Annotated in this window: 55 protein-coding genes and 1 pseudogene (2 of these 56 only partly in view); 30 read left to right on the plus strand and 26 right to left on the minus strand. The window is 45.1% G+C overall.

Translation table 11 applies throughout. The annotated features are described in order from the left end of the window. The 5 genes from ACYTXU_RS12850 to glpE all read left to right on the plus strand — a co-directional run. Positions 1-1,121 carry the 3' portion of a glycine C-acetyltransferase gene (locus ACYTXU_RS12850; RefSeq protein WP_462207194.1) on the plus strand. It extends 76 nt beyond the left edge of the window, so the window shows 1,121 of its 1,197 coding nt (coding positions 77-1,197); its start codon lies beyond the left edge, outside the window; its stop codon occupies positions 1,119-1,121. Between the two features lie 20 nt (positions 1,122-1,141). Then, a complete protein-coding gene (tdh, locus tag ACYTXU_RS12855) occupies positions 1,142-2,167 on the plus strand; it encodes an L-threonine 3-dehydrogenase (protein ID WP_462207195.1) in 1,026 nt (341 codons plus the stop codon). Positions 2,168-2,651: 484 nt separating this feature from the next. Then, positions 2,652-3,122 (plus strand): GNAT family N-acetyltransferase, encoded by a 471-nt coding sequence (locus ACYTXU_RS12860; protein WP_462207197.1) that lies wholly within the window; start codon positions 2,652-2,654, stop codon positions 3,120-3,122. Further along, positions 3,112-3,714, plus strand: coding sequence for a rhomboid family intramembrane serine protease (locus ACYTXU_RS12865; RefSeq protein ID WP_462207199.1), 603 nt, complete (start codon positions 3,112-3,114; stop codon positions 3,712-3,714). Before ACYTXU_RS12860 ends, ACYTXU_RS12865 begins: the two co-directional genes overlap by 11 nt. A gap of 24 nt (positions 3,715-3,738) precedes the next feature. Continuing rightward, on the plus strand, positions 3,739-4,047 hold the full coding sequence (gene glpE / locus ACYTXU_RS12870) for a thiosulfate sulfurtransferase GlpE (protein ID WP_462207201.1): 309 nt from the start codon (positions 3,739-3,741) through the stop codon (positions 4,045-4,047). A 10-nt stretch (positions 4,048-4,057) separates the two neighbouring features. On the opposite strand, the gene ACYTXU_RS12875 is transcribed toward glpE, so the two are convergent. The 3 genes from ACYTXU_RS12875 to ahpC all read right to left on the minus strand — a co-directional run bounded on the left by ACYTXU_RS12875 (position 4,058) and on the right by ahpC (position 7,017). Then, positions 4,058-4,291 carry a putative signal transducing protein gene (locus tag ACYTXU_RS12875; protein ID WP_462207203.1) on the minus strand — a complete coding sequence of 78 codons (234 nt, stop codon included), beginning with the start codon at positions 4,289-4,291 and terminating at the stop codon, positions 4,058-4,060. A gap of 388 nt (positions 4,292-4,679) precedes the next feature. After that, entirely contained in the window at positions 4,680-6,302 is a 1,623-nt protein-coding gene (ahpF, locus tag ACYTXU_RS12880) for an alkyl hydroperoxide reductase subunit F (protein ID WP_462207204.1), read from the minus strand. 151 nt (positions 6,303-6,453) lie between these two features. Beyond that, positions 6,454-7,017: an alkyl hydroperoxide reductase subunit C gene (ahpC, locus tag ACYTXU_RS12885; protein WP_018623534.1), complete on the minus strand. Its 564-nt coding sequence runs from the start codon at positions 7,015-7,017 to the stop codon at positions 6,454-6,456. A 141-nt stretch (positions 7,018-7,158) separates the two neighbouring features. Between ahpC and ACYTXU_RS12890 the strand changes: the two genes are divergently transcribed. From ACYTXU_RS12890 to ubiA, 3 genes are all read left to right on the plus strand, one after another. After that, positions 7,159-8,061, plus strand: a complete 903-nt coding sequence (locus ACYTXU_RS12890) for a LysR substrate-binding domain-containing protein (RefSeq protein ID WP_462207206.1) — start codon at positions 7,159-7,161, stop codon at positions 8,059-8,061. A 62-nt stretch (positions 8,062-8,123) separates the two neighbouring features. Next, entirely contained in the window at positions 8,124-8,681 is a 558-nt protein-coding gene (locus ACYTXU_RS12895; protein WP_462207208.1) for a chorismate--pyruvate lyase family protein, read from the plus strand. Positions 8,682-9,110: 429 nt separating this feature from the next. Then, positions 9,111-9,977, plus strand: coding sequence for a 4-hydroxybenzoate octaprenyltransferase (gene ubiA, locus ACYTXU_RS12900; protein ID WP_462207210.1), 867 nt, complete (start codon positions 9,111-9,113; stop codon positions 9,975-9,977). On the opposite strand, the gene plsB is transcribed toward ubiA, so the two are convergent. The 3 genes from plsB to ACYTXU_RS12915 are packed head-to-tail and all read right to left on the minus strand — an operon-like array spanning position 9,933 to position 15,324. After that, a complete protein-coding gene (gene plsB, locus ACYTXU_RS12905; RefSeq protein ID WP_462207212.1) occupies positions 9,933-12,485 on the minus strand; it encodes a glycerol-3-phosphate 1-O-acyltransferase PlsB in 2,553 nt (850 codons plus the stop codon). The genes ubiA and plsB overlap by 45 nt on opposite strands. Positions 12,486-12,510: 25 nt before the next feature. Beyond that, positions 12,511-13,737, minus strand: a complete 1,227-nt coding sequence (locus tag ACYTXU_RS12910) for a pyridoxal-dependent decarboxylase, exosortase A system-associated (RefSeq protein WP_462207213.1) — start codon at positions 13,735-13,737, stop codon at positions 12,511-12,513. A gap of 30 nt (positions 13,738-13,767) precedes the next feature. Continuing rightward, positions 13,768-15,324 carry an acyl-CoA ligase (AMP-forming), exosortase A system-associated gene (locus ACYTXU_RS12915; RefSeq protein WP_462207215.1) on the minus strand — a complete coding sequence of 519 codons (1,557 nt, stop codon included), beginning with the start codon at positions 15,322-15,324 and terminating at the stop codon, positions 13,768-13,770. A 191-nt stretch (positions 15,325-15,515) separates the two neighbouring features. On the opposite strand from ACYTXU_RS12915, the gene ACYTXU_RS12920 reads away from it, so the two are divergent. Further along, positions 15,516-16,643: a VanZ family protein gene (locus tag ACYTXU_RS12920; RefSeq protein ID WP_462207217.1), complete on the plus strand. Its 1,128-nt coding sequence runs from the start codon at positions 15,516-15,518 to the stop codon at positions 16,641-16,643. 114 nt (positions 16,644-16,757) lie between these two features. Here the strand turns inward: ACYTXU_RS12920 and ACYTXU_RS12925 are convergent, their stop codons facing one another. Beyond that, on the minus strand, positions 16,758-17,294 hold the full coding sequence (locus ACYTXU_RS12925; protein ID WP_462207218.1) for a hemerythrin domain-containing protein: 537 nt from the start codon (positions 17,292-17,294) through the stop codon (positions 16,758-16,760). 389 nt (positions 17,295-17,683) lie between these two features. On the opposite strand from ACYTXU_RS12925, the gene ACYTXU_RS12930 reads away from it, so the two are divergent. From ACYTXU_RS12930 to ACYTXU_RS12945, 4 genes and pseudogenes are all read left to right on the plus strand, one after another. After that, complete coding sequence (locus ACYTXU_RS12930) at positions 17,684-18,427, plus strand: DUF3050 domain-containing protein (protein ID WP_462207220.1); 744 nt, start codon at positions 17,684-17,686, stop codon at positions 18,425-18,427. Between the two features lie 159 nt (positions 18,428-18,586). Continuing rightward, entirely contained in the window at positions 18,587-19,264 is a 678-nt protein-coding gene (rpe, locus tag ACYTXU_RS12935; protein ID WP_462207222.1) for a ribulose-phosphate 3-epimerase, read from the plus strand. A gap of 306 nt (positions 19,265-19,570) precedes the next feature. Next, positions 19,571-20,176, plus strand: coding sequence for an anthranilate synthase component II (locus ACYTXU_RS12940; RefSeq protein ID WP_462209437.1), 606 nt, complete (start codon positions 19,571-19,573; stop codon positions 20,174-20,176). A 9-nt stretch (positions 20,177-20,185) separates the two neighbouring features. Next, positions 20,186-20,494 (plus strand): annotated as a pseudogene (locus tag ACYTXU_RS12945) (GIY-YIG nuclease family protein). 399 nt (positions 20,495-20,893) lie between these two features. Here ACYTXU_RS12945 and crp read toward each other — a convergent pair. Further along, positions 20,894-21,529 carry a cAMP-activated global transcriptional regulator CRP gene (gene crp, locus ACYTXU_RS12950; protein WP_462207224.1) on the minus strand — a complete coding sequence of 212 codons (636 nt, stop codon included), beginning with the start codon at positions 21,527-21,529 and terminating at the stop codon, positions 20,894-20,896. A 128-nt stretch (positions 21,530-21,657) separates the two neighbouring features. Here crp and ACYTXU_RS12955 point away from each other — a divergent pair, with 128 nt between their 5' ends. Together ACYTXU_RS12955 and ACYTXU_RS12960 are read left to right on the plus strand one after the other, a co-directional pair. Next, entirely contained in the window at positions 21,658-22,056 is a 399-nt protein-coding gene (locus tag ACYTXU_RS12955; protein WP_462207225.1) for an OsmC family protein, read from the plus strand. A gap of 19 nt (positions 22,057-22,075) precedes the next feature. Continuing rightward, positions 22,076-22,483, plus strand: a complete 408-nt coding sequence (locus ACYTXU_RS12960; protein ID WP_462207227.1) for a VOC family protein — start codon at positions 22,076-22,078, stop codon at positions 22,481-22,483. Between the two features lie 77 nt (positions 22,484-22,560). On the opposite strand, the gene ACYTXU_RS12965 is transcribed toward ACYTXU_RS12960, so the two are convergent. After that, a complete protein-coding gene (locus ACYTXU_RS12965) occupies positions 22,561-25,194 on the minus strand; it encodes a DUF2339 domain-containing protein (protein ID WP_462207229.1) in 2,634 nt (877 codons plus the stop codon). Positions 25,195-25,603: 409 nt separating this feature from the next. Between ACYTXU_RS12965 and katG the strand changes: the two genes are divergently transcribed. Beyond that, positions 25,604-27,835 (plus strand): catalase/peroxidase HPI, encoded by a 2,232-nt coding sequence (gene katG, locus ACYTXU_RS12970; protein ID WP_462207231.1) that lies wholly within the window; start codon positions 25,604-25,606, stop codon positions 27,833-27,835. Positions 27,836-27,920: 85 nt separating this feature from the next. After that, positions 27,921-28,361 (plus strand): c-type cytochrome, encoded by a 441-nt coding sequence (locus ACYTXU_RS12975; RefSeq protein ID WP_462207232.1) that lies wholly within the window; start codon positions 27,921-27,923, stop codon positions 28,359-28,361. A 91-nt stretch (positions 28,362-28,452) separates the two neighbouring features. Here the strand turns inward: ACYTXU_RS12975 and ACYTXU_RS12980 are convergent, their stop codons facing one another. The 3 genes from ACYTXU_RS12980 to ACYTXU_RS12990 all read right to left on the minus strand — a co-directional run bounded on the left by ACYTXU_RS12980 (position 28,453) and on the right by ACYTXU_RS12990 (position 31,156). After that, positions 28,453-28,872: a DUF3617 domain-containing protein gene (locus ACYTXU_RS12980; protein ID WP_462207234.1), complete on the minus strand. Its 420-nt coding sequence runs from the start codon at positions 28,870-28,872 to the stop codon at positions 28,453-28,455. A 126-nt stretch (positions 28,873-28,998) separates the two neighbouring features. Then, positions 28,999-29,793, minus strand: coding sequence for a shikimate dehydrogenase (gene aroE, locus ACYTXU_RS12985; RefSeq protein ID WP_462207236.1), 795 nt, complete (start codon positions 29,791-29,793; stop codon positions 28,999-29,001). 10 nt (positions 29,794-29,803) lie between these two features. Then, positions 29,804-31,156 carry a Na+/H+ antiporter NhaC family protein gene (locus ACYTXU_RS12990; RefSeq protein ID WP_462207237.1) on the minus strand — a complete coding sequence of 451 codons (1,353 nt, stop codon included), beginning with the start codon at positions 31,154-31,156 and terminating at the stop codon, positions 29,804-29,806. Between the two features lie 7 nt (positions 31,157-31,163). Here ACYTXU_RS12990 and ACYTXU_RS12995 point away from each other — a divergent pair, with 7 nt between their 5' ends. The 3 genes from ACYTXU_RS12995 (at position 31,164) to ACYTXU_RS13005 (ending at position 32,154) form a co-directional block, all read left to right on the plus strand. After that, complete coding sequence (locus tag ACYTXU_RS12995) at positions 31,164-31,427, plus strand: YheV family putative zinc ribbon protein (protein ID WP_462207239.1); 264 nt, start codon at positions 31,164-31,166, stop codon at positions 31,425-31,427. Positions 31,428-31,438: 11 nt separating this feature from the next. Beyond that, positions 31,439-31,702, plus strand: coding sequence for a hypothetical protein (locus ACYTXU_RS13000; protein ID WP_462207240.1), 264 nt, complete (start codon positions 31,439-31,441; stop codon positions 31,700-31,702). 215 nt (positions 31,703-31,917) lie between these two features. Continuing rightward, positions 31,918-32,154 (plus strand): hypothetical protein, encoded by a 237-nt coding sequence (locus tag ACYTXU_RS13005; RefSeq protein WP_462207241.1) that lies wholly within the window; start codon positions 31,918-31,920, stop codon positions 32,152-32,154. Between the two features lie 89 nt (positions 32,155-32,243). On the opposite strand, the gene ACYTXU_RS13010 is transcribed toward ACYTXU_RS13005, so the two are convergent. The 6 genes from ACYTXU_RS13010 to ACYTXU_RS13035 all read right to left on the minus strand — a co-directional run bounded on the left by ACYTXU_RS13010 (position 32,244) and on the right by ACYTXU_RS13035 (position 38,560). Then, a complete protein-coding gene (locus ACYTXU_RS13010) occupies positions 32,244-33,470 on the minus strand; it encodes a heme biosynthesis HemY N-terminal domain-containing protein (RefSeq protein WP_462207242.1) in 1,227 nt (408 codons plus the stop codon). After that, positions 33,467-34,819 carry a uroporphyrinogen-III C-methyltransferase gene (locus ACYTXU_RS13015; RefSeq protein ID WP_462207243.1) on the minus strand — a complete coding sequence of 451 codons (1,353 nt, stop codon included), beginning with the start codon at positions 34,817-34,819 and terminating at the stop codon, positions 33,467-33,469. The genes ACYTXU_RS13010 and ACYTXU_RS13015 overlap by 4 nt, the downstream gene beginning before the upstream one ends. Positions 34,820-34,907: 88 nt before the next feature. Next, positions 34,908-35,660 (minus strand): uroporphyrinogen-III synthase, encoded by a 753-nt coding sequence (locus ACYTXU_RS13020; RefSeq protein WP_462207244.1) that lies wholly within the window; start codon positions 35,658-35,660, stop codon positions 34,908-34,910. Positions 35,661-35,685: 25 nt separating this feature from the next. Next, positions 35,686-36,621 (minus strand): hydroxymethylbilane synthase, encoded by a 936-nt coding sequence (gene hemC / locus ACYTXU_RS13025; protein ID WP_462207245.1) that lies wholly within the window; start codon positions 36,619-36,621, stop codon positions 35,686-35,688. A 73-nt stretch (positions 36,622-36,694) separates the two neighbouring features. Next, the gene (locus ACYTXU_RS13030) at positions 36,695-37,399 is read right to left on the minus strand and encodes a LytR/AlgR family response regulator transcription factor (protein ID WP_462207247.1); all 705 of its coding nucleotides are present in this window, start codon (positions 37,397-37,399) and stop codon (positions 36,695-36,697) included. A gap of 6 nt (positions 37,400-37,405) precedes the next feature. Continuing rightward, positions 37,406-38,560, minus strand: coding sequence for a sensor histidine kinase (locus tag ACYTXU_RS13035; RefSeq protein WP_462207249.1), 1,155 nt, complete (start codon positions 38,558-38,560; stop codon positions 37,406-37,408). 97 nt (positions 38,561-38,657) lie between these two features. On the opposite strand from ACYTXU_RS13035, the gene ACYTXU_RS13040 reads away from it, so the two are divergent. Further along, positions 38,658-40,316 (plus strand): putative bifunctional diguanylate cyclase/phosphodiesterase, encoded by a 1,659-nt coding sequence (locus ACYTXU_RS13040; RefSeq protein ID WP_462207250.1) that lies wholly within the window; start codon positions 38,658-38,660, stop codon positions 40,314-40,316. 707 nt (positions 40,317-41,023) lie between these two features. Here the strand turns inward: ACYTXU_RS13040 and ACYTXU_RS13045 are convergent. Together ACYTXU_RS13045 and cyaY are read right to left on the minus strand one after the other, a co-directional pair. Then, the gene (locus ACYTXU_RS13045; protein WP_462207252.1) at positions 41,024-41,692 is read right to left on the minus strand and encodes an alpha/beta hydrolase; all 669 of its coding nucleotides are present in this window, start codon (positions 41,690-41,692) and stop codon (positions 41,024-41,026) included. A 30-nt stretch (positions 41,693-41,722) separates the two neighbouring features. Next, complete coding sequence (gene cyaY, locus ACYTXU_RS13050) at positions 41,723-42,040, minus strand: iron donor protein CyaY (RefSeq protein ID WP_462207254.1); 318 nt, start codon at positions 42,038-42,040, stop codon at positions 41,723-41,725. A gap of 177 nt (positions 42,041-42,217) precedes the next feature. Here cyaY and lptM point away from each other — a divergent pair, with 177 nt between their 5' ends. The 6 genes from lptM to ACYTXU_RS13080 all read left to right on the plus strand — a co-directional run bounded on the left by lptM (position 42,218) and on the right by ACYTXU_RS13080 (position 46,362). Further along, positions 42,218-42,475 (plus strand): LPS translocon maturation chaperone LptM, encoded by a 258-nt coding sequence (gene lptM / locus ACYTXU_RS13055; protein ID WP_462207256.1) that lies wholly within the window; start codon positions 42,218-42,220, stop codon positions 42,473-42,475. Next, a complete protein-coding gene (gene dapF / locus ACYTXU_RS13060) occupies positions 42,472-43,302 on the plus strand; it encodes a diaminopimelate epimerase (protein ID WP_462207258.1) in 831 nt (276 codons plus the stop codon). Before lptM ends, dapF begins: the two co-directional genes overlap by 4 nt. 72 nt (positions 43,303-43,374) lie before the next feature. Next, positions 43,375-44,052 carry a DUF484 family protein gene (locus ACYTXU_RS13065; RefSeq protein WP_462207260.1) on the plus strand — a complete coding sequence of 226 codons (678 nt, stop codon included), beginning with the start codon at positions 43,375-43,377 and terminating at the stop codon, positions 44,050-44,052. Positions 44,053-44,070: 18 nt separating this feature from the next. Then, complete coding sequence (xerC, locus tag ACYTXU_RS13070) at positions 44,071-44,970, plus strand: tyrosine recombinase XerC (RefSeq protein ID WP_462207261.1); 900 nt, start codon at positions 44,071-44,073, stop codon at positions 44,968-44,970. A gap of 3 nt (positions 44,971-44,973) precedes the next feature. After that, positions 44,974-45,639 carry an HAD-IA family hydrolase gene (locus ACYTXU_RS13075; protein ID WP_462207263.1) on the plus strand — a complete coding sequence of 222 codons (666 nt, stop codon included), beginning with the start codon at positions 44,974-44,976 and terminating at the stop codon, positions 45,637-45,639. 156 nt (positions 45,640-45,795) lie between these two features. Further along, positions 45,796-46,362: a hypothetical protein gene (locus ACYTXU_RS13080; RefSeq protein ID WP_462207264.1), complete on the plus strand. Its 567-nt coding sequence runs from the start codon at positions 45,796-45,798 to the stop codon at positions 46,360-46,362. A gap of 61 nt (positions 46,363-46,423) precedes the next feature. On the opposite strand, the gene ACYTXU_RS13085 is transcribed toward ACYTXU_RS13080, so the two are convergent. From ACYTXU_RS13085 to ACYTXU_RS13110, 6 genes are all read right to left on the minus strand, one after another. Then, on the minus strand, positions 46,424-46,819 hold the full coding sequence (locus tag ACYTXU_RS13085; RefSeq protein ID WP_462207266.1) for a cysteine peptidase family C39 domain-containing protein: 396 nt from the start codon (positions 46,817-46,819) through the stop codon (positions 46,424-46,426). Between the two features lie 91 nt (positions 46,820-46,910). Then, positions 46,911-47,306, minus strand: a complete 396-nt coding sequence (locus tag ACYTXU_RS13090; protein WP_462207267.1) for an Imm50 family immunity protein — start codon at positions 47,304-47,306, stop codon at positions 46,911-46,913. 142 nt (positions 47,307-47,448) lie between these two features. Continuing rightward, entirely contained in the window at positions 47,449-47,805 is a 357-nt protein-coding gene (locus ACYTXU_RS13095; RefSeq protein WP_462207269.1) for a hypothetical protein, read from the minus strand. Positions 47,806-47,825: 20 nt separating this feature from the next. Further along, positions 47,826-48,083: a hypothetical protein gene (locus ACYTXU_RS13100; protein WP_462207270.1), complete on the minus strand. Its 258-nt coding sequence runs from the start codon at positions 48,081-48,083 to the stop codon at positions 47,826-47,828. A gap of 149 nt (positions 48,084-48,232) precedes the next feature. After that, positions 48,233-49,183, minus strand: a complete 951-nt coding sequence (locus ACYTXU_RS13105; RefSeq protein ID WP_462207272.1) for a D-2-hydroxyacid dehydrogenase — start codon at positions 49,181-49,183, stop codon at positions 48,233-48,235. Positions 49,184-49,246: 63 nt separating this feature from the next. Next, entirely contained in the window at positions 49,247-50,011 is a 765-nt protein-coding gene (locus ACYTXU_RS13110) for a 2-keto-4-pentenoate hydratase (protein ID WP_462207273.1), read from the minus strand. Between the two features lie 56 nt (positions 50,012-50,067). Between ACYTXU_RS13110 and uvrD the strand changes: the two genes are divergently transcribed. The 3 genes from uvrD to ACYTXU_RS13125 all read left to right on the plus strand — a co-directional run. Further along, entirely contained in the window at positions 50,068-52,248 is a 2,181-nt protein-coding gene (gene uvrD, locus ACYTXU_RS13115) for a DNA helicase II (protein WP_462207274.1), read from the plus strand. A 210-nt stretch (positions 52,249-52,458) separates the two neighbouring features. Next, positions 52,459-54,759, plus strand: coding sequence for a S8 family serine peptidase (locus ACYTXU_RS13120; protein WP_462207275.1), 2,301 nt, complete (start codon positions 52,459-52,461; stop codon positions 54,757-54,759). 434 nt (positions 54,760-55,193) lie between these two features. After that, positions 55,194-57,065, plus strand: partial view of a S8 family serine peptidase gene (locus tag ACYTXU_RS13125; protein WP_462207277.1) — the 5' portion only. The gene runs 198 nt beyond the window's last position; 1,872 of the gene's 2,070 nt are visible here — the first part of the coding sequence; it begins with the start codon at positions 55,194-55,196; its stop codon lies beyond the right edge, outside the window.

The following is a 57,065-nucleotide window of genomic DNA, read 5'->3' on the forward strand; positions in this document are numbered from 1 at the left end:
GAGTCATTGACTCACAGCAGGCTGCTGATATTCATGTGACAACAGGTGAGGATGTTTTGAACTTCTGCGCCAATAATTATCTTGGCCTGGCAAATAATCCTGAGCTGATCAGAGCTGGCCAGAAAGCCTTGGATGAATACGGTTATGGCATGGCTTCAGTTCGTTTCATCTGTGGTACACAAAAAGTTCATAAAGAGCTGGAGAAACGTATTAGCGACTTCTTGGGTATGGAAGACACCATTCTTTACTCTTCATGTTTTGATGCTAACGGCGGTTTGTTTGAAACATTGTTGGACGCGGAAGATGCAGTGATTTCCGATGCTTTAAATCATGCTTCTATTATCGATGGCGTGCGTCTTTGTAAGGCAAAACGCTATCGTTATGCCAATAACGATATGGCCGAACTCGAAAAGCAATTGCAACAGGCCGATGCTGATGGTGCCCGTTATAAGTTAATCGTAACCGATGGCGTTTTCTCGATGGATGGCATTATTGCTGATCTAAAGTCAGTGTGTGACCTGGCCGATAAATATAATGCGTTGGTGATGGTTGATGATTCACATGCTGTTGGCTTTATTGGCGAAAAGGGTAAAGGTTCGCATGAGTTTTGCGACGTGATGGGGCGAGTAGATATTATCACCGGTACATTAGGCAAAGCCTTAGGTGGAGCATCTGGTGGTTATACCTCAGCCAGTAAAGAGGTTGTAGAATGGTTGCGCCAGCGCTCGCGCCCGTACCTGTTCTCTAATACTTTGGCACCAGTGATTGCTGCAGCCAGCTTAAAAGTGCTGGATATGCTGGAGGCAGGAGATGGTTTGCGTAAAAAGCTGCGCCATAACAGTGAGTACTTCCGCGAAAGAATGACTGCGTTAGGTTTTGAATTAGTTCCAGGCGAGCACCCAATCATTCCAGTGATGTTAGGCGATGCTTCTTTGGCCAGTAAGTTTGCCGACATGATGCTGCAAGAAGGCATCTATGTTATCGGCTTCTCATTCCCGGTAGTACCGAAAGGTCAGGCGCGGATTCGTACGCAGATGTCAGCCGCACACGATATTGAACACATTGATCGCGCGATTGCTGCTTTTGAAAAAGTAGGCAAAGAATTGGGCGTGATTAGTTAATTCTGGTTGGGGTAGAAAGTATGAAAACATTAAGTAAGGCCAAAGCCGAGAAAGGCATTTGGATGGTCGATCATCCTAAACCGGAGTTGGGCCACAATGACGTTTTAATTAAGATTAAGAAAACCGCTATTTGCGGCACCGATATGCACATTTATCATTGGGATGAATGGGCGCAAAGTACCATTCCAGTGCCAATGACTGTTGGCCACGAATACGTTGGTGTGATTGAAGAAATCGGGCAGGAAGTTAAAGGTTTAAAGGTTGGTGACCGTGTTTCTGGCGAAGGCCATATTACCTGTGGTGTCTGCCGTAATTGTCGCGCTGGCCGTCGTCATTTGTGCCGTAATACCGTCGGTGTTGGCGTAAATCGTCCCGGTGCCTTTGGCGAATACCTGGTGATACCTGCCGAAAATGCCTACAAGATTCCAGATGATATTTCTGACGAAGTCGCTTCGATTCTGGACCCGCTCGGCAACGCTGCGCATACCGCCTTGTCTTTTGATCTGGTGGGCGAAGATGTATTGATTACCGGTGCTGGCCCGATTGGCATTATGGCTGCCGCGATAGCCCGCCATGCTGGTGCCCGTCATGTGGTGATTACCGATATTAATGATTACCGTCTGGATTTAGCAAAGCAGATGGGTGCGACGCGAACGGTTAATGTCAGCCAGGAAAAACTGGAAGATGTGATGAAGGAAATCGGCATGATCGAAGGCTTCGATGTAGGCCTGGAAATGTCGGGCGTGCCTTCAGCCTTCAAGTCTATGCTGCAAGCGATTAATCATGGCGGCAAGATTGCCATGTTGGGTATTCCTTCCAGCGATTTGGCTATTGACTGGAATCAGGTCATTTTCAAAGGCCTAATCATCAAAGGTATTTATGGTCGTGAAATGTATGAAACCTGGTACAAGATGATCGCCATGCTGCAATCCGGTCTCGATGTTTCACCGATTATTACCCACCGCTTTAAGATTGATGAATTTGAAACCGGCTTTGAAACCATGGCCAGCGGTCAGTCTGGCAAAGTGGTCTTGAGTTGGGATTAGTATAGAGTTAATTTGATATTAACTTCTTAGGGGATACAGTAAATATTAAGTGGCGTTTTCGCTACTCAGCGAGTTACTTTTACGAAATACATCCTTGTATTTCGCTAAAGCCAGCGGCTTAGTATGCCGCTGTTCAAATTTGTTCCGGACAAATTTGTCTTGCTATAAAGGAACCACAAAATCGTCTGGAACGATTTTGAATGGCGGAGCCACTCGAAGAGCGAAGCACATGGATGTGCTTCGTAAAAGAAGGCCACCCCGATATTGAGGTCATTCTATGAATGACTGCCTTCGAAGCTCTCAAGCCACTTAACGCAGGGTCTGCCCCCTTGGGTACCATAAAATACAGGCCTTCCATGGCCTGAATTTTACTATCAAAATCATCCACGATTTTGATTGCTATGACTTGAGATCTCCTCAGCTCAATATAAGGGGATCTAAGATGTGCTCGCTGTCAATGACAGGGTAAACTGTACAGATTGAGGTGATTTTGGGAATAGGTATTCGTTGGCGAAGTTGGAATGGTTTGTCCAAGAAGGAGCTGTATGATCTGATACAGCTTCGTCTTGATGTGTTTTGCGTGGAGCAAAATTGTCCCTATCAGGACCTGGATGGTCTGGATAAAGAGGCCATGCATTTGCTGGCATACAATGATGGCAAACTGGTAGGTTATTTGCGTTTGTTTGAGTCGTTGGAGCATTATCAGGGCTTGGCTGCGATTGGTCGGGTTTGCACTGAACAATCAGCCCGTAAGCAAGGTCTGGCGCGAGAAATGTTGCAACTGGCGTTGAGTTACAACGACCAACATTTTTCCAAAGATATTAAAATCAGTGCACAAGAATACCTTGAAGATTTTTATACGACCTTAGGTTTTAGCACGGTAACGGAACCCTATCTCGAAGATGGCATCCCACATATAGGCATGATAAGACAATACGAGGAAAATGATGCTTAAAGATTTTCTATCCCAGGCAGGTTGGATGACCAAAACCCTGGTTGCTATTTCAGTTTTGGTCAGTATTTTGACCATGTCAGGCACCAATGATTATAGTGATTGGTTTTGGTTTGATTGGTCTCTAATTCAACAAGGGCAGGTACATCGTCTTATAACTCCCATCTTCTTACATTTTATGATTGGAGCTTTCCCTATACATTTATTATTTAACATGATGTGGTTATGGGATCAGGGAGGTTCAATTGAGAAGGCACGAAGTGCCTGGTATTTGCTTGCGTTAGTTTTAATCACCGGAATTTTGTCCAATGTTGGACAGTATTACAGTGCTACCTTAATGGATAGTCCATACCCAGAAGGATTTGGTGGTATGTCCGGTGTAGTTTATGGCTTGTTGGGCTTTAACTTTATTCGCCGTCGTTTCGACCCCTTTTTCCCAATGCATGTTCATCCGGGTCTAATGCAGTTTATGTTATTGTGGTTAGTCTTAGGCTTTACCGGGCTGCTCGGCAACATTGCCAACGCCGCCCACTTAATTGGCCTGCTCAGTGGTGGCCTGTTAGGTTACATCACGGCAAAAACCAGAGCTTTTTAGACCCAAGTTTTTTAGAGTAACCACATGTTTAAAAGAATCAGTATTGAAGACACCAAACAGCTAATGCAAGACAAGGACGTTTTATTGGCTGATATCCGCGATCCGCAATCTTATGCCGCCGGGCATATGCCCAATGCAAAAAGTATCAACAACCAGAATGCCGCAGAATTTATCCAGGAATCGGATAAAGACAAACCTCTTGTTGTGGTCTGTTATCACGGCAACAGCAGCCAACCAGCGGCTCAATATTTTGCCGGACAAGGCTTTAAAGAAGTCTACAGTATGGACGGTGGTTTTGAGCTGTGGAAGCTGAATAACCCGGTTGAACGCTAAAGCTTTTAGGTTAAGCCGAAAAGCTTTCAATCGGATCTGGCGGCAACTCGTCATTCAATATTTCTTTCGCTCGAATATAATTTTCTTCGTCAACCATAAGCGGTACTTCGCCCAGGGCGAATGAGTAGGTGCTGTGGGTGTGTTCGTGCAGAATGGTGGCGTTAATACCGTGGGATTCAAGAAGGCCGCGGGCGATGTGCGCCTGCATGGTGTTGGGATAAGTTTCGACCAGTACTAGTGACATAATAACCTCCTTGGTAATAGTTATTAAGCCATGAAGATGGGCCAAATGCAATTGGGTTTGTAGGACAGATTGATAGAAAAAAAGCTCGTAGTAGGTTGGTGATGAGCGAAGCGAATCCCAACATAACCCTATCGACTATATCTAAGGTGTTGGGATTCGCTTCGCTCATCACCAACCTACTGGAGTTAAGTAAGATTGTAGGGACAAGCTGCTCTTACCCTGATATCTAGAAGTGCCTGTATAATATTTATCGGTGGGCCAAGGCCCACCCTACAGTTCGAAAACTAGAATTAAAAAGGGCAGGCACATTGGCCTGCCCCTACCAGAAGAATGGTATAAAAAAGGCGGGCACTTTGGCCCGCCATGACTAACTAAACAAGATAAGTATTTATGCCGCTGCCGACTGGCTTGATTGATGATCTTGATACATGGCTTCAAGCTTCGATGAGTTAGCCAGCAGGTACTCGAAGGAGGCCAGTGATGCTTTAGCGCCTTCGCCCATGGCGACTACGATTTGCTTGTATGGCACTGTAGTCACATCTCCGCAAGCGTAGATACCGGGCTGTGACGTTTCGCACTTCTCGTTAATCACCACTTCACCAAAACGCGTTAGCTCAACCACATCACCCAGGAACTTGCTGTTAGGCACCAGACCAATTTGTACAAAAACACCATCCAGTTTCAATGTATGCAATGCTTCTGTAGCGCGATCCTGATATTCAATTGCTAAAACCTTGCCGTTGTCGGCATGGATTTCTTTGGTCGCTACATTACGCAAGATGGTGATATTGTCACGGGCTTCTGCCTGATCAACCAACACCTTGTCTGCCTTCAGGTCTGGCATAAATTCAAACACGGTTACAGACTTAACAATGCCCGCCAAATCGAGCGCAGCTTCAATACCTGAATTACCGCCACCGATTACTGCCACGTCTTTTCCTTTGAAGAATGGGCCATCACAATGCGGACAGTAAGCAACGCCATTACCAATATTTTCCTTCTCACCGGGAATGCCCAGTTCGCGCCATTTGGCACCAGTGGCAATGATTAAAGTTTTGCTGTCAATAACTTCACCTGATGACAGGGTGATACTTTTAATATCGCCTTGCTCAACGTTAGTGACACGCAGATGCTCTTTAACAGTAACGTCGTAATCATTCAGGTGCGCCTGTAAAGCACCTGATAATTCTGGGCCGGTAGTCTTTGGTACAGAAATCAGGTTTTCAATACCCATGGTGTCTTTGACCTGACCACCGATACGGTCAGCAATCAAGGTGACCTTTAAGCCTTTGCGTGCGCTGTATATTGCAGAGCCAACGCCTGCCGGGCCACCGCCAATAACAACCACATCCTGTAATGGCATCTTTTCGCCAGCACCTGCCTGAGCAATGCCGGGATCTTTTTCCAGTAATTTATCAATCAGTTCGGCTGCAGTCACTTTACCGTTAGCGAATAGTTCGCCGTTAAGGTAAACACTGGGCACGCCTTGAATGTCGCGTTCTTTGACCATGTCCTGGAACAAGCCACCGTCAATCATCTCTGTCTCAATGTTAGGGTTTAACAGGGCAAATTGATTAAGAGCCTGAACCACGTCAGGACAGTTGTGACAGCTAAGGCTGATGAAAACTTCAAATGTCATCGGTTGCTGCACATTGGCTATCATCTTTTTTAACGACTCATCCAGCTTCACTGGGCTGCCGGCTGCCTGTAATACGGCCAGTACTAATGAGTTGAACTCATGGCCGGATGGAATACCTGAGAAACGGATACCTGTATCTTCTTTGCCAGAACCGCCGTCTGCCTCAAGAATAAAGCTGATCGGGCTGCGCACCTGACCGGACAGGTCACGTTCTTCAAATTGCAGTTTGTCGCTTACGCTGACAAAACTGCTTAAAAAGTCTTTAAGTTCATTACGCTTTGAATGCTCACCGGTTTGCAAAACGAAAGTCACCGTCTTTTGCATCTTGGCGGTATAGCCTTTCAAAGCTTCTAAAATTTGATTATTCAACATTGGGATTACACCTTTGTCTTGCGTTGGTTGGATATTTCCCGCCCAGCATCAGCTCTATAGATAAAATGCCGGGAAGAAAATGCTCAAGCTCCGGAGAGCTGGCTGGCCGAAGCCAGCCAATTCTTAGAAGTATGACTAATAAAAGTCTTACTTAGATTTTGCCTACCAGGTCTAATGAAGGAGCAAGAGTTTCTTCACCTTCTTTCCAAGCTGCTGGGCAAACTTGACCTGGGTTGTTGCGTACGTACTGAGCGGCTTTAATTTTACGAACCAACTCTTCGGCGTCACGACCAACACCTTCAGCAGTGATTTCCATAACCTGGATTACACCATCAGGGTCAACCACGAAAGTGCCACGGTCTGCAAGACCTTGACCTTCACGCATAACGTCGAAGTTACGAGTGATTTCGCCAGTTGGGTCGCCAATCATGGCGTAGTTGATTTTGCCGATAGTGTCTGAAGTTTCGTGCCATGCTTTGTGCGTGAAGTGAGTGTCAGTAGATACTGAGAATACTTCTACGCCACGGCTTTGCAGCTCTTCGTAGTGATCAGCAAGGTCTCCTAGCTCGGTAGGGCATACGAATGTGAAGTCAGCTGGGTAGAAGAAAAAGACTGCCCACTTGCCTTCGATGTCTTTGTTAGAAACTTCAACGAATTCGCCGTTTTTAAAGGCTGTCGCTTTAAATGGTTTAATTTCAGTGTTGATAAGTGCCATATAATGGATCTCCTAATAGTATTAATAAGTAATTGACTTCGGGGACTACTTTAACGATGCCATGATGATAAGTAAATTTGGATATATTGAAGTTTATGTTCTAAAATAGTGAACATAAACTGTAATCATTCAGGTAATAGCATGCTTTCATTCAAACAGCTCACTTATGCTCTGGCAGCCGAAGAAACCTTACACTTCAAGAAGGCAGCGGATAAATGCCATGTTAGCCAATCTGCGCTAAGCACCGCACTTAGTCAGTTGGAAGAGCAGCTGGGAGTGCAGATCTTTGAGCGAGATAATAAAAAGGTGCTGGTGACGCCGATTGGCAGAGAGGTGCTGGATCGCGCACGCGAAATCGTCGCCCAGGTCAATTCATTGCAAAATCTCTCTTCCAGCCTCAAAGAGCCGTTAAGCTTCCCGTTGTCCGTCGGCGTCATTCCAACCATTGCGCCTTATCTGCTGCCCAAGATGTTTCCCATCCTCAATCAACGCTTCCCCAATGCAGAATTGCGCATTGTCGAAGAGCAGTCGCATGTATTGGTGGAAAAGGTGCAAAAAGGTGAGCTGGACACCGCAATCCTGGCCTTACCCTATGCCTGTGATGGCTTGCTGACCATGGAGTTCTGGCAAGAGGATTTCTATTGGGTGACTTTAAAAGGCGATAAATACAGCCAGCAAAAAGAAATCACCAGCGATGAGATGATGCACAGCAATCTGATGCTGCTCAAAGAAGGACATTGCCTTAAAGACCATATTCTGGATGCCTGTAAATTAAGCAAAGAACAAACGGAACATGGCTTTGGAGCTACCAGTTTGAATACCCTGATCCAGATGGTGTTAGGAAAGCTTGGCACGACTCTGATCCCGGATATGGCACTCGATCAGCTTATTTCACAGAACAAAGCATTAACTGCAGTGCATTTAAAAGAACCGGGGCCGCATCGTCGCATCGCCTTTATTATTCGTCCCAATTTTACCCGTCTATCGAGTGTCGAAGCCTTGAAAGGAGTCTGCAGAGACGCCTTAGCTGGGAAGAGTGGCTAACACTTGGGTATTGTGATTAAGATCCAGTACAATGACTGCACTTTGGTTTAGGCTGACACCTGATGAATGTTAATAACTGGCAAAGTGCCGACGATGCTGCGATAAAAGAGCTTCCCTTTCATGTGGCCGAATGGCTCGCAGAATTTGGTTCTTTAACCGAGAAGCTGTCACGAAATGTTGATGAAGTCAGGCTTGAGGTATTGCACGAAGGAGCTGGCATATTAACAGCGGAAGAGGCTGTAGCATTAAATACAGAGGGTGATGTCAACTGTCAGGTTCGAGAAGTCGTTCTATACGGCCCGCAACAGCCGTGGATCTTTGCCAGAACCAGTATGCCATTTAGTAGCAAACATCTGATTGAGAAACTTGGCAATAAACCACTAGGCAGTATCCTTTTTTCAGATGAAGAATTAAGACGACAGTTTCTGCAGGTATGTCAGCTTGAAGAAACCAGTCAGCTTTACCAAAGTACTATTCGTTATTTAGAGAAAGAAAACCTATTAATGAAATCCGCACAGCCCAAACTGTGGGCAAGACGCTCGCTATGGAAAAAGAAAGATAAAGACGATGGCATGTTGGTGTGTGAGGTGTTTTTGCCGGATGCGCCATTGTATAGGTAATATTTATCTTGTCTCTGGTAAGAGTTAATGCTTTGTCAGGGATATATGTATAAGGTCAATTTAAGATTTCGCCTTTGGGCGAGTTACTTTTCTTCTGTGAGTAAGAAAAAAGCGTAACTTAACAGCATATAGCCGATATACCATTAAACAAGTAAGTAGGTTTCATAGACCACTAGAGATAGTGGCTAGCACCAAATAACCCATTAAAAGTTAGCCGAAGTATTCAAAATTATAGTGTAAATTGGGCAGGACAGCCCAATTTAGCAAATTCGAAACAAGGATGTTTCGTTTTGCGGCACGTTAAGTGATTTTGGATAGTGAGGGAAGCGCAAAGCGCCTAACTTTTAGGGCGAGTTTTTTGGTTCGTTTTTTGCTCGTCCAAAAAATGAACATAAGAAAAAATTTATATAAAGACGTTCAACAAAGGGGATGAACTTGAATAAAGACAAATGGCGTCAGTATGCGTTGTTGATGCGGTTGGATAAGCCGATTGGTACATTTTTATTGCTGTGGCCGACGCTGTGGGCGTTATGGATTGCGGCGGAGGGTTTGCCGCCGTTGTGGATTCTGTTGGTATTCTGTTTGGGTGTATTTCTAATGAGGTCGGCGGGTTGTGTGATTAATGATTATGCAGACCGTGATTTTGATGCGCATGTGGAACGTACTCGTCAAAGGCCGCTAGCGCAGAATAAAGTGACGCCGCGTGAGGCGCTTAAGTTATTTTTATTGTTGGTGTTGATAGCTTTCGCGCTGGCTCTGACCTTGAACTGGTTTGCTGTGAGCTTAAGTTTTGTGGCAATTGGTTTGGCAGCAACTTATCCTTTCATGAAACGTTATACCTATTTCCCTCAAGTGATATTAGGAGCGGCTTTTGCATGGTCAATCCCAATGGCTTTTGCTGCGATTCAGAATGAGTTACCGCTTATTGTCTGGGTGATTTACACCTCCACGCTGTTATGGGTGCTAGCTTACGATACCTTGTATGGCATGGTTGATCGTGAGGATGATATGCGACTGGGTTTGAAATCGACTGCAATATTATTTGGTGAGATGGATTTGGTAATGGTGGCTACTATTCAATCGCTGTTCTTGATCGGCATGTATTTACTGGGAGAACAGTTAGAGTATGGAGTCTATTATTACATTAGTTGGGTAATCGCGGTGGTATTGATAGGAATACAAATGTGGCGTTGTCGCACTCGAGATCGTCAAGAATGCTTCAACGCCTTTTTGAATAATAATTACGTCGGGTTACTTCTTTTTCTCGGTATCGTCTTCCACTACCAATTCGGGTGAGTTTTTGTCAACCAGAAGAATTTGATCACGAGCCTGTTGGCGTAAGCTACGGGCTGCCTGCTGCAGACCCTGTTGAACTGGCACGCTCAGCATGCTCAATATGCTTTGATAAAGATCCTTGCAACTTTCGGTTGCACGCATGCCAATACCTTCTTTGTGCTCCACCCACCCCTGTTCTTTAAGAACCTTTACTTGAGTTTTGAATAAGTTCTTATCGAAGAACTCGGGGGCATTGATGCCATAAAGAGCTGCGATACGTTGCGCCAGCTTTTGGCTTTCCTGCTCCAACTCTGCGCGATGAATAACTTGCTCGGGTTGTAAACTAAACAATATGGTTAGACTCATTGCATAACGCTGTAATGCAGGCTGCGCTGCCTGAGCCAGTAACATCAAGCGGGACCATTCTGGCGCTTCGCTATCGGCAGGAATGTATTCATCACCACGCTTAAACAGTAGTTTATGATCAAGCATGGTCTGGATGAGTTGATCAGTACGTTCTTCGAGTTCACTAATATCCCAGCGAACATACAACTCTTGATGCAAGAAGGGGTAAACAGACTTAACGGCATTTTGAATATGCTCATGAGTCACGTCATCATGACGCTGAAAAATAGAGGCAATTAATGAGGTCAATGCAAATACGTGCAAAATATTGTTGCTGTAATAAGTCGATAGAACCGCTTCATCACCTTCGATTGAAATGACATCACCAGCAGGGTCATTGATTTCCTGAACCATGCCCAGTTTTTGAGCTGTGTCTAACAACTGTGACCCATTTTCTTCGGGTATATTGATGTGCTCACTGTAAGGTGCTTGACGAGCAAAAGTCATCAGCAAATCAAGATGAGCGATAAGCTCTTGTTTGTCCATAGCTAAACGTGGAGTGGCTAATAAAGACAGACTCACCAGACAAACACTGTTAAGGCTCACTGCGGCATTGATACGACGATTGATTTCATCGCCAAGATCAGTCACAAAGTTAGAAAGCCATTCTGGGCGAGCCTGAGCCTGGCCTTGAAAGTCACTCCAGTCAATGTTCTGTTTGGTTAGATAATCTTCCAGGGCTAACGGTTGGCCAAAGTTAAGATAGACTTTACCGTAAAAACGTTTTAACGCTTTGCGAACACCCAGTAATTGTCCGACAGATTCCTGCTTTTTAGCATGGCCACGTAACTCACCGACATAACTTTTACCCTCAAACATACGTTCATAGCCAATATAAACTGGCACAAATATGATTGGGCGACGAATACCCCGCAACATACTTTGTACTGTCATGGCTAGCATGCCTGTTTTGGGCGTTAATAGGCGTCCGGTTCGACTACGACCACCTTCCTGAAAGTATTCAACGGGAATACCCTTATTGAATAGACGGTATAAATACTCATTGAAAACTGCTGTGTAGAGTTTGTTACCCCGGAAACTACGACGCAAGAAGAAAGCGCCACCGCGACGAAGCACAGAACCAACAGGCCAGAAATTCAAGTTAATACCTGCAGCAATGTGCGGAGGGACTAAGCCTTCATGGTAGAGCTGATAAGACAGTAATAAATAATCAGCATGGCTACGATGACAAGGAACGTAAACAAGCTCATGGTCTTTTGCCAGCTGGCGCACCTGCTTAAGATTGTTAACTTCGATTCCAGCATAAATCTTGTTCCACAGACGGGTCAAAGTCGTAGACAAAAAGCGAATCATACGCGGGCTAAAATTAGCGGCAATTTCTTTAACGTATTTACCAGCCTGTTTTTCAATTTGTGCGCGAGTTTTGCCAGTTTTTTTGATTTCTCGATCAACCGCCTGATGCACCAGGTCAGAAGCAACAATGCCATCAATCAGATCACGACGATTTTCGGTTCGCGGGCCCACCGTAGCGACCCATTGACGGTTGAAGTGCACCCGTAAAATACGACTCAGTTTATGGGCTGTCTTTTCAGGCGGATTATCGAGATTAACTTGTGAAGAATTAAGAGCAATCGGTTCGCCATATTGTACTAAACATTGGCGGCCTAAAAATAACATGATAAAGAACTTTGCAAAACGACCAGATTGCTCAACGTTTGACATGAAATAGCGTAAAAAGGATTTTTCTTTTCCTGGGCTGCGACCCCAATAGATTGAAACCGGGACTAGTTTAAATGTTTTGTCTGGATTCGCTTTTTGTGCCTGAACTAATTTAGCGATAGAAGCTTTATGGGCAGAATTAACGCGACTGCGACGAAAAACACTGGGTCTGTTATTTAAGAACAAGCAGCTACCGGATTCGGGTACTGCTAATTTTTTATCGGTAACTCGAGCCGTTGGTAATTGAAGTTGCGAAGCCTGGCGGCGAAGTAACTCGATGGCGGTTACCGATTGATTTCTTAAGATATAAATAATGTGATCTTCGTTATTGAGTTCGAACTCTTGCTTAGGATCAGAAGGTGCCCCTTGCTCACGAACCAAAAGTTTTAATGGTAAGCGCAGTAAAGATAACGAAAAATGTTTTAAAGAAGATGAAATCGACATAAAAATCTCTATTGATATAAAACAGTTAGAGCAGTAGCTCAACAGGGTGCGGGTGGCTTAAAAAGTCTCGTGGACTGGCGGTAAAGCCATAAGCGCCTGATTGATAGACAGCTACCCAGTCACCAATTTCTGCCTTCGGGAGTTCCATCTTACTGGCAAGAATATCGAGTGGTGTGCATAAAGGGCCTACAATGTTCACCAGCTCGGTATCAGATTGTTGCATACGGTTGGCGATCGCAACAGGATAATTTCTGCGTATGACCTGGCCAAAATTACCGGATGCTGCAAGGTGGTGGTGTAGGCCGCCATTAGTAATTAAATAGGTTTGCTGGCGGGATACTTTCTTATCAGTAACCTGGCAAAGATAAACACCGGCATTGCCAACCAGGTAACGACCTAGCTCAAGAATCAATTCACAATCTTGTAGAAGGTGCTGATGCTCATCAATCAGCTGATTAAGATTATCGGCAATAGGCTCAAGATCCAGTAATTGATCACCCGGAAAGTAAGGAATACCGAAGCCGCCACCAATGTTGAGATGCTTTAGGGTTAAGGCATACTCTTTATGAAGGCGATCGACCAGCGCAAAAATACTATTGTGCGCAGTAATGATGGAGCCGGAGTTTAGGTTTTGTGAACCGGTAAAAATGTGTAAGCCCATGAACTTGAGCTTAGGATGTTTCAGTAGTTGGAACACTTGATCAAGCTGTTCAACATCAATCCCAAACTGCTGCGGGCCGCCGCCCATTTTCATACCTGATGACTTTAATTCGAAGTCGGGGTTTAGGCGTAAAGCTATATTAGCGAAACGATCATGACTGTCAGCAATCTTGATAATCCGTTCCAGCTCGGTAATGGATTCCACATTAATAGTGATGCCGGAAAAAATCGCCATTGTCAGCTCTTGCTCTGACTTGCCAGGACCAGCAAAACTGATCTTGGATGGAGAGATTCCAGTTGATATGGCGGTATGCAGTTCTTTGCCAGATGCAACGTCAAGCCCATCGACCTGATGCGATAAATAATTAACCAGTGCAGGCATCGGATTGGCTTTAATGGCGTAATGCAAACTGATTTTCGGGAAAAAGCGACGCAGCATCTCAACATTTTGTTTGATCACCGAACGGGCATAGACATAACAAGGCGTCTGGCCTGCAATGGCCACCACTTCCTCAACAGAATAGTTTGCGATGACCAGTTGACCATCACGTGATTCAAATTGATTCATGTCAGCATGCGTCTTATGACTCATTCGTTCGATCCTTATGATCTCTTGTTGTTTTCATTTGCTGTATTCAAGTTGCAACTGGTTGCGATCAATTTTGCCGTTGGGATTGCGCGGCAACTGCTCGACAAACTCAATAACTTTGGGTTGCATATAATTCGGTAGTTGTTGTTGGCAATAACGTTTTACGTCTTGCTCGGTTAATTCACTATCGGCTTTGATCAGCAACATTATGGCCTGGCCTAATTCTTCATCGGGCAAGCCAATAGCAACCACTTCAGCCACACCGACCAGCTGGTAAAGGCTCTCTTCAAGCTCGGCTGGACTGATACGATAACCGGAACATTTTATCATATCGTCTTGGCGGCCAATAAAATAGAGAAAACCATCTTTATCACGACGCACTGTATCACCCGACCAGACCGCAAGTTCAGGTAAAAAAGGTGACTGGCTGCTAATAGGTTTAAAACGTTTGGCTGTTTTATCCGGTGCATTCCAGTAGCCAAGGCTGACATGTACACCGCGATGAACCAACTCTCCTGGCTCATCCACGCCGCACTCAGTGCCGTCAGGACGTAGCACTAACACCTGTGCATTGGGAATGGCTTTACCGATAGAGTCTGAGTGGGTATCAACATAAACCGGGTCGAGATAGGTCGAGCGAAAAGCTTCGGTCAGTCCATACATTAAATAGGGAAGCGTATTCGGTAGAACCTGACGTAAATGATTCAAGGTTGCTTTCGGCATGACACCGCCGCTATTGGTCAAATAGCGCAAACAGCGAGCTTCTTGGGGCCATTCCAGCTTTGCCAGCTGTATCCATAAAGGAGGAACCGCAGCCAGGCCTGTGATCTGGTGCTGAGCAACCTGACGAATGACATCGCGCGGGAACAGGTATTCCATCAGCACCACGGTTGCACCCACTAATAAGCCGGTGGTGATTTGGCTTAAGCCATAATCAAAACTGAGCGGCAGAACGGCCAGGATTTTGTCTTCGGAGCTATTCTGTAAGTATTGACTGACGCTTTCTGCTCCGGCAATAAGGTTACGGTGTGACAAGCAAACACCTTTGGGCTGGCCGGTTGAGCCCGAGGTATAAAGAATAGCGGCTAAATCCTGATCAATAACCTGGATGGGCGGAGCTGGAACATCTTGTGTATCAGTCTCAGGCCAAAAGTGCTGTTGAAGGGCCATTTCAGTTTTATCATCTGCCAAGCCTTGCTCGATGATTAACAGATGGTTAAGGTCAGAACACGCTTGCAAAGCTTCGGTCAAAAGTTTTGCTCTTTGTTGGCTTGTGATGAGCAGCTTAACGTTACAATCAGCCAAGATGTAGGCCACCTGAGCTGGCTTAAGTACTGGATTGACAGGCACAAAAACCAGTCCCGCGCGGCTGGCGGCTAGAATACTGATAACAGTTTCGACCTGTTTCGGCAGGTAGACTGCAACCCGGTCGCCCTGAGCTAAACCCATACTCAGAAAGTATTGCGCAAGCTGATTAATGGCGTGGTCAAGTTGCTCATAGGTCAATTGACGTTTGTTATCATCAATCGCGACTTTGTCGGCGAAATTTTGCTTGCTTGCAGTTACAATGGCGTCAAGCTGGCAGTGCATGGTAAATCCGATTCTGAAAGATGGGGCTATTGTAGCTTTTTCAATGAATTACGTCAGCTGTTGACGCACAACTATGTCACTCTAGGTCAAACACATAGGTCTAACAGATAGGTTCAACACATAGGTTTAATAGACCTCTACCGCATGGCTCGACTGAGCCGATAGCGAAATAATTAAAGAAAAAGGGTTTTATGCGGCTCATTTGGTACATCGTCATTCTATTTATTGTTTATGGTTCTCTCTATCCTTTCGATTTTGAGCTCGGGAGAGATTTGCCTGATGATTTCTCGAAATGGCTGTTTAGCTGGCACCATAGAACCATTCGTAGTGACCTGATTGCTAATATTCTGTTGTTTATCCCTTATGGTTTTTTCGGTGCTTTGACCATTAAAGAAGAACATCGGCGCTGGCCTCTGTTATGGATTGGCATGACGTTTGTCGGTGGTTTTCTATTCGCGTTGTTTCTGCAGCTTTTGCAATTTTACCTGCCCTCCAGAATTCCCGAAGCTGCTGATGCTCTGACCAACTCGATTGGCATATTAATTGGCTTTGCAATAGCTGGATTTACCAACAGTCAGCGTGTGCAGCGATTGATTCCTCGCGGCTTACGTTTTCAGTTGACGCCTGCTTTGTTGGTTTTAGTGCTTTGGCTGGCCTGGCAGTTTTTCCCTTATATTCCAGTATTTGAAAGTAAGCAGTTTGGCGATGGTCTAATTCATATCACCCAGAGTGGCTGGTCACTGCAGCTGTGGCTGGAGCGAGTATTATTCTGGATGGTGTTTTATTATGTACTGGAACGGGTAGTTGCCAAGAAATACAGCATGACGGTAATAATCGGTATTACGGTGTTTGTATTAATCATTAAGTTAGCCATGCTTCGTAGCCAGATTGGGTGGAGTGAAATCAGCGCCGTACCCTTGGCAATATTATTACACGCCTATCTTGGGCATGGCTTTAGAGTAGCAATGGTTGTTATCGGTACAGCAACACTGTTTATTTGGCAAAATCTTTTCCCCTGGCAGTGGCAGAGTTCAATGAACAGCTTTGAGTGGATGCCATTTGATAACTTCCTGACGGGAAGTACCTGGAATAACCTTAGTGCTTTGTTAAGAGAATCCCTGCTGTTGGCTTGTTTTGGCTATTTTCTCGGTAAATGGTTATCCAGTTATAAAACAGCCGGCGCCGTATTGACACTTTTTGTGGTAGGCGTGACGGCATTACAGTTCTTTATTGTTGGCAAACAACCAGACAGTACCTCCATCGTTATGGCGTTGGTAATTGCGATACTATTTCAGCGATTGGCAAGAATAGCGCCTTAGTCTGCGAAAGGGCAGGGCAGAAGAACTGAAAAAAAAAGCACCTGACCTGGATGGGAGCTTAGTCAGGTGCTCAAAGGGAAGTGGAGCTATAGGTAAATCAGTACTAAATAAAAATTAATCAGGTTGGTATAAAGTATAAAGTTCGTTTTCTTCCAGTGATACACGATGGGTTAACACCTTGCCTACCGTTTCAAAATCCTTCTTAAAACTTTCTTTTTGGTCAGCAGTAATAATCGGCTTCGAGTAAGCTTTACAAAAACGAATGACCGCCTGCGCAATATCATTCATTTCGCTACGGAAATCTTTTACCAGATCCATGCTTGAAGAATCATCCGAAAGCTTTTGTTCGAGGTAAACATAGAACTTAACGTTTTCCTTGAGTAGGTGAGCCTGGAAGTCACGCTTAAATTGAGTAACCAGATCAGCCAGCTTTTGGCGATCATTGGCTTCGTAACCTTCTGTCCAGATACGCCCATATAGACCGACTAGATGGTTATGATCGCCCTTTAGGTTATCAATCAAATGTGGGTCATAACTGATACCGTAATGATTGCGCTTTTGGGTGAAATCAACTTCTCGAATGGGGTTTGGCTCTCGAGTATCGACCTGTTCAGGCCGATCACTAAAAAAGTTTTTTATAAAACCAAACATGGTGCGACTCCTCAGCTATATGTAAAAGTAAAAAACAAAAAAAATCTTATCTTTTTAATCCCTCTAGTAGACACTAATTATTGATATATATCAATAGGTTAGAATGCATAAATGACTACTTGATCAATGCGTAAATGCATCGATAAAAAAAGTATTTTTTATGCAGGATTTATAACATTTTTGTTAAAAACGCACTCGAAAGTGATAACTATTTCAAAATACCCGCAAATAACCCTTTGGTGGATATGGTTATTTTGGCAAGGGTGTGATTATTTAGGGGTGACTAAAAAAACTGTAATAAAAAGAAGCAGTTAATGCATATCTGCATTTTTGGATGTCGGGTAAGCAAAAAAAAATTTACAACTATAGCTGAACAAAGGAAGGAAATTATGATTGAACAAAAACTCTCACCATTAAAGCAGGCCTTATCCCACCATAAAGCCTATGGATTACTTAACTCAACCAATAATATTCGTACTTTTATGGAGTATCACGTTTATGCGGTTTGGGATTTTATGACCTTACTGAAAGCCCTGCAGCGACGTGTGACCTGTGTTGATATCCCGTGGCGCGAATCTGGTTATCCCACGGAAGTAGTACGATTCATCAATGAAATTGTGATTGGTGAAGAAAGTGATCTGGACCAGAATGGCCATCCCATCAGCCACTATTCTCTGTACCTCGAAGCGATGCAGGAAGTCGGTGCTGATGTGTCTAAAGTTCAGCAATTTGTGGCATCTTTAGATACTAGCACTATTCCTGAGGGTGCACGTGAATTCGTGGAATATAATTTGAAGTTGGCGGATGAGGGAACCGATGAAGAAGTCGCTGCAGCTTTCCTTTACGGACGTGAAAAACTAATCCCAGAAATGTTCACTGGCATTAAAGACGCGTTAATCAGGGAAAATGCCGATTGTCCTACCTTAATCTACTATCTGGAGCGTCACATTGAATTAGATGGCGATGAACATGGTCCGTTAGCTGAAAAATGTCTCAAGGCCATTTGCGGTGACGATAAAGATAAGTGGCAACGTGCGTTAACAGTCGGCGAAGAGTGCCTGCAGATGCGTGATACCTTGTGGAATCAGGTTGAAAAAGCACTGGCTCAAAAATCAGGTATCAGAGCTGCCTAGTATCTTGTCTAGTTAGTCATAAAGATTAACCCCTCGCTGCCTGCTCGCTAGTCGGGTGGGCGGCATTACTTTTACTGGACATTCTTAGAGAAAAGTCTTCATTAGCACTTAAAATCAAGTTTGGTTACAATGCCTTAAATCCATTCAATAAGTGCTGTTATGCAAGATATCGTTATTGCCCCTTCTATTTTATCCGCCGATTTTGCCCGCCTGGGTGAAGAAGTTGACAATGTACTAAAAGCAGGTGCCGACTGGGTGCATTTTGATGTGATGGATAATCACTATGTGCCAAACCTTACGATAGGGCCAATGGTCTGCGAAGCCTTGAGGAATCATGGTATTAAAGCACCGATAGATGTACACCTAATGATCGAGCCGGTGGATAGAATCATTCCTGATTTTGCTAAAGCCGGCGCAACCTATATCACTTTTCACCCGGAAGCTTCAAAACACGTCGACCGTACTATTGGCCTGATCAAAGAACAGGGCTGTAAGGCAGGGATTGTACTCAATCCTGCAACACCATTAAGCGTGTTAGATTATGTGATTGATAAGCTGGATATGGTACTTCTAATGTCAGTTAATCCCGGCTTTGGTGGGCAAAGTTTCATTCCACATACCTTGCAGAAATGTCAGCAAGTGCGTCGCTTAATTGATGAACGAGGTCTTGATATTCGTTTAGAGATAGATGGTGGCGTAAAAGTTGATAACATTGAAGAAATTGCCGCTTGCGGCGCTGATACCTTTGTTGCAGGTTCCGCAGTTTTCAATGCGGATGATTACGGTAAAGTGATTCATGCGATGAAGGAAAATGCTGCAAAAGGGCGAGTTGGCTAGACAAAGGGGTCTTTACTTGAAAGCAATATTGCAGCTTGTTAGGTTGAGTCTATGAGAAAAGTTTGGTGGGTTCTGGCAACCTTGGTCTTCTTGGCTTTTATCGGCCACTACATTTCCGATCAGGCGGCTATTGATCAGTGTCTCGAATCTGGGGGCAGTTATTTTTATGACCAACATTACTGCTCAAAGACTGAGCCCTACACAGGCTCAACCAACTATATAGCCAATCATCTCGGCTTTATTATCTTATTGGTCCTGAGTATCACATTTGCTATTGGCGCTTACTTTATTAAGGCACCAAAACCCATGGTCGGTAAGCACAAGCGCTTATTGATGATCGATAATTATGACTCCTTCACCTATAACCTGGTGCAATATTTTGCCGATTTAGGCTTGGATGTTCTCGTAAAACGCAACGATGAGTTGACGGTAAAAGAAGCCAAGGAAATTAATCCTGACTTCATAGTGATTTCTCCGGGGCCGGCGACGCCGAATGAATCTGGTATATCGTTAGCGGTGATTGAGAAGTTGGCACATGATTACCCTATCTTGGGTGTGTGTTTAGGTCATCAAGCGATGGCACAAGTGTTTGGTGGTAAAATTGTGCGTGCTAAACAGGTCATGCACGGTAAGACCTCAGAAATACATCATGCCGATAAAGGCGTCTTTAAAGGCTTACCCAATCCGCTGGAAGCAACTCGTTACCATTCATTGATTGTTGACAACGAAAGCCTGCCAAAAGAGTTCGAAATCACAGCCTGGACTGAAGATGAAGAAGGCGAAATAGAATACATCATGGGCATAAAGCATCGCAGTCTGAAACTGGAAGGTGTGCAATTCCATCCAGAGTCCATCATGAGCCAGCACGGCCATCAAATGTTGAAGAATTTTATTCTCGAATATCGACATTAGAATCAAAAAATGAATACACAAGGATGTGTTTATATTCTCGCCTCAAAACCTAAAGGGACTTTATACACCGGAGTCACGAGTAATCTCCTACAAAGAGTCTGGCAGCATAAACAAGAACAGGTTGAAGGATTCACCCAAAAGTATGGAGTGAAACGGCTTGTGTATTATGAAGTGACTGACGATATTGTGTCTGCAATAACCCGAGAAAAATAGATAAAGAAATGGAATAGGGATTGGAAGATAAGGCTCATTGAAGAAGTGAATCCTGGGTGGAAGGATTTATATTATGAGTTGATAGGTGATGAAGCTTCCAAGTGATGAGCACTTCAATACTATTGAAAATAAAAGAGCGTGGATTCCCGCCTTCGCGGGAATGACATGTCGGTAAAGGTAGTGCTCTTGATTAACCCAGATGCTCCTTAATTGAAGAAATGCAGGTAACTGTTAAATTGTAGAAAACAAATAATCTTGTCATTCCCGCGAAGGCGGGAATCCATAGAAGGTAAAATCAGCAAGTGATATCAGGAGTAGTTTGAACTTATCAATAGAATCATAGACATCAAGTAGGAAGACTGAAGGATGTGTCCGTGGTGAATCCATAAAGGCATCAGTCAATAAAAAAGTAGAGATAAACCAACTATTCAAAAATGTTACAACCACCCAACAAAAAAGCCATGTGTTTCCACATGGCTTTTTCATATCAGGTTACCAATAAAACTAACGTGCTCCGAAGATCACCATAGTCTTACCTTTAACGTGAATATGGCCTTGCTCTTCAAGGGCTTTTAATACACGGCCAACCATCTCTCGCGAACAACCTACAATGCGGCTTAATTCCTGACGGGTTACTTTAATCTGCATTCCATCTGGGTGAGTCATAGCGTCGGGTTCTTTAGCAAGCTCTAGCAGAGCATGCGCCACGCGGCCAGTCACATCAAGGAAGGCCAAATCGCCAACTTTACGGCTGGTTTTCCGCAGACGTGTCGCCAGCTGAGTGGCTAAGCGGAATAAAATATCAGGGTTTTCGCGAGTTAATTGACGGTATTTATCATAGCTGATCTCAGCCACTTCGCATTCAGATTTGGTGCGAACCCAGGCTGTGCGGTCGTGGTCGTCAGTAAAAAGACCCATTTCACCAAAGAAATCACCAGGATTAAGGTAAGCAAGCACTAGCTCACGGCCTTCGTCATCTTCAATCAGAACGGTTACTGAGCCTTCAAGCATGAAATAAAGCGTATTTGACGAGTCGCCGGCATAGATCAGGGTGCTTTTCGCTGGGAAGCGACGTCTTTGACAATGATTGAGGAACCATTGAATGGTCTCGTCTTGTGCCAAATGATAAGGTAACGCCATGAAGTCGTCCTATTTTATTGTAATCTAATGAAAATATAGCATGAAATCTTAGTCATGTACCCCTTCAAAATCAAATTTGTTGTGGCACTATATAGCCCCTTAATTATACAACTGAGTCACAAAACACCATGAAAGTAAGCTTAGACTGGGTCGGCGACCTTAATTTCGTCGGAAAGAACAGCAAACGTCAGCGAGTCATGTTTGGCGGAGAAGGCGACTATGTTTCGCCAATGGAGAATTTATTGATGTCAGCAGGTGCCTGCGCCTCGATTGATGTGGTCATGATTTTGGAAAAAGCGCGTCAGAATGTCACTGGTTGTCACTGTGACATTGAAGCCGACCGCGCAGATGAACCGCCAAGACGTTTTACCGGCATTAAATTCCACTTTGTGATCAACGGTAAAGATTTGTCGACCAAGCATGTGCAAAAAGCGATAGATCTATCGGTTGAGAAATACTGTTCGGTGATGCACTCATTGGATCGCAATATGCCGATTAAAACCTCATTTGATATTGTTCCGGTATAGAGCAGTCTCGGATAACGCCATGAAACGACCAGCAGAACATTTAGGCATGCGTCATCTAGCGCTATTTGTCGATAAGTTTGAAGCAACCGAAAAATTCTACAAAGACTTAATTGGTATGGAAGTGGAGTGGCGCCCGGATGAGGATAACGTTTACCTGTCATCGCAAGGTCATGACAATCTGGCCTTGCACCGAAAGCAGCCGGGTCTGGATGTTAGTGGTGGACAAAAACTCGACCACCTGGGCTTTATCATGAAAACAGCGGATGATGTTTACGACTGGTATGAGTTTCTAAAACAACATGGTGTGCGAATGTTCACCGAGCCAAAGCTACACCGCGATGGCGCAACCAGTTTCTATTGTGCCGATCCCGATGGCAATCGAGTACAGATGATTCATCATCCTCCGATTGCTGATTTCATTTCCTGACCGTTGGCATTTATAACCCCGAAAGCCTTTACTGGTGAGGCGCTAGTAAGCGCTTTCGGGATCGGTTTGAAAATCTGTTAATTACGATGTTCCAACGGTCGCTTAGCAACTCTTTGGTGCAGCCAGGCTAAAGCTAGTAGCGAGAGGCCAAGTCCCATAAAGGAAGCGACGCGCCACAAACCATCCAGTCCCGCCATATCCACCAGGAATATCTTTCCTATCACAAAACCTAACAGCCCCATCCCGGTTCTATAGAGTTCTTTGTTGTTCCAATGAGTACCGAATAATACCGCTGGGATAGACAGTAATAGCCACACAATTGAGTAGGTATAAACTTCACCATCACTGGTGGATTGGCTTAATGATAAAGAACTTCCTTGCCACAAATGTCTGATTTCTAATGTTACGAATAACAGAGTGGCAAAACCAGCTACTCTCAGCGCCATTTTCTTGAAACTGGAACTGTAGAAGCGGGCAATAAGTATTGCCCAAATAATCGGTGCGCCATAGGCTAGCAAGAGTATGTTGAAGATCGGAGTACCGGATATGGTTTCACCGCTCCACCAAGGGTTTTGAATAACAACATTAATGGCATAGCTGGCTGTCGCCAAGATAAGTAGTAGTTTTGAGCAGACGCGATAGAAGGTTCCTAGTGTATCGCTCAGTGTGGCACGATGATAATAAATTAATGACAAAGCGGCCCCTAATGACGTATGAATAGCAGCTTCCACGAGACTGTATTCAGAGATGAATATTTGGCCATCATACAACCAGTAACGAAGCTCGGTAGCAAACGTAAGCACAAGAAGATGCAAAGTCGCAGCTTCAAGCCAACGTCTGAGAGGATGATTGGGAGCACATAAACGACTGGCTAAATACGCAAATAATGTGGAACCGCCATAAGTATAAAGTGACCAGTGTACGTCGGTTGGGTAGTCAGCTAACCATGGATTTAAGGTAAGACGAATGACTATTAGCGATAGCACCACCTTGGTAAGGAGCTCCAGCCATGAAAAGTGATAACGTTTCATTAACCAGCTCAAAGACAATAATTGTGCCGCTAATGCCAGCGATAGCAATGCCTCTCGGAAGAGTAGAACTGCTGCTAGAGAGTAGGCAAAATGTGCCGACAAGGTGAGCCATAAAGCGACATCATCCTGCTTGTTTTTTTGCAATCGTATGCCAGCTACAAGAGCGTAAATCAAACCTAGTAATAAAGTCAGTGAACTCCAGAGGATTGATGGAGTATGGCCATGTACGTGCAAATAGGTCAATGACATCCAGGCCAGCGGTGTGATTAAGGCCAGCGAAGCTCTACTGTGGCTAAAACCTTGTCTATGCCATTGCCATATGGATAGACCAGAATAGATGAGTGTCATGGCGCTGGCGAAGATTATGAACTGATCTATAAGCTCAGCTGCTAATGGCTGGAATTGATACCCATTACTGCCAGCAACAGGTTCAAACCCGATGGCGAACCAGACAACCCACTGTACTGTTAATGCGATCCAGGGCAGTAGTGAAAGGCTCTGGCGACCACTGCTGGCTAAAAAAACGACCCCAAGTAGTGGTGCCGATAAAACAAAAGACATGGCACCATAACTTTGCCGGTACATTGATAATCCCCAGGCCAAAGTGACTAACAAGATGACGAGTTGGTGCATTGAGATTGATTGATTAGCAATAATGAATTTTTGTCTTTCGGGTTCAAAACTCGAATCGGACTGCTTGTTTGATAGCAGCCAGTCAAACTGGGGAATAGCTAATATACCCCATGCCAACAGAGCTAAATAAATTCCATGAAAGGAGTCTGCTTGATTAGTCGAGAGGGAGATAAGCCACCAGCCTAGCGAGCCGGCAACCAGACTCCACCATAGCCAATCTCGAAACACATAACGAATGAGAAGAAGTGCGGAGCCGGTAATAATTAAAGAGTAAATTAAAGCGGCTACCATGTTACCGCTGTTGGTGCTGACCAATAGCGGTACAACGTAAGCACCAACCAAACCCATAATGGCCAATACAGGTCCATGTATTAATGCCAAGCCCATGGTCATCAGTGACACAACAGCCAGCAAAACAAAAGCCCAGCTGGGTTGCATCAGTTCATAGATATGTAAGGCTGCAAGCAAGGCGGCATACAATGTAATACTGGCACCGCCCGCTAAGGATGCAAATACCGGATCGCTTTTACCGTGGCGTCGACGCAACCATTCGGCAACTGAATGCAAGGTCAGCCCGATAACAATGGCTAAGGTGATTTGGGTTTTAGGGCCTAATAAGCCAGCACTAATGCTGTATTTGACTAAAAAGATACCCGCCAGACCCACACAAACGCCTCCTAACCATATCATCCAGTTTTCGATTAAATGATCGAGCCAGATTGGGTTTTGTGTTTTTGTGGTATTGGGAGAGGGATTAGATGCCTTGGACAATTGAGTCTCGCGCAATTTATTAGTCGGTGCAGGGGCTGCTGGCACAGGGGTGGAAATTTTTATTGGCGGTTGTTCAGATATCGGCTCTTTATTTTCCGTTGGAGGTTCTTGAGGTGCCGGTCTGGAAAGGGTAGCTTTAAGTTGTTTTAGCTCTTTTGATAATTGCCGATAAGAGTCTTCCAATTTACTAATACGGAAAAAAGAGGCAAAGCCAAGTATCCCTCCTATAATAGCTGCCAAAAATAATATCACTATTATACCTATCATTAACTCCATAAGGTGCTCCCCAATCCCTTTATAATTTATGCTTAAAGTTATGTATATCGTTAAAATATACCAGTTGTGAGTATCAAGCAAACCGCAAAATTAATGGCAACTACCTAAAAACATAGCAAGGAACTTGTCCTACTACTTTCGTGCATCAGTATTAGGTTTTAGGGATATAGCATTGCAAAGGGCGTTGTGCAGGACTAATCTATAATCGAAAGGGTATATTTGTGCCGTGGATAAGTCATGGTGAGAGCTAGGGGTAGGCGAAAACTGTTCAACGAATCATTCCAATGCAATTCTGACTTTTCATTAAGAGTATCTATCTATCTCATAGTTCTTTAGCAATGTAAGCGACTTAACGGCCGGAGTATATTCATAAGGAATGTTGTATTTCTGATACAGAAGGAGTCGTAATATGTTAAAAAAATCAATCCCGCTAATCTCTGCATTAGCAGTGGCGGTGTCATTAGGAATGGCATCCACCCAAGCTCTAGCAGCAGATAAAACAGGGTCTATGGCCAATGAATATTGGTGGCCTAACAAACTGGACCTTGAACCCCTCCGTCAGCATAGTCCCGAGTCAGATCCCTACGGCGATGACTTTGACTATGCCGAAGCTTTCAGCAAATTAAATCTCGACCAAGTTAAAAAAGATATCGAAGCCCTGATGACCTCCGATCAGGAATGGTGGCCGGCCGACTATGGTCATTATGGTCCATTCTTCATTCGTATGGCATGGCACGGCGCGGGTACTTACCGTGTGCAAGACGGTCGTGGTGGCGCTGGTGGTGGTCAGCAACGTTTCGAGCCTCTCAACAGCTGGCCGGATAACGTCAGTCTCGATAAAGCGCGCCGTTTATTGTGGCCAGTGAAACAAAAATACGGCCGTAGCATTTCATGGGCCGACCTTATGGTGTTGACTGGTAACGTGGCTCTTGAATCAATGGGCTTTAAGACCTTTGGCTTTGCGGGTGGCCGGGTTGACCAGTGGGAACCTGATATCGTCTATTGGGGCCCCGAAAAAGAGTGGCTAGCTGATAAACGCTACAAAGGTGATCGTAAATTAGATAACCCATTAGCTGCAGTTCAGATGGGTTTGATTTATGTGAACCCGGAAGGGCCTAATGGCAAGCCTGATCCATTATTAGCCGCCAAAGATATTCGCGATACTTTTGGTCGAATGGCGATGAACGATGAAGAAACCGTGGCACTTATTGCTGGTGGTCACACCTTCGGTAAAGCGCATGGTGCGCACAAACCCGATGAGTGTATTGGACCTGATCCTGCCGGCGCACCAATCGAGAACCAAGGTCTGGGTTGGGAAAATAAATGTGGCAAAGGTAACGCTGAAGACACCATTACCAGTGGCTTGGAAGGCGCCTGGTCAGTAAGCCCGACAAAATTTACAACCCAGTATTTTGACAACCTGTTTGGTTTCGAGTGGGAGCAAACACGAAGCCCTGCGGGTGCGGTTCAGTGGATTCCGAAAGATGGTCAGGCCGCAAACTTGGTCCCTGATGCTCACGTTGAAGGTAAACGTCATGCACCGATCATGTTTACAACCGATTTGTCCTTAAAAGAAGACCCTGCCTATCGCAAAATCTCTAAGCGTTTCCACGAGAATCCAGAAGAGTTCGAGTTGGCATTCGCCAAAGCCTGGTTCAAATTGACGCACCGTGATATGGGGCCTAAAGCGCGCTATCTGGGTGATGAAGTGCCAAGCGAGGATTTGATTTGGCAAGACCCGGTTCCCGCAGTTGATTACACCTTGATCAATGAAGATGAAATTGCCGACTTGAAGGAGAAAATTCTAGACTCAGGTCTGACGGTTCAAGAGCTTGTGAGAACGGCATGGGCTTCAGCTGCTACTTTCCGTAACACCGATATGCGTGGTGGTGCCAATGGAGCACGATTGCGTTTAGCGCCACAAAAAGATTGGCCGGTTAACGATCCAAAAGAGTTAGCAAAAGTCTTGAAGAAACTTGAGTCCATCCATAAAAGCTTTAACAAAAGCCTGAAGAGTGGCAAAAAAGTTTCAATGGCTGACGTGATTGTTCTTGGTGGTGCAGCAGCAATCGAAAAAGCAGCGAAAGATGCTGGCTATGAGGTGACAGTACCATTCTATCCTGGTCGTACAGACGCCACTGCAGCAATGACTGAAGTAGCTTCGTTCAAATTCCTTGAACCAAAAGCCGACGCTTTCCGTAATTACTTTGGTCAAGGTAATCGTTTATCTCCAGCACAAATGATGGTCGATAAAGCTGACACCTTGGGCTTAACCGTACCGGAAATGACAGTGCTGATTGGTGGTATGCGAACCCTGGGTGCTAACACTGGTGGTGTTAAGCACGGTGTCTTCACGGCCAAACCTGGAACCTTGACCAATGATTTCTTTGTAAACCTGCTAAGCATGGACACCAAGTGGTCAAAAGCAGAAGGTACAGAGGGTTTGTATCAAGGCAAGGACCGGGAAACAGGTAAAGTGAAGTGGACAGCCACTCCGGTTGACCTGATCTTCGGTTCAAACTCAGAGCTTCGCGCAGTCGCAGAAGTCTATGCACAAAGTGACTCGAAAGAGAAATTTGTAAATGACTTCGTGGCTGCCTGGAGCAAAGTGATGACCAATGATCGTTTTGATCTAGAGTGATTACTAAGCTGAAATAAACCTGTAAGCTAAGAAACCACCTACGGGTGGTTTCTTTTTATGTCATCAAGCACTCTACGAAGGATCTATGAAAACAATACTAATATTAACGTTCTTCATTGTTTTGACTGGCTGCACCCTCTCAGCCAACAAAACACAGGAAGAATCAAAACCACAGCAGAGCGCAAAATCTGTTGGGGATAGTTTTGCGTCAACGGAGCTCGTGACAAAAGGCGCGAAGTATTTTCGTTTTCGCTGTGGTGGTTGCCACGAAATGAATGCTGAGGGTGGATCGAGTTTTGGGCCGCACCTTGAGGGTATTATTGGGCGAAAAGCAGCTGCTTTAGAAGACTACGATTATTCAAAAGCGCTGAAGGAAGCCGATTTTGTTTGGACCGAAGAAGTCATGGAAAGATGGTTAGCGAAGCCTGAATCTTTATTACCCGGAATGTGTATGACCTTTAAAGGTGTTCCCGATGAAGAGGTTCGTAGGGCAATGATAGCTTTTATGAAAGATGCGGGTATATAAGAATAAACGGTATTAAGAAGCTAGTAAGAAATGTGGTCTGAGCGTTATCGATTCTATAAATAACGCTCATTGAAAGTGATTGGCTAACAAATTAACAGTCGCCAATACGCTCAGAAGTCCATTGCATATTTATTTCCATCTGCATACCTTGCATCGACATATTCATATCCATGGTGCCATGCCCAGTATCATCTTCTGCTGTATATTCTCCATTCACAGTAACTTCATTACCTTCAGCACTACAGGTCATGCCAAAGGTTAAGGTGTTGCCTGAAACATCATTCCTAACAACTTCACATTCACCTAATTCCTCAGTCATTTCTTCTGGGTTAAATGAGGTCTCGGTTACGCACTCTTCAGTAGTCTGAGTCTGTGTTTGATTCAACATGGAGTTACTGGTCGTGGTAGTTGTTTTCCAAAGTCCTGGGTTTAAAGATAATTCAGATGCTTGTGCAGAGGAAATTGAAAAGGCTATGAAAGCAATTAGTGACAAAGAAAAAGTTTTAAACATAGTGATATCCTTATAATGAATAAGTGAAAAAGCTTAAAGACAATGATTGGATAAATCCAGTAGATAAAAGCAAAACCATTAAAATTTTACAAAGAAGTTCTGAGTAAAGAATGTTTAAGAATAATGCTAAAGAGATATCAAGGAAGTATCCGGGTATTTGCCTGTCCATAAACCAAAAGATTCTGCACCTTGCTCAATCAACATGCCTAAGCCATCAAACTGTTGCTGAGTATGATCTTTAGCTGCGGTTAAAAAACTTTCAGATTTTGCACCATAGTTTAAGTCATAGGCGACAGCGTTGTTATCGAAACTGATCTGCGATAAAAATTGTTGCGCATTAAAGCTAACCGAGTTAACAACCAAATCCACAGCGATATCATTTGAATAAATTTGAATCGGTCCAAGATGTTGTAAGGCATCGGCCATGGCTTGTGCTTTACTCTGTGTGCGATTGATTAAATAGACTTCAAAACCATCGAGCAACAAAGCCTGAGCGATGCAACGAGCAACGCCACCAGCACCTAATAAGACTGCACGCTTATTATTAAATTCGAGTTGCTTATGGTGCAAGTCTTTAATAAAACCAATGCCATCGGTACTGTCCCCCAAGATACCTTCTTTGGTTTTCACTAACGTATTGACGCTTTGCGAATCGTCTGCGCGTTGAGTGACGATTGTGGCGTATTCTAATGCTTGCTGTTTGAACGGGGCAGTGACATTCAGACCATAACCGCCGCTTTGAAAAAAGTCATTGAGCACGCGGTTAAAGCCTTTAACCGTTGGACAGATTTTTCCGTAATGTATATCAATGGCTAACTGTTTGGAAAACTGCTGATGCAGTTGTGGCGACATGCTGTGTGAAATAGGGTTGCCGACGACGCCAAGGCGTAATGGACGATTGGGATCTATAATGCTACTCATACAAAAAACTCTAACCGATTAAACCGAAAATAATATACAGCAGAATACTGATAGCGCCGGCGAACATAGCATAAGGTAGCTGGGTTTTAACGTGATCCAAAAGGTCGCAACCGGCGGCCAATGACGATATCACAGTAGTATCCGAAATAGGCGAAGCATGGTCACCGAACACACTGCCACCGAGCACTGCGGCTAACACCAAACTTGGGGAGATTCCCAAGGTTACAGCCAAAGGAACAGCGATAGGAATTAGAATGCCAAAGGTTCCCCACGAAGTCCCAGTAGTAAAAGAAATAAAACCAGCCAAAACGAAAATCAGCGCTGGGATTATCCAGAGCGGCAGGAACTCACCAACGGCGCCGGCTACAAACTCACCCGTCTTTAAATCGGTCATGGAGTCAGACAAAGCAAAAGCCAACAAGACTAAAGTAACCAGTGGCAACAAATGACCAAGTCCTTTAAATGACTCTTCCATCAGTTCTTTAGTTTTGCGTTTGGCATCGAAGCGCAGCAAACCGAAAATCAAAAGTGTCGATAGAATCACCGACCATAAAACCGACTCGGAACCCGAGCCCTGACGCAAATCGCCATCGCCAGTAATATACATAAACACCAGAATACTGATGACCATGAAAGACAAGGGCCATAGCATATAGCGTTTCTTAGTGGCAGGCGGTAAAGGCTCGCTCGGTACTTCCAAAGCCTTCGATTCCTCCGCTTTCAAAGGGCCGTAAACCTTGCCGGTATAAACGGTATAAAAGACGATGAGCAAAGTAACAATGGCATAGAAGTTCAAACCAATACTGGCCACCAGCACACCAGTTGGATTGGCAACGCCCGTTTTCTCAACATGGCCCAAAATCGCCGCACCCCAGCCATTAAGCAGAATCAAGACACTAATCGGCGCACAGGTAGAATCGATAATATAGGCAAGACGCGCGCGACTCATCTTGAACTTGTCGAATAATGCCTGCGAGGAAAGGCCTGCGGTTAACACACTCATATTGGTATCAATAAAGATACTGCTGCCTAAAATAGTCGGCAACATACCGGCCCGTCGCTGGTTGTGCACATACTCTTTGCGCGTCAGCCAATTAACCAACGCCGATACCCCGCCAGAAATCTTAATCAACTGAATCAAGGCACCGATTAACAGGCTGAACATTAAAATCCGTGTGTTATAGGCACTCGAAAACACATTAACCAAACGGTCAACGGTATCAGTAAAAGCATGGATAGGATTACCGCCGACCAGAATCAGCTCAGCAGTGAAAATCGCCATCAACAGAGCGATGATGACTTGGCGTTTCCAGACAGCGATTAAAATCGCTACAATGGGCGGTAGGATGCTTAACCAGGACATAAAGGTAATGGTTTTGTTATTCGAGTTTTCCGTCAAAGCACCATATAGCAATCATCAGGTAAATTCAATGCAAGAGAAAACCAGCCCCAAACGCTTCGTCGCCGGCGCCGTCTGCCCCAAATGCCAGGCCATGGACACCACCGTCTGCTATTACGAAGACGACATCTTCGTCCGCGAATGCACCGAATGCGGTTATCATGAAAAAATAGGCCACGAAGAAGAACCAGAAGATAAATCAAAACCGCAGATTATTAAGGTAAAAGAGTTATAGGGGTATAGCGAATGGATCAAAGGCTTTGTAAAACACTTCAGCCGATTTTGGAGTTGGAACTTTCAAGAGGCAACCAGATTGAAAGTATTGAGGCACCGGCAGGAGCACATTGCGCACTTGCAATAAACCTGAAAAAGAAAGTAAACCATGAAGCTATAGAAAAGTTAGTGTTGGCTCAGTCGGTAGAGCGGTGGGAAAATAAAGATAGGCACTATCCATTGCAAAGTGGATACACATGTAAAAAATACAAACAGTCAATTGCGGGCCCTTTATGAAGAAAGAAAAGTAGGGTGCGTCGTGACGCACCGATTAAGGTTTAAAGAGTAAGTTCGGAATAATGTGAGGGTCGTAACGAATAAGTAGTTATTGTGAGGTATTTCTGTAGTTATTATAGGGTTTAAAATTAATTATGAATAATGAATTTGCACGGCAACGAATGTCGTTTGAAGGATTCGAAATAATTCGATGGTATCCATCCGACGAGATGCTTATGGAATATCCAAGAATCAAGTTGAACCGGAACGTAGAAGCTTATAGTGCAAGTGGTGAGCTTGTTTGGATAATTGAAGAATGCTTAGCTGGTGGCACAGATGAAGATAAACCTTATATGAATATTTTCATCAAAAATGGTCAACTAATAGCTAGTAATTGGATAGGTCTAGATTTTGTAGTTAATCTTGAAAATGGTAAAATTAGCCCAGAAAGGATAGGGGTACGCCCTTGGTAAACTGTGGAGAATATTTGTAGAACTTTTGTAAATCTAAATTTTTTATAACGTCACTGGATACCGCGGTCAAGCCGCGGTATGACAAGTTGTTAACCCTTTTCTGTTAAGTCGCCTATCAAGTCGTATTCTCTTCTTGGCTTCACTTCGTTAGCCAAGCCTTTTTGATATTCTTCCTGTGCCTGTATTGGGTGGCCGAGTTGGTTGTAGGCTTGGGCGAGGAAGTAGTGGGCTTCAGCGGATGGAATAATGGCGAGGCTTTGTTCGAAGTAGTTTTTGGCTTTGCCCCAGAGCTGTGCTTTGAGTGCTAATTTACCGAGGGTGTTTAGTAGCACGGCGTTGTGCGGTTTTTGTTTCAACCAGCCTTCGGCGTAGGCCAATGTTTTATCCGGCTGTGGGGTTTCGATGTTGCCAAACAGTTGCACCAGTTGGTCTTGCCAATGATGTTTAACGGAATCTTTAACCAGTACTTCGAGTTCCTGATCCTGTTCCAGTTGTGCCAGCGCTTTGCCGTAAGTGAGTTCCAATTCGGGAGCTTTACGTAAATGGCCAGGAATGCCATTCCAGAACTCTGAGAGGGTGTTGAAGTTAGCGGTTTCAGCCTCTTTTTGTAGCTTATGATTCCAGGCCATAACTTCAATCGCATTCAGTTTATCGCCATCAAAAACACGGTTTTTGCGTAGCTTTGGCAAGATGTCGATGACGTGTTGCCAGTCACTCAATCGGGCATATAACTGATAGAGTAGTTTTAGTACATAAGGATGATGCGGCGATATGTCACGCAGGTGACTTAGTGTGGCCAGTGCCTGCTCATATTGCCTGTGTTGCATTTGCAGTTGCGCTTGAGTCAGTCCAATTGCAACCTGGGCATCGGGTTGTGTTTTGGCAGCGATATGCAAATAGTGATCGCGTGCTTTATCATCACCTTGTTCCTGGGCGGCGCGAGCAGCGGCCAAATAGTTGACCAGTTTTGTGTTACGAATTTTGGCACCGTTGATTAATAGTTTCTCTGCTGTTTTCCAGTGACCTTCGGCCAGAGCAATCATACCGTCGATGGTATTCTGGCGAGCTTTACGAAGATTGCGGTCACCGAACCAGTTGAGGGTCAGGTTGCTGGTGCGCAATAGATAGCGAATCAGTAACCAGACTAACCATAGTAAAACCAGTCCCAAAACAAGCAGGCCGAGCGCGACATTGTTTTTAAATTCAATGGCGGTTTTATCGAGCAAAATGTAGGTAGAGCCGGGGATCTTGCTGATCAGTGGGCCAATAATCAGACCACCAAACAGGCCAAAGAGTAAATACCATTTTAACTTCATTGCGCTACCTCCTCAGAGGTTGCTGGCGCTGTTTGCTGTTCTGGCTCGTGCTCTGGCTTTTGCTTGGACTCTTGCACAGAGCGCGAAGCCTGGCGTCCGGTTATTTGTTCGATGGCTCGCAATGATTCCAGTTTTTGTGGCAAGTTAAGCGCGACGCTCATCTGCACTAATTCATCCAGCTGTTGCATAAAAGCAGTAGTAGTTGCTGGTTCGCTTTTGAAATATTGGCTCACCCAGTCTTCTACTTCACCCAGTGCATTTTGGTACATGGCATCATTGTGTTGAATGGCAGCCAGTTGCGCTGTCTGCAAATTCAATAGGATGTTTTGGCGCAGTAGGGCATCGTGCTGTGGTGAAATAAAAGGTTTCATCGATTCGTCGTAATGATGCACTGTGTAGTACTGGCTGAGCGCGGAACTGAATGAATCTTTAAAGCGTTGCCAGCCAGAGGTTTCTTCTTCGCCGGTGACATCATTTTCTTCAGTTGTTTCAGCTTCCTCGCCATCGGGTAATTGCACCGTGGCTAACTCAAGTTCTTCAACAAGCGGCTTTAGGCTTTGCAACTTAATCGCCACGCCTTCGATATCCAGCGCACCACTAGCACGCACGGCATTGATGTCATTGTTAATAGCCTGGCGCAAAGATTGCAGACTGGAATCATTCATGGCTAACACTTGACGGTCAGCGGCCTGTAATAAACCAACGATGGTTTTGGCGTTGTCGGTGTAGTGCAATTTGTAGGAAGCCTGGCGGATCAGATACTCGGCCTCGGCCAGCATCCATTGATTCTGTTGCTCGTCGGTTGACGTGATTTTCTGTTGCGTTTTCTTGAGCTCGTTTTGTAACTGCTCAAGTTGCAACGACAGTTGATGATTAACTTGCGACAGCTCATTGGCCTGCTGCCTGCTATCGCTTTCTAGGTTATCGACCCTGAATCGCTGTTCTTTAAGTAGCGCATTTAATCTATCTAGCTTGGTAAGTTCTTGTACTGAAGACTGATAATTACCCCAAAGCGTCCAACTGTAATAACCGCCTGCGCCAATAATCGCTAGAATAATAACGATGATGATCCACTTGATGGGTGATGAGTTTTTAGCAGTCGAAGCATTAGCTGGTGGTGTCTTCTTGCCAGAGTGAGCGCCAGAGTGGCCATTTGAGCTAGGCGCGTTTTTGTTTTGAGCTTTTTCTTTGTCAGAGTGTGTTGATGGAGAATCACTGGAGCTTTTATCTGACTTGCCAGCGCTGCCAGCCTTTGAGTCATTGCTTGAGGTCGCTTTGTTGTCGTCCTGGCTGGCAGGAGTCGTCTCTTGCTTAACCGTATCTTTTGCGTCCTTATCCTTTTTGCTCATAGGTTCTCTCTCTTTACTTATTCATTATCAGTTACTGATTCATATCAGGAATAAAACATTGCTGGCCGAACTTCGCAAGTTGCTATTATCAAGGGCTGCGCCATTCAAGACAGGCGCGAACGACTTCAGCGTTGGATGCGTCTTTTGCAGTATAACAATTTGTATAGCCCTTTTGTCGAGCCAAATCACTAATTCGCTCGCTACCGCTGATAATAGCAACCTGTTCGGGTTTAATCCCTGCATTTGATAGCATTTTATCGCTTAATTCAAAAATTTGACCACTGGTGACGACCCAGCCGATGGGCTTTTCTGCGCTTGCCTGTTGCATGACCGGTGGCAGTGCCGCTGTCTGCTCGATGCGATGATAGACCGGTAAAACGCCAAGCCGATAAGGGCCGCTCAGTTCCTGCTCCAGCAGGCCGCGTCCTTTATCGCCACGAATTAAAAGAATCGGGTAATCGGCGGGCAATGAGAATTGATTGATGAGTGCCAGAATGCCTTCGCTGTCCGGTGTTTTCGGAACCAGCGCTGACAGGCCATAAGGCTGCAATGCTTTCTGGGTCGCTTGGCCGACCGCAATCAGGGTGTGGCCGAGAAACTGGTCGAGTTGCTGCTGGCTGAGATCCTTTAACGCAAAATCAACCGCCTGCTTGCTGACGAAAATCCACAGCTTGTGCTGTTCTAATAATGCTAATTGCTGTTCAGGCGAGTAATCGGTATTGGCGGTAAAGCGGATCAGTGGGCAGTGAATGGCGCGGTAACCCTCATCGTTAAGCTCCTTACATAAGCTCTCACCCATGGGTGATGGGCGAGTGACGATGATGGTAGTAGGGTTAGCCATAATTTAAACTTAAATGCCCTTATGGTTAGTGGTCGACAGTCGCTGCCAACTCTTGAATCATTTCACGAGCGCCAAGCTCAAGCAATTCTTGTGAGACTTTCTGACCAATCGCCAGTGCATCTTGCGCTGGGCCTTGGCCGCTTGCTTCGATAATTTGCTGGTCAACGCCACCGACTAAAGCGCGCAACGAGAGGGTGTCATTATCGATAGTGGCAAAGGCCGCTACCGGCACCTGACAACTGGCCTGCAAAGTTTTAGTAATAGTGCGCTCGGCCAACACGCGCAGGCTGGTGGTGTCATCCTGCAATGGCTTCAGAATCGCGTCCAGCTCAGGATCATTGGTGCGGGCTTCGATGCCCACAGCGCCCTGACCCGGTGCAGGTAGCATCAGTTCAGGCTCAAACTGGCTGCGAATGCGTTCTTCCAGACCTAAGCGCTTAAGGCCAGCTGAAGCCAGCACGATAGCGTCATAGTTGCCGTCATCCAGTTTGGATAAACGGGTGCCTACGTTGCCACGCAGGTCCGTGATCTTAAGATCGGGTCGAGCTTTTAGTAATTGAATTTTGCGACGCAGACTTGAGGTGCCGACGTTGGCGCCACAGGGCAAATCATCCAGATTATGGTATTTGTTGGAAACGAAGGCATCGGTGGGATCTTCACGTTCGCAAATCACCTTGAGTTCTAACCCTTCCGGAAATTGGTAAGGCACGTCCTTCATTGAGTGCACCGCGATATCGGCACGACCTTCGAGCATCGCCTGTTCCAGTTCTTTAACGAACAAGCCTTTGCCGCCGATTTTAGTCAATGGTGTTCCAAGAATCTTGTCGCCCTGTGTGGTCATGGGCACCAGTTCGACAGTCAGATCAGGATGCAGTTGTTGTAAGCGGGATTGAACGTACTCGGCTTGCCACATGGCTAACGGACTTTGGCGAGTGGCGATGCGCAGGGTTGAGATACTCATAATTGGATTGTTAACTCTTAACAGTTAATTGCTTGGAGCAAGGTTTATTGGATCTTAGCATAAAGGTATTAGCTTACGCAGAATTTGCGGTCAAAAATTGACGTACATCAGGTTGATGGCGGCGACTGATTTCAGGCTTGGTTTTAGCGTTCTGGATCAGGGCCAGACAACCGCTGTCGTCCTGCTCAATACCAATCAGGTGTTGGCGGTTAACCAGAGTGGAGCGATGGATACGAATAAATTCATGCGTAAAACGCTGCTCCAGATCTTTGAGGCTATCGCTTGAAAGCAACACTTCATTAGCCAAATGCACCTCGGTATATTTTTGATCCGAGTGTAAATACAGGATATTTCCCACTGGTACGCGACGCACGGTTTCGCGCTCGCGAATGCTCAAGTAAGCGGTTTTAGTCTGGGCAAGCTTACGCTTGAGTTTCTGCAGAGCCTTGCTCAGGCGTTCCTGGCGAATGGGCTTAAGCAAATAATCTTGCGCGTCAACATCGAATGCCTGCAAGGCGTATTGGTCGTAGGCGGTGGTGAAAATAATATAAGGCTGATCGTCATTGTGACTGAGTTGCTTGGCAACCTGCATGCCGTTCATGACCGGCATCGAAATATCGAGAAAAACCAGATCGGGGTGCTGTTGTTCAATTTTATCCAACGCTACTTGCCCATTGTCGGCTTCACCAATAATCTCCAGGTCAGGATGGGCGTCCAGCAAGCGCCGCAAACGCTGGCGAGCTGGTTGTTCATCATCAACAATTAATACAGAAATCATAATCTATCAGTTTAGTCGCTTTGGAATGGTCAGTGTGCAGTAAAAACGGCCACCGGATTGATGATAATTAACCGAAGCTTTGTTGCCAAACAGCACGTCCAGACGTTGTTGAATATTACTCAAAGCCAGCGAGTTGCCTTTGTGATGTTTGGCGTTATCTTCGGCCAGCGGATTGATCACTTCCAGTTGAATATGTTTTTGGTAACTGACGCCTTTGATAATGACTGAGCCACCATCGGAACGTGCCTGAATACCGTGATATACCGCATTCTCAATAATCGGTTGCAGTAAAAGCGGCGGCACCAGCAAGTTGGGATCGATGGTGTCGGTTTGCCATTCAAAGCGCAGCTTATCGCCCAGACGTTGCTGTTCCAGATTGAGATACTGCGTGCATAGGTGTTTCTCTTCGCTGAACGGAATCAATACATCGGAACGCTGCATGCTGGCGCGGAAAATATCGGCCATGTCGAGAATCATATGCTCAGTTTTAACCGGATCGACAATTGCCAGATTCGCCAGTGTGTTCAGGCTGTTGAATAAAAAGTGCGGGCGAATGCGCGATTGCAGAGCCTGAATGCGAGCTTCGGCTTCCGAGCGAATACGGCGCAGGCTTTCTTCGCGTAAATAAAAGTAGCGAAAAAAGATACCACTAACGATCAGAGCAATGAAAACATTGCGCAGCAAAAACCATATCGAAGGTTGCTCGCTCAGATAAAAACTGACTAACAGACTATAACTTAATGTGGCTAGCAGAATGATGCCAATGGCCAGCGTAGAAAAGCGTTGCAGGCTAACATTGGGTAATTGCAGGAGAATGTAACGTCTGAGAAAGCACAGGATGCCGAGGCTGGTTAACGAAGTCCACAGGATAAATAACGAGTATAAGCTTAAGTGTGTCCAGAACTGCTGTTGCCAGTTTGGTGTGGCAAAACTTAACAGCAGCGCCAGCAAAACACTGGCAATCACAATCAAATATAAAGTGGCCGCCTGGCAGAAGTCAGGAAGTTGACTAACTCGATTGTCAGTAGGACGTGTTGTCTGATTTGCAGGCTTCATGACGCTTATAGTCGCGCAAAAACTCTGGAAAATCCATAAGTTAGTGTAAAAATACAGGTCGTGTCGCGCAATTGAGCAAACGGCAGTTGGATAAATAATAGACAAAAAGTCACTTGCGACCTTGTAATGATGGATCTAGGATTGGTTTATCAGTAGTTTCGCTGAGGGTCAGTCTGATATCAGACTTGCTGAAGGAGTCGACATGGAAGCACCTAAAGTTTTCGATTGGATAGGACAACATAAGAAAACTATCCAAACCTATATTATCCCGGGACTGGTTATTCTGGCAGGCCTGGTTTATCTGTTGGTCTACGTTACTGGCGGCATCAAATACGTTTATTCCCATTCAATGTATATCCCCATTCTACTGGCCGGATTCATCTTCGGTATTAAAGGCGGCATCCTGATGGGCCTGTTCGGTGGCTTTGTGTTGGGGCCTTTTATGCCAATCAATGTGCTGACGGGTGAAATGCAACAAACTGCCAACTGGCTCTATCGCACAGGATTCTTCACACTGATTGGCGCTTTCAGTGGTGCGGTCAGTGATGGTGTGGCTTACTACATGCGTCACTTAAAATGGCTGTCGAATCATAACGACGCAACCCAGCTGCCAAATCGGAGCGCTTTATTTGAGGCGTTAAGAGCTTTGCGCGAGAACCGTAAAAGGCAAAGTTCGATTTATCTGGTGTTGGTGTCTATTGAAAACAAGCTGGAGCTGAAGTCGGCCTTTGGATTTAATGTCATCGATGAAACGATCAAACAGCTTGCCGAGCGACTTAAGCAAGTGACTAGCAAGCATGACATTTTTCATACCGATACCGCGCAACTGGCAGTGATTTTAGAAGGCGATGAATCCGATAATTTACAAACCTTGGAGCAGCTTGTACTTGCGGTGCAAGAGCCGGTTTTATTCAACGAGATTCCGATTCACCTTGAAGCACGAATGGGTTATGTCACACTCAATAAAATCAAAAAAGATCCTCATGTCTATCTGCAACGAGCAGAAGCCGCTTTAGCGTTAGCGCAAGAGCGCGATCAGGATGTGACAGCCTTTAGTCCAGAGATAGTCAGTAAAACGGAAGAAAACCTGGTGATACTGGGTGAGTTAAAAAAGGCTTTGAACGATGGCCAGATAAGTTTGCACTATCAGCCGAAAATCAACCTGAATAATGGCGATATTTGTAGCGTCGAAGCCTTAATGCGCTGGAATCATCCGGAGCGAGGCATGATTCCACCAGGGTTGTTTATTCCAAGAGCTGAGCAAAGTACGCTGATACAGACAGTCACCGAATTTGCGATAGAAGAGGCCCTAAGTCAAATTAAGCGTTGGAAAAAGCAAGGAATTGAAATCCCGATTGCCGTCAACATATCTACTCGCAACCTGCTTCATCCTAACTTTACTGAACTGGTTTTGTCGTTGTTGGAAAAACATCAACTGACAGGAGACTGTTTAGAGCTGGAGGTTACCGAAGGATCATTGATGGTGGATATGGAGCGCAGTATTGATGAGCTTGTGCGCTTGGCGGGTGCCAGATTAACCATATCCATCGACGACTTCGGAACTGGTTACTCCTCGCTACAATACCTGCATCGATTGCCAGCCTCACTCATCAAAATTGACCAATCCTTCATTCGTCGCCTACCCAACGACAAAGGCGCAGCCCATATCATCGATGCTGCCGTTACCCTTGCCAAAAAAATGGGCATCGAAACCATCGCAGAAGGCGTCGAAAGCCGCGAAGTGTACGACTACCTGCGTAACATCGGCTGCAACATGGTGCAGGGATACTACGTTTCAAAGCCGCTACCGACAAAACAATTCACCGATTGGTATACACAACGGCATGGGGTTTATGGGTAGGGGGCTGGTTATTACGCATCCTTCTTCACTGAGGGGTTTCGCCCCTCGGCGAATTACTTTTTACGGAATACATCCCTGTATTCCGCTAAAGCCAGCGTCGTATTCCTCCGCTGTTCAAATTTGTTCCAGACAAATTTGTCTTGCTCCAAGTAATCACAAAATCGTCTGGAACGATTTTGAATAGCGAAGCTAGCCCGAAGGGTGAAGTACAGGACGTACTTCATAAAGAGAAGGCCACCCGATGATTGAGGTTTCGCTTCGCTCTACTTCCCTCACAATAGTCAAGCCACTTAACGCACCGTAAAATACGTCTCGTCTCCCTAAAGGGATTTCCTTCGGTCACCTGCCCGAATTTTACTATTCAAAACTTCCTGTTTTGAATTGCTATGTCTTGACTATTATTCGGCTCAATCATAATGGGGTAAATGGTGCCCGCTGTTAGTTTATGAGTATCATCAAGAAGAAAGGGGAGAAGAGTAAAGTTTCATCTAGTCGTTAATAAGCTACTTCTTCCACGTGCTTGGAAGTAATACCTCAATTGTTATATCGCGTCACCAAAGGCACTTTCCCTAAAGGGATTTCCTATGGTCACCTACGGTCGTTCACTGCGGTATCCAGTAAAAGGGGCTCGCCGAGGGGCGAAAAACCAGGTTAAGAAATGATAAAAAAACAAACCATTCTGACTTAGAAAAAAATACTAATCCCAGCTACCCCAACACTTCCCCTATATATTTCCCCAATGCCTGTATTTCTTCTAAACACACCGCATGTGGCATGGGGTAGTCGCTCCATTGAACTTGAAAGCCGTTTTCTTGGAGCACTTTGGCGCTGTGTTGGCCGCGCTGTATTGGCACGACTGGGTCTTGTTGTCCGTGGGCCATGAAGATGGGGGTATCTAGATTGGTGTCTGATTTTTCGTCGGCAAGTTTGTCGGGAATCGTCAGGTAGGTTGAGAGTGCGACAATGCCTGCTAGTTTTTTGTCGAGGCGTGTTGCCAGGTGCAGGGCTATGGCACCACCTTGTGAGAATCCGGCGAGGATAATTCTGTCTGTTGCTATACCTTGCTCTATTTCATGCTCAATCAGTTGTTGTACCTGTTCGGCGGATTGGCGAACACCGGTTTCGTCTTCGCGCTGGGATAAATCAGCGTTGCGAATATCGTACCAGGCGCGCATTTGGTAGCCGCCGTTGATAGTGACCGGAATAACTGGCGCGTGTGGAAAGACAAATTTGACGCCAAGTTCTGCGGGCAGTTTGAGCTCCGGCACGATCGGCTCGAAATCATGACCATCGGCACCAAGGCCGTGTAGCCAGATAACGGTGGCTTGGTGTTCGGAAGTCGGTTCAACGGTGACGCAAGGAAGTAATTCAGACATAAATGTTAGCTTATAGTTATAGAGTAATGGTTATAAAGTGAAGGAGACCGACTCGCCGGATTGCTGAGTCATAACGCGCGATAATAATTGCTCTAGCGGTTCCTTGTCCTTGTCAGTGATCCATTGGTCATGCACCCAATCCAGATGATAGCCACCGTCTTTGGCTGCCAGCCACAGTTGTTTAACAGGAGTTTGGCGGTTGATGATGATTTTAGAGCCATTTTCAAGCGTAATGGTCAAAATCCCACCACTGGTTTCGTAGTCAATATCAAGGTCTAACTCGTCTAATGCTTCTTCAATGGCGATGAGGGTGTCATCAACTTGTTGATTGAATTCTGATTCAGTCATAGTGATTCCTAATAATCTTAATGATTAATGCTGCCACATTGTGCCAGATTGCTAGCGCAGGGTTAAGTTAAAATAATGCAGCGAGCCTGATTTTATGGGCGCTGCGAACTTGCAGGAAACCGCAAGCTGTAGCAAGATAGAGCTAATTCTCAAATTGATGAAAATATTAAACACACAATGTGTAAAAAACGAACTGGACAGTTATTAGCACTGTCGTTGCTGGCCTTGGCACTCACTGCCTGTGGCCAAAAAGGTGATTTGTTCTTACCTGAGAGCGAACAAGCAGAGAAAGCTGTTCCTGAGGAACCGACTCCTGAAGAACCTACTCCTGAAGAGAAAGCGCCTAACGAGCAGGATCCAAAAGAGGGTCCGATCATGGAAACTGAACAGCTGCCCGAAAAGGATAGTGCTGAGCAACAGGGTGAACAACCATGATCATGCCATTCAGTAAAATGCAGGGACTTGGTAATGATTTTGTGGTGGTGGATGCGATTACACAGGCGATGTATTTGAATCAGGGACAAATCGCTAATCTGGCACATCGAAATTTTGGTATTGGGTTTGACCAATTGCTGATTGTGGAAGCACCGCAACATCCTGAATCCGATTTCCATTTTCGGATTTTTAATGCGGATGGCAGCGAAGCAGGACATTGCGGTAATGGCGCACGCGCGGTAGCCAAGTATGTCAGGCAAAAAGGCCTGACCTGGAAAAAACAGTTACGACTATCGACCAACACAGCGACCATGCAGGCAACGCTTGAAGATAATGGTCTGGTGACCATTGATATGGGTAAGCCAAGACTGGAACCAGCACAGATCCCGTTACGGTTTGCCGAAAGGCAGACGCTCTACTCGATAGAAGCAGGCGGTATCAGCTATAAAGTCGGGGCAGTCTCAATGGGTAATCCACATTGCGTACTCAAGGTGGATAATGTGGAGAAGGCGCCAGTGGAAACAGTTGGCCCTATGTTGAGTCAACACAAGTATTTTACCGCTCAGGCCAATGCCGGATTTATGGAAGTGGTGGATCGACAAAATATCAAGCTTCGCGTCTATGAACGCGGAGTCGGCGAAACCCTGGCCTGCGGCACTGGAGCATGTGCAGCTGTGGTTGTTGCGCGTTTACAAGGTTTGACCGATGACAAAGTTAAAGTGATGTTGCCCGGTGGTAGTTTGTGGATTACCTGGCAAGGCGAAGGCTCAACAGTATTGATGAGCGGGCCCGCCAAGGTAGTGTTCGAAGGACAGGTTGAGATTTAATTATAACAACTAGAGTTAAAGGGTGTTTAATAGTAATAATTTGAGGGAATGGTTTAATTTCGGGGAAGTAAAATGACAGAAGGTAATTCAGCAGAAGATCGGTTAAAAAGGGAACAGGATATTGCTGCCTATTTAGAGCAACATCCAGAGTTCTTTGAGAACCATCAGGATTTATTAGACAAACTGAGATTACAGCATAAGGTGTATGGCTCAGTTTCATTAGTGGAGCGACAAATTTTAGGCTTGCGAAGTAAAGCCGAGAAATTACAAACGCAACTCAATACGTTAATTGAGAATGCACACAGCAACGGTGATTTGCTAAACAAATGTGCTGAGTTATTCGTAGCAATGATCGCTGCGCAGTCTACTCAAGAAATGGTCGATCGTTTGTTGGAACATCTGCGCGACAACTTCGAGTTGGATAATGTTCAACTGTGGTTGTGCGATGATACTGGCACTTTGCATCATGTTAACTACGGCGATCTTGAAATTATTCGCCAGTTAACGGATCAGCACTTCATTCAAAATGATCCGATTTGTGGTCGTGTTACCGAAAGTATTTCACAACTGTTTGGTGGTGATCATGAGTTGGAATCCTATTCAATTATTCCTCTCGGTGTAAATGCCAATGTGGGCGTGATTGCTTTAGGCAGCAAAGATGTCGACTTATTTACAGCTGATATGGGTACTTTATTTTTACGCTTGATTGGTGACGTGACCGAAGCGTGCTTAGCAAAACAGGAGAGTTAATTTACTTAACTGCCGACCATGGAATCTGATATTCAACGCTACCTGAACAGGCTGCTGCATGAAAAGCGCTATTCAGAACATACGGTCAATAACTACCGACGTCAGTTAGAAAAATTATTAGCTTTTTGTCATGGTGCCGGTTACAACAACTGGCAACAAATCACAACGCAAGATATTCGGATGCTCATTGCCAAACGACATCGGCAGGGAGCATCGCCTTCCAGTAGTGCACTCCAGTTATCGGCAACACGACGCTTCTTAGAATTCCTGTTAAGCGAAAAGAAAATAACCATCAATCCAGCCGTTGGCGTGCGTGGCCCCAAAAAAGCCAGACGCTTGCCGAAAAATATCGATGTGGATAGTCTCAATCACTTTCTCGATCAAATGCCAGAAGATGAGCCTATCGAAGTTCGTGACAAAGCCATGATGGAATTATTGTATTCATCCGGCATCCGTCTTGCGGAATTAAGTGCCATGGATATTGATGACTTAAGTTTTTCAGACCAAACCCTCCGTGTGCTCGGTAAAGGCAATAAAATTCGAGAAGTACCATTCGGCAACAGCTCCAGAAAAGTACTAAGTCTGTGGTTAAAGGAACGAAACAGTTTTGTTAAAAGCAGTGATGAAAAAGCATTATTCTTAAGCCAGCAAGGCAACCGACTGACCAACCGCGCCATTCAGCAACGCTTGGCACACTGGGGCAAAAAGCTAGGATTAAATGATCGTTTGCACCCACACAAACTTCGCCACTCCTGTGCAACCCATGTACTGGAATCTTCCAGTGATTTACGTGCGGTACAGGAGCTGTTGGGGCATGCCAGTATTTCAACCACACAGATTTATACTCACCTTGATTTCCAGCATTTAGCCAAAACCTATGATGCCTCACACCCAAGAGCCAGAAAAAAGAAAGAATAATCTATGACCGAAAAGATCCAAGCCATCGACTGGCAAAAAGTCAAAGTCATCAGCTTTGATTTAGACGACACCCTTTGGGATAACCAGGGCGTCATAGAACAGTGTGAGCAGGACTTGCTAGAGTTTTTAGCCAAAGAACATCCGCCAATTGGTGAACAATTTGATGTTGCAGCGATGCAAGCGATTTCAAAAAAGTTATTAGAAGAAGACCGCCCAGAGCTGGATAACATGACCTTGCTGCGCAAAGAAATGATCCATCAAATGCTCGAACAAACCGGTGGTGATTCAGCATTAATCAACCCAGCATTCGCCATCTTCTATGGTTGCCGCAGCCAAATCAAAATTCCACAGCTCACTCACGATTTATTATCCGCACTTAAAGAAAAATACAGTCTATTTGCCACCAGCAACGGCAACTCAAATTTGTCTGCACTAGGTTTAATGGATTACTTCGAACAGCACTTCATCGCAGGCATCCATGGCCGCGCCAAGCCATCGCCTGAAATGCTGCATAATATTTGCGCCCTGAAAAACATTCAGCCACAAGAACTCCTCCACATCGGTGACAGTTATGAAACCGACATCAAAAGCAGCATCGCAGCCGACTGCCAGCATTTAGAGATTCATGTGAAGGATATAGGGAAGTTATATGAGTGGGTGGTGGGTTAGCTTATTTTCTGTCATGCCGCGGTACCGAGGGCATTCCCTTCGGTAACTTACCACGGACAAAGTTGTCGGGAACGATTTTGAACAGCGACGCTGGGCTTTGGTGAAATACGTGGAAGTATTTCATAATCCAGTGACTATTTTAAATAGGGCTTAATCATGAAAATAATAATACTGATATTTATTGCGCTAAACCTACAAGCTTGTGAGCCAACATTAGATAGCTCAAGTACCCATGAAGAGATTGTTGAGACACTTTCTGATAATTATCACGCACATGAGAATGAGTTTAATAAAGTTTTAGCTTTTTATCAGGAAAACTGGCTTCCTGAAATTAAGGGGAAGTTTTATTGCTTTGATCACGAAAGTGATTTCACAACAACCGAATACTATCAGAAAGAATATAGTGATGAAGACAAAAAGTGGCATTTAAAGAGCAGGGAAGTATGTGCTTTGCAGGAAACGGCGAAGATGATCTATTGGAATAGATACGATGATCAATGGATATTTTATACCTTCGAAACTGAAAACAATGACTACCTTGTGTGGTATGGATATGTCTTTTCAACAAAAAAAATTATAACTGAAGATATTTGTGAGGGGGAAGACCCAAAAGAAGGAAAAGAAAATGGTTCTTGCATGATACCTCTAAAGAATAATTGGTATATAAATTATTCTTATGGGCGTATACCTCAAGAGTTTTTAGAAAAGTATAAGTCAAGGTAAGGATTGTTCAATCTTCATAGGGGTACTCTACCTTTACCAGTAAGCATTGTATGTATATCTGTTACTCTTTAGTAATCAAAATATAATTACCGAAACCTTTCAAGCCTCTAAAGTCGGTAATTTTGCCTTCTTTCTCTGGCTTAGGATCGTAGACATAGGGTGGATCTGCCTTGCCGTTATAAACTACCCAGTGCCAGCAACCATCCTGCTTTTCGTTGACCGCAACAATGGCGATACCATCAATATCACGAAAACTTTTAAACCTTTTTTGTCTAGCCTTAAAACCAAACTCGTCAATAGCTTGCATTAAATCTTTGTGGCGAGTATAGAATTCCTTCGGCCTTTCAATGTGCGAAAATTTTTCCATTGAATCCGAGTAACTGTTTTCAGTCACCATAGCAACGCAAGCGATACCGCAATCGCCTTCTACTTCAGGTTTTTGAGCAATATAGTCCATAAATAAACTCATTTGATTGAACAAACAGGTTTCTTTTTACTTTATTGATAGATAGAAGTTATTTCAAGGGATGAGTTCTAGGTTTAGAGTGTTAAGTATATGGCTGCATGCTTGTAACTGATATTGCTGAGCAGGTAAAGCTCATGTCAGCACCGTGGATAGAAATAGCATCAACCTTGATGCCGTTTTCACCTTCAAAAATTTGCAACTCATCAATGACATTCTGGAAATTAAACCCGATAACAGCAGAATCCAATAACCCATCAAGCCGCAATGAAATAAGGTTGTTTTTATCCAATACGTAATCTAGATTAGGTGTACCCTCGTTTATCGCTTTGGTTTCCCAGTAATTCAATACTATTTCTACTGAAGCTATTTTGGGATCTATAGAGCAATTGCGTTGAAAGTTAATGCTAATAATTTCAGCATCATGAAAGGTGGGCCAGTACCCATAAATATCTTCAACGATAGATGCATTTTTAATCATTTTAATGCCTTATGAAATTATCATTATCAAATGATATTACTTAATACTTTATTTTTAACAAAGCGGTGCGTCACGACGCACCCTACGGCATACGAGTTACACCACCAATCCCTTCATATTCTCTGCCATGACTTCTATATCATTAAGGACACTTTGTTGCTAAGCCATGATTAATAGTCTGAACTAACTGTTTATACTTACCATCTACCTTATACGAAACGACTAAAGCGTTCTTTAATACAATGATAGTGAAATCATTATGTTGATATGTTTGCATGGGGGCATACGTGGCGGGTGACTGAACCCAGCCATCTTTATTCTGTTTTAGCAATTCGAATATTTCTTGATAGGCTTTATCTTTAGTTATGATAGTTTGATTACAGTATTCAAAATGCTCAGGGATGAGGTCAAGATTAATTTCCAGCTCTCTAAATATGTAAAGGTATACAGCTATACCAATTAAGATTAGTGAAACGAATATAGAGATAAATATTTTCATATTAGTATTTTAATGAATCGTCATGGCTGTTTAAGCTTAACACACAAATCTGTCAGGTCTCTCTGTGTGCAGCCATCATCCCAATGTTCATCATCAGCTAAATGAATTATAGAGAAGACGGTTGACCAGTATATATTCTCTTCCTTTGTTGGTTCTTTGGGACTGTTTTCTGCAAGGTTCCAGGCAAACTCTTTAATTTCATCGTGAGTTAATGCTCCAGAAAGATAATCTTCTAGCTTTGTTATCAATTCTTGTTTCATTGTCGCAGTGATTTTCATGTTTGATTACAGTTATTTAATTATGCTTATTCATTCATGTGACTTTATTACCATTGATTTTGCTTTACAAGTTGATATTAAATAACGGTGTGCCAAGGCACACCCTACAAAAGATACTAGATCCTGAATCTAGTTCAGGATGACAAAACTTAGTGAAGTTTTGCCATATTCTTCGCCATGCCTTCGATTAATCGTATTTTTGCTTCGTGGCTGGCCCAGGCGATGTGGGGTGTGATGTAGGTGTTGGGTACATCGTCTTGCAGCAGTGGGTTGTCGGGGCTTGGTGGTTCGACGGAGAGTACGTCGAGGCCAGCGCCGGCAAGTTTGCCACTTTTGAGTGCATCGGCTAGATGTTGTTCGTTGATGATGGGGCCGCGTGCGGTGTTGATGATGAAGCTGCCGGTTTTCATGAGGTCGATGAAGTCTTTGTTTACCAGCTCGGTTGTTTCTTTGGTCAGTGGGCAGTGGATCGATACGAAATTGGCTTGTGGCAGTGCGTTGTTTAATGGCACTTGATTATCGCGCATGGGGCGGCCGGGGATGTTGGCAATAATGACGCGCATACCGAAGGCTTCGGCGAGTTGTTCGACTTTTTTCGCGATATTTCCATAGCCAATCAGGACTAACGTTTTGTCGGCCACTTCCATGGTCGGGAAGTCGGTCAGGGTGAACATGCGACTTTCTTGCCAGGCGCCTTGGCGGGTTAAGTTAAAATGATCACTGGCGCGGGTGGCAAAATTGAGTATGAATTGCATGGTTAGCTGCGCTACGGCAAAGCTCGAATAGTCAGCGACATTAAAACACTGAATACCTTTTTCTTTGGCGGCTTCCAGATCAATATTGTTCATGCCGGTGGCGGCCAGCTGGATGGCTTTCAGATTAGGCAATTGGTCCATCAGCTCACGATCAATGACGACCTTATTGGTGATAATCACTTCAGCATCTTTGCAGCGCTCTAGACGTTGCTCGGGGCTGGTTAGGCCATACAGTTTGCACTCGTCGAAGCAATCGACGAGCGGCGACAAATCTACTTTGGCTTTTTGTTGTTCGGTGTCTTGCCAGTTCCCTAAGGTATCGGCATCAAGAAAAACTGCACGCATAAAATCGTTCCTGTCTAAATTTTGTCTAAAAGGTTCTGTTATAAAAAATAGAGGTTCGAGAAGCTATCGGATCGAGAAAGCTAGCTTTCCCAATTGCCCAAAGTCGGCATCATATTGGCCACGCTCGGCTGGAATCATGGGGCCTAAAGCACCGGTGATCAAGAGGTTGCCTTCGCTGACCGGATAACCGGTTTTAAGGCTACGATTGATCAGCCAGGCCAGCGCCTGCCATTGATCACCCATGGCGTCGGTGGCTTTGCCTTTAATCACGGTTTTTCCATTGCGAGTCAAAATCGTGTTGATTTGGTTGATATCAAGGGTGTTCACGTTGACCGGTTTACCGACTAACACCTTGTTGGAAGCCACATTATTCACAATAAGGCCATGTCCTGAGATATTGTCGGGATTCTCAAAGCGCAAATCGGGCAATTCGATTACGGGCACCACGCTTTTGATCATGGCCGGCAACTGTTCAGCAGTGACCAGCTGAGTGATGTTTTGATTGAGGATAAAGCCAATTTCGGTTTCCAGCATGAGGTTGGTGTGATTGCTCAGCAGATAGGCATGGCGATCAAAAGCGAGGCCTTCCTGAAATATTGCGCCTGCCACCGGTTCACTGACATTAAACTTTTTTTGACCTGCTTCGCTGGTCAGTCCCGCCTTGTAACCGATAACAGGAAAGGCAACCCCTTGAACTAATTGATATTGTAGCTGATAGGCTGACTTAAGATCGTCAGCGGCTGGATTCTCGTTTTGTCCATTGCTGGATACGCATGCGACAACTAATGACGAGAAAACGAGGCTAATACTGAGCAATGCTTTTTTCATAGTGGCTTTTTCCCTACAATAGGCCGATTATTTTCAATAGAAGCAAGCATACCCTAATGGATGCCACTAGCATAATACAACCCCTGAATGACGCTCAGAAAGAAGCCGTTACCGCGCCCAATAAAGCATTGTTGGTTCTGGCTGGCGCTGGATCGGGCAAAACGCGCGTACTGGTTCACCGCATTGCCTGGTTGGTGCAGGTGGAGCGAATTTCGGCACATTCGATTTTGGCGGTAACCTTTACTAATAAGGCGGCCAAGGAAATGCTGGGTCGGGTTGAGGATATGTTGGCTATGCCGGCGCGGGGTATGTGGATTGGCACTTTTCACAGTATTGCCCACCGCCTGTTGCGCGCGCATTATCGCGATGTTGGTTTGCCGGAAGGTTTCCAGATTCTGGATGCGCAGGATCAGCTGCGGGTCATCAAGCGGGTCATGAAAGAACTCAACCTGGATGATAACGAGTGGCCGCCGAAGCAGGCGCAATGGTTTATCAACGCCAAGAAAGACGATGGCTTGCGTCCGGGTGATATCCATCATCATGGTGACTTTTTTGTCAGCACCATGGTCAAGGTTTATTACGCCTATGAGGAAGCCTGTAAACGAGGTGGGCTGGTTGATTTCAACGAGTTGCTGCTGAGAGCTTATGAGTTATGGGCTAACAATCCTCATTTATTAAAACACTATCAGGATCGCTTCCAGCATATTCTAGTCGACGAGTTTCAGGATACAAACGCCATCCAGTATGCCTGGATTCGTCTGCTGTGCAACGATAACAACCGCATTACTATCGTTGGCGACGACGATCAGTCGATTTACGGCTGGCGTGGCGCGCGAATTGAGAATATTCAGCAGTTCGAAAAAGATTTCCCAGACTGCAAGGTCTCTCGCCTCGAGCAAAATTATCGGTCTACATCGACGATCCTTAAAGCTGCCAATGCGGTGATTGCCAACAATCAGGATCGCATGGGTAAGAGTCTGTGGACCGAAGGTAACCAGGGCGAGCCGATTATTTTGTATTCGGCTTTTAATGAACAAGAAGAAGCACGTTTCATTGCCGCGCGAATCGAAGATTGGATTCAGCAGGGCAATAGTTACGACGATATTGCCATTCTCTATCGCAGTAATGCTCAGTCGCGGATTCTCGAAGATGCCATGCTGCAGAAAAATATTCCGTATCGCATTTATGGCGGTCTGCGCTTCTTCGAACGTGCTGAGATTAAAGACACTCTGGCTTATATGCGCCTCATGGCCAATCGCGATGACGATACCTCCTTTGAACGGGTGGTTAATCAACCGGCACGCGGTCTTGGCGAAAAATCGGTGGACTTGATTCGCTCGCAAGCCCGTGAGGAGCAAACCTCATTATGGCAGGCGGCTAATAAAATGGTGGTGGAGCAGTTGTTGCCGCCACGCGCACGAACGGCGATGTCGAGCTTTTTGCACCTGATTAATGAGCTTGAGTCGAGCACCGCTGAGCTGGATCTGTGGGAACAGACCGATATTGTCATTGAGCATTCTGGTTTGCTGGAAATGTACAGCAAGGAAAAAGGTGAGAAAGGCCAGGCGCGCAAAGAGAACTTGCAGGAGCTGGTCAGTGCCACTCGTGAGTTTGATCCGGATGAAGTGGTGCCTGATGAGTTGCCGGATATGACGCCACTGCAGGCTTTTATTGCCCATGCTACTCTGGAAGCGGGCGAAACTCAGGCCGATGAGTATCAGGAATCGGTGCAAATGATGACGCTGCATTCGGCCAAAGGCTTGGAGTTCCCACTGGTGTTTATCGCTGGCGTAGAAGAGAAGCTGTTTCCGCATCAGATGTCGCTGGATGAACCGGGCGGCCTGGAAGAAGAAAGACGACTGGCTTATGTGGGCATTACCCGCGCCATGAAGCAGCTCTATCTGACCTTTGCCGAGAAGCGCCGTATTTTTGGCCGCGAAACCTATCCACAACAATCACGCTTCATTCGTGAAATTCCCGATGAGCTGTTAACCGAGGTGCGCTTGAATACTCAGGTTCAGCGCCCGGTCTTTAATCGTTCGGCTAAATCGCCTATCAGACGCAAAGGCCCAGAAGGGTTTTATCTGGGCCAGCTGGTCAAGCATCCCAAGTTTGGAACCGGCATTATCATCAACTATGAAGGAGAAGGTCCGCAGGCTTCGGTACAAATTAATTTTGAAAAAGAAGGTCTGAAAAAATTAATGCTAGCCTATGCCAAGCTGGAGCCTGTTTCATAACCTCATGATAAATAACAGAATAACAATAAAAATCAGCATGGCTTCGATTGTTGGTATTACTGAATCTAATACAAAACCACTCTTGTAATCAGTTTTTCTTACTGGTATAACCAGACTGCAGCCCTAATCTCTTAAGACGGAACTCGTGAGTTAGTCTTGGGAGATAGGGCTTTTTTTTATCTAAAAAAATCAAACCTAGGGGGTAGATTAATGTCATTTAAAATGAAAATGGCTTGCGCTGCTACTTTGTTGGCAATGGGCGTATCAGCTCAAGCAGCCGACATTGGTAGCCAAGTGGACACAGCTCCAGCAGTAGCCAATGGTAAAGAGCGAGTTATTGTTAAATTCAAACCTGGACACGGTCGATCGGTAAAATCTGCTGCGGCAAGAGCTGGCGGTGATCTTAAAGTAGACTTGAAACAGCATAATGCTTTCGCTATTGAAGTACCGACTCAAGCTCTTAAAGGCCTGCGCAATAATCCAAACATTGAATATGTTGAGCCTGACTTAAGGCGTAAGCTGATGTCGACCAATCTTAATACCACTGAAGTTGAACCTTGGGGCCTTGCGCGTGTTGAGGCTGACTTGGTATCCGACACTAATGCGGGCAACCGTACGGTATGTATCATTGATTCAGGTTACGACATCAATAATTCAGACCTAAGCTCAAACAGTGTTTCGGGTACTAACGACTCAGGCACTGGCAACTGGTACGAGCCGGGTGGTTCACACGGTACCCACGTTGCTGGCACCATCGCTGCGGTTGCTAACGGTTCAGGTGTGGTAGGGGTTATGCCTAATGGTAATGTCAACTTACACATCATCAAAGTGTTCAACGAGTCAGGTTGGGGTTATTCATCTGATTTGATTAACGCGGTCGATGACTGTGTTACTGCTGGCGCAAATGTTGTGAGCATGAGTTTAGGTGGAAGTGGTTCTTCTACTACAGAAGGAAATGCTTTCTCAAACTATTACAGCAATGGTGTATTAAGTATCGCCGCTGCGGGTAATGGTGGGGACACTTCTTACTCGTATCCGGCGTCGTATGATGACGTGGTATCTATCGCTGCAGTTGATTCTGGGAACCAACATGCCAATTTCTCACAGCGTAATGATCAGGTTGAGTTAGCAGGACCCGGTGAAGCGATTCTATCGAGCGTTGCTATTGGCGATGGTCATCTTGGTCAGTTGGAAGTCGGTGGCGTCGATTATTTCGATAATGGCGTGGTACCACAGAACTTCTACAACAGCAGCCTACAATTTGATAATGGTGCAAATGTTGGTTCTGCTTCTGGCACACTAGGTGTTTGTACCACTTCGGGTACCAGCTATAGCTGCCCGAGTATGGCGGGTAAAGTATGTCTGGTTGAGCGTGGTGAGAACCAGGCTGACAATACCAGCTCTACAGAAAATAACTATCCAGAGTACCGTGCCGTTAATGCCTGTATGGATGCCGGTGCATCAGGTGTTGTGGTTTACAGTAACGCGGCGCGTCCAGGGTTACAGCATCCATTCCTGATCGATTTCGACAGTAAAATTGGCAGCACTCCTGTGGTATCAGTGGATCGCTCCACTGGACTGGAGCTGGCTAATCGAGCGGGTCAAAGCGTTTCCATGTCGAAAGACAGTGGCCAGAATTGGGAATATTATAATGGTACTTCAATGGCAACACCTCACGTCAGTGCGGTAGCGGCTTTGGCCTGGAGTTACCATTCAAGTTGTACCGCAGCTGAAGTCCGTAATGCTCTACGAGCTACAGCAGTTGATTTGGGTACGGCGGGAGTTGATAACAAAACAGGTTATGGTTTAGTTAAAACACAGGCAGCAGTAGATTATCTCGCCAACAGCAGCTGTGGCGGCGGTGGAACTGAGCCTCCTCCAAGTGGTAATGAATTAACAAAAGGCGTTGCTACTACAAACCTAAGTGGTGCTCAAGGTTCAGAAACCTTCTTTACCTTTGAAGTTCCAGCCGGTGCAACGGATCTAAGCTTTGACATGAACGGTGGTTCTGGTGATGCGGATCTTTATGTGAAGTATGGCTCTGAGCCAACCACATCAAGCTATGATTGTCGTCCGTACAAGGGTGGTAATACCGAGAACTGTAGTTTTGCCTCGCCACAGGCTGGTACATGGCATGTGATGATTCGTGGTTACCAGGCTTACTCTGGTGTGGATCTAGTCGCAGATTATGTGGATGGAAGCTCTAATCCAATCAATGACACTTTGAGCGAGTCTAATGTGTCTGGAGCACAAGGCAGCAAGCAGTACTTTACGCTAGAAGTTCCTGCGGGACGTTCAGTGGTAGATGTTGTGATGTCTGGTGGTTCAGGTGATGCAGACTTGTACGTTAAGTTTGGCTCGGAGCCAACCACATCGAGCTATGATTGCCGTCCGTACAAATACGGTAATGCAGAGTCATGTTCATTGACTGCCCAGGAAGGCACTTACTACATCATGATTTATGGCTATAGCAGCTACTCAGGAGTAAGTCTGGAAGGAAGTTCTAACTAGATAGTATGACAGGCTGTCAAATCAAAGGTCGCTTCGGCGGCCTTTTTTATACCCCATAGATCATCACCCCGCATGTGGGCGAAGGATAATATAAAAATGGATAAAGCATAGTTTATGATTAATAAAACTAATCTTATAGTCTCAGTAAATCAAACCTGGCTTATTAATTAATGCCGATATTCTTTACACTTTTCGGTGTACGTATAGATACAGTCTTGATACATTTCCTTACATTCATGATAAGTTTAGCTAATTTTACGCATTAGCTGGATTATCCCTTGACGGCTTTCAACCTGCTTTGCTCTAATCGGGACCACCTCATTTGTGCAGAGTTAATCGTAAGATTGAAATTTTGGGCAAATGATTTAGTTATCATTATTAATGATAAATTAAATAATGATGAAAAGAGTTATCCAGACTAAGGGGTAGGTTTAATGTCTTTTAAAGTAAAGATGGCTTGCGCGGCCACATTATTAGCGCTTGGTTCAGCTGCACACGCTGAACGTGTGATCGTTTCTTACGACAGCAACGGTCAAGGCCTTAAGAAAGGTCATCAGGTTAAAGTAGAAGGTAATGGCTGGTTCGCAGCCGAGATGGACGAGAAGGGCAAAAGCGCCATTCGTGGCAAGAAAGGCTTCAAGTCAATGGAAGCGGACCACAAGCGCTTCCCACTGGCAATCTGGAATGACGATGCCGGCGATCCAAGCACTCAACAATTAACACCTTACGCAATTTATCAATCTCAAGCAGACCAACTATCATTAATGCCTGGCCAAAAGGTATGTGTGATCGATTCTGGTATCGCCGGCGGTAATGGCGAGACGGGCGGTAAGAACTTTGACTTTGATTGGTCAGTTATTACCGGTACCAGCAATTCAGGTACTGGCGACTGGTTCACTGACGGTGGCCCACACGGTACGCACGTAGCCGGTACAGTTGGTGCGGCAGATAACGGTTTCGGTGTTGTTGGTATGGCTCCTGGCGTACCAATGCACATCATTAAAGTATTCAACGCTTCAGGTTGGGGTTATTCTTCTGACTTAGCATTTGCAGCAGAGAAATGTACTGAAGGCGGCGCTAACATCATCACCATGTCACTGGGTGGTGGCGGTGCTAACTCAACTGAAGAAAATGCATTCAACACTTTCACTGACAACGGAGGCTTAGTTCTAGCGGCAGCGGGTAACGACGGTAACAACGTTCGTTCATTCCCTGCAGGCTATAAATCAGTGATGATGGTTGGTGCTAACGACGGCAACAACAATATTGCTGATTTCTCACAATTCCCATCTAACACAGTCACTTCTGGTCGAGGTGGTAACAAAACTACTGAAACACACGATGGTTATGGCGTTGAAGTAACAGCCGGTGGTGTTGATACTTTATCAACTTACCCAGCTGGCGGCGCTACTATTGCGAGCCTGACTGTTGATGGCGTTGGTGTTCCAACAGCAGCAACAGACAACACAGGTTCAGTGTCTGGTACGACTTACTTCATGGGTACTGCTGAAGCGACTGATTCAGGCGCAAACGGTAAAATCTGTATCATTGACCGCGGCAACATTTCATTCGCGGACAAAATCAATAATTGTGGCGATTCAGGCGGTATTGGTGCAGTTGTCATCAACAACGTAGCTGGCGAAGGCGTTATCTACATGGACATCACTGGTGTTACAACTAGTATTCCAGCGGTAGGTACAGCGTATGAAGATCGCGCAGCAATTGTAGGCGCCGCTGAAGCTAGCATCAGTTCAGGTGCCAGTGATTACGGTTACATGAGCGGTACTTCAATGGCGACTCCAGCAGTAGCCGGTGTTGCAGCGCTAGTTTGGTCTAACTTCCCAAGCTGTACCGGTACTGAAATCCGCGAAGCGTTGAAAGCAACTGCGGAAGATCAAGGTACTGCAGGCCGTGATGACTACTTCGGTTACGGTATCGTGAAAGCGAAGAATGCATACGATTACTTGTCAGCGAACGGTTGTGCCGGTGGCGATAATGGCGGTGACGATACAGCTCCTGTATCTGGTTTCTCTTTCGCATGTACTGAACTAAGCTGTGATTTCACGGACGGCAGTTCAGATGATAACGGTATTGCAAGCTACAGCTGGAACTTCGGTGACGGCAACTCAAGCACAGCAGCTAACCCAAGCCACAGTTATGCGGCAGACGGTTCTTATACTGTGACTTTGACTGTGACTGATACTGTAGGTCAAACTGACAGCTCATCACAAACAGTAACAGTAGCAGCTGACACTGGTGGTGGTAACCTTAGCTTGAGTGCTTCTGGTTACAAAGTGAAAGGTCGT

Source organism: Kangiella sp. M94 (assembly GCF_054926195.1).

Bases quoted from the DNA above. Each gene is read 5' to 3' on its own strand.
- tdh (WP_462207195.1), top strand. From the start codon at position 1,142: ATGAAAACATTAAGTAAGGCCAAAGCCGAGAAAGGCATTTGGATGGTC.
- ACYTXU_RS12865 (WP_462207199.1), top strand. From the start codon at position 3,112: ATGATGCTTAAAGATTTTCTATCCCAGGCAGGTTGGATGACCAAAACC.
- glpE (WP_462207201.1), top strand. From the start codon at position 3,739: ATGTTTAAAAGAATCAGTATTGAAGACACCAAACAGCTAATGCAAGAC.
- ACYTXU_RS12875 (WP_462207203.1), bottom strand. From the start codon at position 4,291: ATGTCACTAGTACTGGTCGAAACTTATCCCAACACCATGCAGGCGCAC.
- ahpF (WP_462207204.1), bottom strand. From the start codon at position 6,302: ATGTTGAATAATCAAATTTTAGAAGCTTTGAAAGGCTATACCGCCAAG.
- ahpC (WP_018623534.1), bottom strand. From the start codon at position 7,017: ATGGCACTTATCAACACTGAAATTAAACCATTTAAAGCGACAGCCTTT.
- ACYTXU_RS12890 (WP_462207206.1), top strand. From the start codon at position 7,159: ATGCTTTCATTCAAACAGCTCACTTATGCTCTGGCAGCCGAAGAAACC.
- ACYTXU_RS12895 (WP_462207208.1), top strand. From the start codon at position 8,124: ATGAATGTTAATAACTGGCAAAGTGCCGACGATGCTGCGATAAAAGAG.
- ubiA (WP_462207210.1), top strand. From the start codon at position 9,111: ATGAACTTGAATAAAGACAAATGGCGTCAGTATGCGTTGTTGATGCGG.
- plsB (WP_462207212.1), bottom strand. From the start codon at position 12,485: ATGTCGATTTCATCTTCTTTAAAACATTTTTCGTTATCTTTACTGCGC.
- ACYTXU_RS12910 (WP_462207213.1), bottom strand. From the start codon at position 13,737: ATGAGTCATAAGACGCATGCTGACATGAATCAATTTGAATCACGTGAT.
- ACYTXU_RS12915 (WP_462207215.1), bottom strand. From the start codon at position 15,324: ATGCACTGCCAGCTTGACGCCATTGTAACTGCAAGCAAGCAAAATTTC.
- ACYTXU_RS12920 (WP_462207217.1), top strand. From the start codon at position 15,516: ATGCGGCTCATTTGGTACATCGTCATTCTATTTATTGTTTATGGTTCT.
- ACYTXU_RS12925 (WP_462207218.1), bottom strand. From the start codon at position 17,294: ATGTTTGGTTTTATAAAAAACTTTTTTAGTGATCGGCCTGAACAGGTC.
- ACYTXU_RS12930 (WP_462207220.1), top strand. From the start codon at position 17,684: ATGATTGAACAAAAACTCTCACCATTAAAGCAGGCCTTATCCCACCAT.
- rpe (WP_462207222.1), top strand. From the start codon at position 18,587: ATGCAAGATATCGTTATTGCCCCTTCTATTTTATCCGCCGATTTTGCC.
- ACYTXU_RS12940 (WP_462209437.1), top strand. From the start codon at position 19,571: ATGGTCGGTAAGCACAAGCGCTTATTGATGATCGATAATTATGACTCC.
- crp (WP_462207224.1), bottom strand. From the start codon at position 21,529: ATGGCGTTACCTTATCATTTGGCACAAGACGAGACCATTCAATGGTTC.
- ACYTXU_RS12955 (WP_462207225.1), top strand. From the start codon at position 21,658: ATGAAAGTAAGCTTAGACTGGGTCGGCGACCTTAATTTCGTCGGAAAG.
- ACYTXU_RS12960 (WP_462207227.1), top strand. From the start codon at position 22,076: ATGAAACGACCAGCAGAACATTTAGGCATGCGTCATCTAGCGCTATTT.
- ACYTXU_RS12965 (WP_462207229.1), bottom strand. From the start codon at position 25,194: ATGGAGTTAATGATAGGTATAATAGTGATATTATTTTTGGCAGCTATT.
- katG (WP_462207231.1), top strand. From the start codon at position 25,604: ATGTTAAAAAAATCAATCCCGCTAATCTCTGCATTAGCAGTGGCGGTG.
- ACYTXU_RS12975 (WP_462207232.1), top strand. From the start codon at position 27,921: ATGAAAACAATACTAATATTAACGTTCTTCATTGTTTTGACTGGCTGC.
- ACYTXU_RS12980 (WP_462207234.1), bottom strand. From the start codon at position 28,872: ATGTTTAAAACTTTTTCTTTGTCACTAATTGCTTTCATAGCCTTTTCA.
- aroE (WP_462207236.1), bottom strand. From the start codon at position 29,793: ATGAGTAGCATTATAGATCCCAATCGTCCATTACGCCTTGGCGTCGTC.
- ACYTXU_RS12990 (WP_462207237.1), bottom strand. From the start codon at position 31,156: ATGTCCTGGTTAAGCATCCTACCGCCCATTGTAGCGATTTTAATCGCT.
- ACYTXU_RS12995 (WP_462207239.1), top strand. From the start codon at position 31,164: ATGGTTTTGTTATTCGAGTTTTCCGTCAAAGCACCATATAGCAATCAT.
- ACYTXU_RS13000 (WP_462207240.1), top strand. From the start codon at position 31,439: ATGGATCAAAGGCTTTGTAAAACACTTCAGCCGATTTTGGAGTTGGAA.
- ACYTXU_RS13005 (WP_462207241.1), top strand. From the start codon at position 31,918: ATGGAATATCCAAGAATCAAGTTGAACCGGAACGTAGAAGCTTATAGT.
- ACYTXU_RS13010 (WP_462207242.1), bottom strand. From the start codon at position 33,470: ATGAAGTTAAAATGGTATTTACTCTTTGGCCTGTTTGGTGGTCTGATT.
- ACYTXU_RS13015 (WP_462207243.1), bottom strand. From the start codon at position 34,819: ATGAGCAAAAAGGATAAGGACGCAAAAGATACGGTTAAGCAAGAGACG.
- ACYTXU_RS13020 (WP_462207244.1), bottom strand. From the start codon at position 35,660: ATGGCTAACCCTACTACCATCATCGTCACTCGCCCATCACCCATGGGT.
- hemC (WP_462207245.1), bottom strand. From the start codon at position 36,621: ATGAGTATCTCAACCCTGCGCATCGCCACTCGCCAAAGTCCGTTAGCC.
- ACYTXU_RS13030 (WP_462207247.1), bottom strand. From the start codon at position 37,399: ATGATTTCTGTATTAATTGTTGATGATGAACAACCAGCTCGCCAGCGT.
- ACYTXU_RS13040 (WP_462207250.1), top strand. From the start codon at position 38,658: ATGGAAGCACCTAAAGTTTTCGATTGGATAGGACAACATAAGAAAACT.
- ACYTXU_RS13045 (WP_462207252.1), bottom strand. From the start codon at position 41,692: ATGTCTGAATTACTTCCTTGCGTCACCGTTGAACCGACTTCCGAACAC.
- cyaY (WP_462207254.1), bottom strand. From the start codon at position 42,040: ATGACTGAATCAGAATTCAATCAACAAGTTGATGACACCCTCATCGCC.
- lptM (WP_462207256.1), top strand. From the start codon at position 42,218: ATGTGTAAAAAACGAACTGGACAGTTATTAGCACTGTCGTTGCTGGCC.
- dapF (WP_462207258.1), top strand. From the start codon at position 42,472: ATGATCATGCCATTCAGTAAAATGCAGGGACTTGGTAATGATTTTGTG.
- ACYTXU_RS13065 (WP_462207260.1), top strand. From the start codon at position 43,375: ATGACAGAAGGTAATTCAGCAGAAGATCGGTTAAAAAGGGAACAGGAT.
- xerC (WP_462207261.1), top strand. From the start codon at position 44,071: ATGGAATCTGATATTCAACGCTACCTGAACAGGCTGCTGCATGAAAAG.
- ACYTXU_RS13075 (WP_462207263.1), top strand. From the start codon at position 44,974: ATGACCGAAAAGATCCAAGCCATCGACTGGCAAAAAGTCAAAGTCATC.
- ACYTXU_RS13080 (WP_462207264.1), top strand. From the start codon at position 45,796: ATGAAAATAATAATACTGATATTTATTGCGCTAAACCTACAAGCTTGT.
- ACYTXU_RS13085 (WP_462207266.1), bottom strand. From the start codon at position 46,819: ATGGACTATATTGCTCAAAAACCTGAAGTAGAAGGCGATTGCGGTATC.
- ACYTXU_RS13090 (WP_462207267.1), bottom strand. From the start codon at position 47,306: ATGATTAAAAATGCATCTATCGTTGAAGATATTTATGGGTACTGGCCC.
- ACYTXU_RS13095 (WP_462207269.1), bottom strand. From the start codon at position 47,805: ATGAAAATATTTATCTCTATATTCGTTTCACTAATCTTAATTGGTATA.
- ACYTXU_RS13100 (WP_462207270.1), bottom strand. From the start codon at position 48,083: ATGAAAATCACTGCGACAATGAAACAAGAATTGATAACAAAGCTAGAA.
- ACYTXU_RS13105 (WP_462207272.1), bottom strand. From the start codon at position 49,183: ATGCGTGCAGTTTTTCTTGATGCCGATACCTTAGGGAACTGGCAAGAC.
- ACYTXU_RS13110 (WP_462207273.1), bottom strand. From the start codon at position 50,011: ATGAAAAAAGCATTGCTCAGTATTAGCCTCGTTTTCTCGTCATTAGTT.
- uvrD (WP_462207274.1), top strand. From the start codon at position 50,068: ATGGATGCCACTAGCATAATACAACCCCTGAATGACGCTCAGAAAGAA.
- ACYTXU_RS13120 (WP_462207275.1), top strand. From the start codon at position 52,459: ATGTCATTTAAAATGAAAATGGCTTGCGCTGCTACTTTGTTGGCAATG.